Below are 57,671 nucleotides of genomic sequence, written 5' to 3' on the forward strand. Positions count from 1 at the left end.
GTGGAACCCTGCCGCCCTATGACATCGGCAAGGGCGAAACCGCCAAACCCGAAGCACCTGCGCCGGGAAATGCAGAACCTGTGCAGCCTGCCGAACAGACCGAAACCCAGCAGCCAGCCGAGCCGGACAACACCCAGCCCGACACGCAAGAGTAAAGAGTAGGTGTGAACTATGGATCAGAATTTTTCCCTGATGGCGCAGTCCCGCGCTAACTATTACACGGCCGGCAGCCCGGTCCAGTTTGTGCGTGTTGAGCTGCTGAAAGGCGACGTGACCGGTGAGGTCGCCGTCTGCCTGACCTTTAAAAATGTCGGCACCGAGCCGCTGACCGGCTTGGTCGTCCACTTCAAATGTAAGGATGCCGCCGGTCAGGTCCTGTGCGAGGATGACTTCTACTATGAGCAGCTCAACGCCCAGCCCGGTGCTGTGTTCGGCAGTGACGATGCCGTCTATGTCAGCGACACGCCGGTCTCCAGTGTCGAAGTCGAGCAGGATCGCGCATTCCTGAATGGCCGCGGCGTTGACCTGCGCAACTACAAGCGCGTGCGCCTGAATATGCCCCGTGTGCTGCCTGGCTCCATTTCCCGCACTTTGCAGCAGCGCACCGGCAATGTGCAGCTGACCTGCGTGCCCCAGGATACCGAGTACGGCTGGTTCTGCGCCTGCGGCGCGTTCCACCCCAACGAGGAAAACACCACCGTCTGCTCCGAGTGCGGCGGTGACCGCGCAGCCATCAAGGCCACGCTGACCGGCATTTTGGAGGAAGCCCGCCAGGCTGCCGAGCGCCAGCAGCAGGAAGTCAACGCCGTTGCAAACAGCGTTGCGCCTGCCCCGGCCCCTCAGCCACAGGCACAGCCTGCCCCTGCCGCTACTGACCCCCGCGCTATGGCCAACGCCGTGCAGGCCGCTATCACGGGCCAGCAAGATATCCCGCCGCAGAGTGCCTACGAGCCGGAACAGGCTACCGCCGCCTTTGAGCCGCAGAGCAACGGTTATGCGGATGATGAGGACGAGGAAGCCGAGCGCGTCCGCCGTTACGCCCCCAAGGGCCGTCTGTTCGACGACGAGGATGACGAGGACGACGGCACCCAGATGTACGACACCGACGATCTGGACGACGACGATTACGATGATCGCAAGAAGTCCAAGAAGCGAGGCCGTTACGCCGATGACGACGAGTCCAGCGAAGATGACGTCATGGCCGAGCGTATCATCCGCCTGGCCCCGCCCATCACGGCCATCGCCTGCGCACTGATTGTTGCGGTATCCTTGGTCTATCATTTCATTTTGGCATAAAAAATTGCCGTGGCATTCCGCTTTTGGAATGCCACGGCTTTTTATTTTTCTGCCGTCAAACGCTCGAACGTCTTAATGATTTCCGGATCATTCAGCTTAATGACCTTGCCGGAAAGGTAGTGCAGTGTATTTTCCTCGGGGATGCGGCCAAACGTCAGCCGCTGGGCACACAACGCCTGGGTCTTTAGCCCACTGCGCTCGTTCATCTTGCGGTTGCCGTACTTGATATCGCCCAGTACTGGGTGGCCCAGGTAAGCCAGGTGGGCGCGTATCTGGTGGGTACGCCCGGTAATCAGTCCGATGCGGCACAGCGCAAACGGCCCTGCCTGGCGGATGACCGTCACTTCGGTGATGATCTGCTTGTAGCCCTCGCTCTCCCGCGCATGGATGCGCACCTTGTTGTTTTTTTCGCTGTGCTGCAGCCAGGCCACAAACCGGCCCTGGGGCGGGGCCCCCACCGTAATGGTCAGGTATTCCTTCTTCATTAAGTCGTCGCGGATGATGGTGTTCAGATCGCGCAGGGCTGTGTAACTCTTGGCGGCCAGCACCAATCCTTCCGTGCCGCGGTCCAGACGGTTGCACAGTGCCGGGGCAAACCGTTTTTCGGCGTGGGGGTCATACTCGCCCTTGCCCTCTAAATATGCGGCAAAGGCATCCACCAGGTTGGCATCCCCGGTGCGGTCGCTGTGGCAGAGCAGGTGCGCGGGCTTGTACAGCACCGCAAAGTTGGCATCCTCGTACACAACGGTCACAGGGGGCTGTTTGCGCTGCGGCTTGGCAGTCTTGGTGGCTGGCTTGCCCACCGGGAAAAACTCGTCATTGATGTACATTTCGATCAAATCGCCGGTCTGCAGCCGGGTGTCCGGCTCGGCGCGTTTGCCGTTGACTTTGATGCGTTTATTGCGGAACGCCTTGTACATCATGCTGCGGGGCATATCTTTGGTTACGCCCTCCACAAAGCGGCTCAGGCGCACGCCGTTTTCGTTAGGGCCTGCTGTAAAACTTTTCATCGTATCCTCTTTAAAAATCATGCGTAAAACAGTTGTCTAAATGCTCTATTCAGTATATAATAAAACCAGCAAAACGTAAAGATGGGATGTGAAAAAATGGCAGAGGAAAATCTCCACGCGAACCACCGCGCCCGGATGCAGGAGCGCGTTGACCGCGACGGTCTGGACAGCCTGGCCGAGCATGAGGCGCTGGAATACCTGCTGTTTTTGTCTATCCCGCGGGCAGACACCAACGAATTGGCCCATCGGCTCATCAACCACTTTGGGGATTTCTGCAAGGTGATGGAGGCCGAACCCGACGAGCTGATGCAGGTTGAGGGGGTCGGCCCCAAGAGTGCGCGGCTGATTGCCACAGTTATGGCGTTCGGCCGGTACTACCAGCTGAAAAAGCGCAAGACCCGCCAGGCTCTTGACAAGGCCGAGGCGGCCATTGAGTACGTGAAACCCCTGTTCCGCGGCGTGCAGAATGAGCAGCTGTATTTGATTCTGCTGGACGACGCCTGCCGACCGGTGCAGGATCTGCGCATCGCCGAGGGTGTGCCCAACCGCGTGACGGTGGACACTCGGAAGCTGCTGCGCGCCGTGGCCCGCACCAACTCTACCTGCGGCATCCTGGCCCACAACCATCCCACCGGGTTGGCCATCCCCTCCGAAGCCGACCGCCTGACGACCTACCGCATTATGGAAGTCACCGGCCAGCTGGGCTTTACTATTATGGATCATATCATCATAGCAGGGGAGGACGGCTGCTCAATGCTGAACCGTGGCAGCCTGCCCGAGTACCGCCCGGGCGGCGGCATCTTGCAGGCCGCCAGCCGATGAACCTGCCCCAAACGCTCTGCCGCCAGACCGGCAGGGCGCATTTTTTCTGCTTTTTCGCACAAAATGTTCGCAAAGGACTTTACATTAAAAATTTGTCGTGCTATAATCTTTATACAACTAATCGTTGTACTCTGAAAGGAGAGACAATGGACGAAGTTTTTCACTTGAAAGCCCCATTCCAGCCCACCGGCGACCAGCCACAGGCGATAGAAGCGCTGGTACAGGGCATCAACGAAGGGGACGAAGCCCAAACGCTGCTGGGCGTCACCGGTTCCGGCAAAACATTCACGATGGCGAACATCATTGCCCGGTGCAACCGCCCTACGCTGATTCTGGAGCCGAACAAAACGCTGGCAAGCCAGATTTGTACTGAGATGCGCGGCTTTTTCCCGGAGGATGCCGTGGAGTATTTTGTCTCCTACTACGACTACTACCAGCCGGAGGCCTACATTCCCTCCACGGATACCTATATTGAAAAGGACAGCGCCATCAACGACGAGATCGACCGCCTGCGCCACTCGGCCACGGCTGCCTTGTCCGAGCGGCGCAACGTCATCATTGTGGCATCGGTGTCCTGCATCTACTCATTGGGCGACCCTATCGACTACCGCAGCATGGTCATCAGTCTGCGCCCCGGTATGCAGATGGAACGCGATGAACTGTGCAGCCGCCTGGTCAAACTGCAATATAAGCGCAACGACATGAACTTTATCCGCAACAAGTTCCGCGTGAAAGGGGACACGGTGGACATCCACCTGGCCTACAACGATGAGTACGCCATCCGGGTAGAGTTCTTTGGCGACGAGATTGACCGCATCATCGAGTTTGACCCGCTGACCGGTGAGCATAAGAATATTGTGCGCCATGTTGCGATTTTCCCGGCCAGCCACTATATTGTCGGCCCGGAAAAGATGGCGGAAGGCCTGAAAAAGATCCAGGCCGAAATGGAAGAACAGGTCAAAAAATTCACCGAGGAAGGCAAACTTCTCGAGGCACAGCGTATCCAGCAGCGCACGAACTACGATATGGAAATGCTGCAGGAAGTCGGCATGTGCAAGGGTATTGAAAACTACTCTGCCGTGCTGTCCGGCCGTGCGCCGGGGTCTACCCCCACAACGCTGCTGGACTACTTCCCGGACGATTTCCTCTTGATGGTGGACGAGAGCCACGTCATGCTGCCCCAGGTGCGCGGTATGTTTGGCGGCGATTACAGCCGTAAGAAAACGCTGGTGGAATACGGTTTCCGCCTGCCGTCGGCCTTCGACAACCGTCCACTGAAATTTGAGGAATTTGAGTCGAAAATCCATCAAAAAATCTTTGTCTCAGCCACCCCCGGCGAGTATGAGCGCCAGCATTCCAGCCGTGTGGCAGAGCAAGTCATCCGCCCCACCGGCCTGCTGGACCCGCTTATCATGGTGCGCCCAGTCGAAGGGCAGATTGAAGACCTGCTGGGCGAGATACGCACCCGCATTGACCGCGGTGAGCGTGCCCTTGTCACAACGCTTACCGTCAAGATGGCCGAGGATTTGACCGACTACCTGGAAGAACACGGCGTCAAGACGAAATATATGCACCATGAGGTCGATACGTTTGAGCGCATGGAGATCATCAAAGATCTGCGCGTTGGGGCTATCGACGTCATTGTCGGCATCAACCTTTTGCGCGAGGGTTTGGACCTGCCCGAGGTATCGCTGATTGCGATATTAGACGCCGACAAGGAAGGCTTCCTGCGCAGCGAGACGAGCCTAATCCAAACCATCGGCCGCGCAGCTCGCAACGCCAATGGCGTGGTGCTGATGTACGCCGACGAAGTCACGCCCAGCATGGAGCGGGCCATCATGGAGACCGAGCGCCGCCGCGCAATTCAGGATGCCTACAACAAAGAGCACGGCATCACGCCAAAGACCATCGTCAAGGCCATCGGCGACGGGCTGGAAATCAGCATGAGCGAGGAAAACAAGCGGATGCGTCAGCACCGCATGAGCCGCGTGGAGCGTCAGCAGACCATTGAGCGCCTGACCAAGGAAATGAAAGAGGCTGCACGCTTGCTGCAATTTGAGCTGGCCGCCCAGCTGCGCGACGAAATACAGCGCCTGGAACGTGGAGAGGACCCCACCGCCGCCGACACCAGCGAGCGCAAGGCCGCCGCCAAAACACGCAAAGGCAGGAGGAAATATAAAAATTGAGTACCACACCCGAAAAAACGCCTGCAAAGCGCAATTCTAAAATCAAAATCGACCCGAACAACCGCATTGTCATCAAGGGCGCACGGGAGCATAACCTGAAAAACGTCAGCCTGGAACTGCCCCGAGACAAGCTCATTGTCATGACCGGTCTGTCCGGATCCGGCAAGTCGAGCCTTGCCTTTGACACGATCTTTGCGGATGGTCAGCGCCGCTATATGGAAAGCCTTTCCAGCTACGCCCGCCAGTTCTTAGGGCAGATGGAAAAGCCCGATGTGGATGAAATCACCGGCCTGTCCCCGGCAATCTCCATCGACCAGAAAACCACCAGCCACAACCCGCGTTCCACCGTGGGCACGGTCACCGAGATTTACGACTACCTGCGCCTGATGTACGCTCGTATCGGCGTGCCGCACTGCCCGATCTGCGGCCGGGAAATCACCCAGCAGACCGTGGATGAGATGGTGGACGAGGTGCTTAAGCTGCCCGAGCGCACCCGCTTCCAGGTATTGGCCCCGGTCGTCCGTGCCCGCAAGGGCACCCAGGCCAAGGAACTGGACGCCGCCCGCCGCGCCGGTTTTGCCCGCGTGCGTATCGATGGCAATATGTATGACCTGAGCGAGGAAATCGGCCTCGAAAAGAACATCAAGCACACGGTGGAGATTGTTGTTGATCGTCTGGTCATCAACGATACCGTGCGCGGCCGCCTGGCGGATTCCATCGAGACTGCGCTGGCTCAGGCCAACGGCTTGGTGGTCATTGACGTTATCGGCGGCGAACCGATGATGTTCAGTCAGAGCTACGCCTGCCCCGAGCACGGCGTCTCGGTCGAGGAACTGACCCCTCGGATGTTCAGCTTCAACAACCCATTCGGTGCCTGCGAGAAATGCACTGGCCTGGGCACCTTTATGAAAGTAGACCCGGCCCGCGTCATCCCCGACAAGCGCAAGTCCATCCGTGAGAGTGCCATCAAGGCCAGCGGCTGGTACTATGCCGAGGGTTCAATCTCGGAAATGACCTACAAGGCCCTGGGCAAGCACTACGGCTTCACGCTGGACACACCCATCAAGGAGTTCAGCAAGGAGGCCCTGCACGCCCTGCTGTATGGTACCGGAGATGAACGTATTGAGATGCAGCGCGAGAGTATGTTCGGCTCGGGCACCTACTACAACCAGTTTGAGGGCATCATTCCGAACCTGGAACGCCGCTTCCGCGAGACGAGCAGCGAGTGGGTCAAGGAGGAAATCGCCCTTGTCATGTCCAGCGAGGAGTGTCCCGCCTGCCATGGCCGCCGCTTAAAGCCCACCAGCCTGGCCGTGACCGTGGGCGGCATCAACATTTCCGACTTCTGCGACAAGAGCGTCAATGAAGAACTGGATTTCATTAACACCGCCAAGGTCAGCGCCCGGGACGAAATGATCGGTGCGCCGATTTTTAAAGAGGTCAAAGAGCGCCTGGGCTTCTTGAAGAGTGTGGGCCTGGGTTACTTGACCCTGTCCCGCGGCGCGTCGTCGCTGTCCGGCGGCGAGAGCCAGCGCATCCGCCTGGCGACCCAGATTGGCAGTGCGCTGACTGGTGTGCTCTATGTGCTGGATGAGCCGAGTATCGGCCTGCACCAGCGTGACAACGACAAGCTGATTGCCACGATGAAGCGCCTGCGCGACTTGGGCAACACCCTGATTGTCGTGGAGCACGACGAGGACACGATGCGTCAGGCAGACTATATCGTCGATGTTGGCCCCGGTGCGGGCGTCCACGGCGGTGAGATCGTCGCGGCTGGCAGTGTAGCGGATATCTGCAAGGCAAAGCGCAGCATCACCGGCGCGTACTTGTCGGGCCGCAAATTTGTTGAGGTTCCCGCCACCCGGCGCGAGGGAAACGGAAAGTTCCTGCGCGTCGTCAAGGCACGCGAGAACAACCTGCAGGATATCACAGTAGATTTTCCGCTGGGCAAGATGATCTGCGTCACCGGCGTGTCCGGCTCCGGAAAATCGACGCTGGTCAATGAAATTTTGTACAAGACGCTGGCGGCAGCCCTGAACGGTGCCCGCAGCCGTCCCGGCCAGTGCGAGGAAGTTGAGGGCATGGAGTGGGTCGATAAGGTCATTGGCATTGACCAGTCGCCCATTGGCCGCACGCCGCGCTCCAACCCGGCCACCTACACCGGCGTGTTCGGGGATATCCGCAGCCTGTTCGCCAACACCCAGGACGCCAAAATGCGCGGCTACGGACCCGGGCGTTTCAGCTTTAATGTTAAGGGCGGCCGCTGTGAAGCCTGCGAGGGCGGCGGCATCCTGACCATTGAAATGCACTTCCTGCCCGATATCTACGTGCCATGCGATGTCTGCAAGGGCAAGCGCTACAATCGCGAGACGCTGGAAGTCAAGTACAAGGACAAGAATATTTCCGATGTGTTGGATATGACGGTGGAGGAAGCTTGCGCTTTCTTCGCCAACATCCCGAAAATTGCCCGCAAATTGCAGACTTTGCAGGAAGTCGGCCTCGGTTATATCCAGCTGGGCCAGGCCGCCACGACGCTGTCCGGCGGCGAAGCGCAGCGCGTCAAGCTGGCCAATGAACTGGCCCGCCGCGACACCGGGCAGACTGTCTATATCCTCGATGAGCCGACCACCGGCCTGCACGTCGCGGATGTCCACCGCCTGGTCAAGGTCCTGGACAAGCTTGTCGATGCGGGTAACACGGTCATCGTCATCGAACACAATCTCGACGTCATTAAGCGTGCTGACTATATCATCGACCTTGGCCCCGAGGGCGGCAGCGGCGGCGGTACCATCGTCGCGACCGGCACGCCTGAGGAAGTCGCGCAAAATCCCAACTCCTTCACCGGGCAATACCTGAAACCTGTGCTGGAACGCGCGGCAGAATTGCAGCAATCACAAAAATAACACAGACGGCTTTCCTGCGGGAAAGTCGTTTTCTTTGTTGTGCCGCTGTTTTTTTGCCTGCGCATTGCCAGACATTGGGGTTTGCATCACAGCGCGTTTTGTGGTATAATAATCACATGTAGGCTTTGAGGAGGGCGGCGCTGTGACAGTTTTGCGATATACTGTGCCGCCGGAGAACGAGGGCTGCAAGCTGGGGCTGTTCCTGCGAATGCAGGGCGTCACGGCAGGGCTGATCAAGTCCGTCAAGCACGACGGCAGCGGCTTTTTTGCCGATGATGCCCCCCTGCACACCAACCAGCCGGTGCACGCCGGGCAGTGTATTTCCTTTGCGCTGCCACCGGAACATGACACATCGGTGACGCCGCAGCCGGTACCGTTTTCCATCGCCTATGAAGATGAATTTGCCGCAGTGCTCAACAAGCCTGCGGGCATCGCCGTACACCCCACGCTGAACTACCCGGATGGCACGCTGGCCAACGGCTGGCTGTACCATCTGCAGCAGCAGGGGCGCACCGGCATTTTCCGCCCTGTCAACCGCATTGACAAAAACACCAGCGGTCTTGTGCTCTGCGCCCAGAACGCCTTTGCCGCACCGTTGCTGGCTGCCTCGGCCCACAAGTGCTACCTTGCCATTGTGCAGGGGGCAATGCCATTGGGCCGCGGCAGGGTAGAGGCCCCCATTGCGCGGCGGGGTGATTCCATCATTGGCCGCTGCGTGCGGGAAGATGGCAAGTACAGCCTGACGGAATATCAGGTGCTGGCCGTGGGCCGCAGCCACAGTTTGGTGGCCTGCTGGCTCTGCACCGGGCGCACTCATCAAATCCGCGTCCATATGGCGTATATCGGCCGCCCTCTGGCGGGGGACACCCTCTACGGCGGCTCGGATACAGTCATTGCCCGCCACGCACTGCATTGCGCCATCCTGCATTTTGCCCACCCGCTGACAGGCAAGCCTATCCGGGTCGAGTGCCCGCTGCCCGCCGACATGGCCGCCCTGGCCGAGACTGAAAACCTGCTGGACGGCTGGCAGCTGAGCAGTCTGCCCTGCGGCGAAGATGCACTTACTTAAACTTTGTTACACACGGAAAGGAGCTTCCGTATTTTGAATCCCATCCAAACCGATGCGACGCCGAAGAGTGAAAACCTCGCCGGTCAGTCGGAAAGCGCGGAGAATGCGCGCTTTGCTCATTCCGCCCAGGAGAAAAAACGCAACGAGAACCGCCGCAAGGCATCCCGCTACATGAAAGATTTGCAGCGCCGCAGTGTTGTCGGCGATATGCTGTACATGGTCGGTTTCTGGGTCGAGTATGTCTTTGTCTGCGTCGGCCGCAGGCTGGGCGCTGTACTGCACGGTGTCGCCGATACCGCGCTGAACCTGCTGCTTATTGTGCTGCGCCCGATTTTGATTGGGCTAATCACGCTGGTGGAGGACCTGACCGGTCCCTTCGTGCGCATGGCGTCGGGCATCCGCCACATCCAAGCCCTGCCGGACACGATGGAGGAGAGCGAGGCCGGCACTGTCCGTGCCGCCAAGGCCAAGTATCTTGCCAGCGGCATCCGCAAATATGCCATCGTCGTATGGAACGCGATTACATACATCCTGCCCGCCGTGGCAGCTGCGGGCCTGGTGGTCATTGTGCGCGGCGGCCTGGGCCTGAAGTTCGTGCTGAACGTGCAGGTGAACGGCGAAAACGTCGGCTATGTGGAGAGCGAGCAGGTGTTTGAGAGCGCCCGCGAGGATGTGCAGTCGCGTATCAACACCGCCAAGCGTATGCTGCAAAATTCCGGCTCGGACATCACCGACACAAACTGGGACGTCTACCCGACCTATTCGCTGTCCATCGGCAACCAGACAATGACCGAGAGCGAGATTGCCAACGCCATTCTGCGTACCGCCAGTGACGAGATCATCAACGGCACGGCTGTTTATGTGGACGACCAGCTGCTCTATGTCACCACTGAGGGCGACCACCTGCGCACCTATCTGGAAAACATCAAGGCCCCCTTTGAGGATGCCATGGACAGCAGCATCTACACGGCGTTTGCCCACAGTATCCGCTTGGTGGACGGCGTTTACCTGCAGGAATCCGTCAGCTCCTACGCCGATGTGATCAGCGCGCTGAGCGAGGGCGGCGGTATCCACACCTACACTGCTGTCGAGGGTGACACCGTACAGAGCGTTATCGACACCACCGGTGTCAACTTTGACTCGCTGGCACAGATGAACCCCGACCTGCTCTCCCTTGACCAGGAAATTCCCGAGGGCACCGTCATTACGACCGGCGCATCCTCGGCAGAGCTTATCAAGGTCAAGGTCGTCCGCCGCGACACCGAGACCGTGGCAATTCCCTTTGACACCCAGAACTCCGAGTCCGACCAGTACGATTTCGGCAAGGTCGTGACCGTGCAGGAGGGCGTGGACGGCTCGGAAGAAATCACCTACGAAACCACGATGATCGACGGTGCGGTCACTGACCGCCAGGCTGTGGCCTATAATGTGCTGCAGGCCCCCACGCCGGAAATCACCGTCACCGGTACCAAGCTTAAAAACGGCATGGTCGCCAAGGTCGGCTCTGGTTCCTTCATCTGGCCTGTACCGGGCTACAAGTATGTCAGCCGCTGGATGGGCAACGGCCACCGAGGCGCAGATATCTGCGCGGCCTACCACACGACCATTATTGCGTCCGACTCCGGCACGGTCGTTGCTGCCGGCTGGCATTACTCCTACGGCAACTATGTCGAAATCGACCATGGCAACGGCTACCGTACCCTGTACGGCCATATGTCCGAAATTGCCGTTACCCAGGGCCAGGCCGTCAGCCAGGGCCAGACCATCGGCTATGTCGGTTCCACCGGCAACTCCACCGGCAACCACTGCCACTTTGAGATGTCGTATAACGGCGCACTGTTCAGCGCCTATACGCTGTTTCCCGGTATGTAATTTGGCTTGAAAGTGCTGTCGAAAACAAGCACATCTTGTACTGTTTCACAAAAATTTTGCAAATAGGTAGAACAGGACTTTTCAATCACCGCAAAATGTTGTATAATCATGTAAAGTGTGTACTATTGGAACGCTGTCTGACAGAGGGTTGACGGCGAACCGCTGCACAAAGGAGAGCTACACTTGGAAAAATACGTTATTCGCGGGGGCAAGCCGCTGGTCGGCGATGTCAACATTGGCGGTGCCAAAAACGCCGCAGTTGCCATACTGCCTGCCACGATTTTAGCGGGCGGAAAATGCCTGATTGAAAATCTTCCCTGCATCAGCGACGTTATGGCGTCGCTGCAGATATTGAGCGAGCTAGGTGCCAGCATCCGCATGGTCAGCCGCAGCACCTATGAGATCGATACGACGCATATTGACAGCACCGAAGTCTCCAATGAGCTGTCTCGCCAGATGCGTGCCAGCTACTACTTCCTTGGCGCACTGCTGGGCCGCTTTGGGGCAGGGCAGGTCGCCATGCCGGGCGGATGTAACCTGGGTCCGCGCCCCATCGACCAACACTTGAAGGCATTCAACGCCTTCGGGGCCGAGGATTCGGTGGAGTACGGTCAAATCCATGTCAAGTCGAATCACCTTGTCGGCGGCCATGTGTTTTTTGACACAGTCTCCGTCGGCGCGACGATGAACGCTATGTTGGCGGCCGTTCTGGCTGAAGGCACTACGATCCTTGAAAACGTCGCACGTGAGCCGCACATCGTTGACCTTGCCAACTTCCTGAACATGATGGGCGCAGATGTACATGGCGCCGGTACGGATGTTATCAAAATCCACGGCGTCAAGCAGCTGCACGGCTGTAACTACTCTATCATCCCGGATCAGATCGAGGCCGGCAGCTACATGGTAGCCGCCGCCATCACCAAGGGCAATATCACGCTGCACAACGTCATCCCCAAGCATATGGAGCCTATCACAGCCAAGCTTCGTGCCGCAGGCTGCGAGGTGGAGGAATTTGACGATGCCCTGCGCATCACCCGCACAGGTGAGCTACGTCCACTGAAACTCAAGACAATGCCGCACCCCGGCTTTCCGACGGATATGCAGCCGCTGATGACGGCGCTGCTGACCCTTGCCAAAGGTACTTCCATCGTGACCGAGGGCATCTGGGAAAACCGTTTCCGCTATGTGGATGAGTTGATCCACATGGGTGCAAACATCCAGGTGGATGGTCAGGTCGCCGTCATTGAGGGCGTCAAGGAACTGCACCCCGCGCCGCTGCGGGCTACTGACCTGCGTGCCGGTGCCGCCATGGTCATGGCTGCGCTGGCAGCCGACGGCGCAAGCGAAGTGGATGAGACCATCCACATTGAGCGCGGCTATGAAAACATTGTGGAGAAACTGCAGGCCCTGGGCGCAGATATCCGTCGTGTGGAAATTCCGGCCAATGCCGTGAGCCGGGCAATGTAAAAAACTCCTGGGCCGCTTAGGCGGCCCAATTTTTATGGAAAGCGTTAGGACAGACAAATGGCATATTTTACCACCTTGTATTCTGGCTCCTCCGGCAACTGTGGGCTGGTGCGCTGCGGCGACCAATATCTGCTCATCGATATGGGCAAAAGCTGCCGCACAACTCTGACTGCGCTGAAATCCCTAGGACTGGCCGTCAGCGACTGTGCTGGCATCCTCATCACGCACGAGCACTCCGACCACGTCGCCGGGCTGGACACCTTCCTGAAAAAATATCCCACCCCGCTGTACGGCTGCGCGGATACGCTGGATACCCTGCAATCCAGGGGAACCATCCCGCCTACGGTGGATGCAATTCCGGTGGACGGCCAGACGCTTGAAATTGGTGAGTTTACCGTGACATCTTTTCCCACCAGCCATGACGTGCCCTGCTGCGGTTACCGCGTCCGCGCAACGGACGGCCATGTGATGGCCCTTGCCACTGACCTTGGCTATCTGACGCCGGTCGTACAGGATAACCTGATCGGGTGTGACCTGGTAGCGCTGGAGGCCAACTACGACGCTTTCAGCCTGCACGGCGGGCCGTATCCCTACTATTTGAAAGTCCGCATTGCCAGCGACCGGGGCCACTTGGACAACAAGGCCTGCGCGGCGGAAATTCTTGACCTGATCCAGGACGGCTGCAAAAAGTTTGCCCTCTGCCATTTGAGCCAGACGAACAACTCGCCGGAGCTGGCGCTGACTACGGTCTATAACGTGCTGCTGGCAGCGGGCATCCAGCCCGGGCGGGATGTGCTGATTCAGGCGCAGCACCGCAGCGAAGTCAGCCCCTACATTGAATTTTAAGCGGGGAGAGACCATGCAGAATATTGATTTGATTGCCATTGGCAAGATGAACGCCGCCTACTTCGCGCAGGGTGTAGCCGAATATCAGAAACGGCTGGGTGGTTTCTGCAATTTCCGCATTATCGAGCTGCCGGAGGTGCAGATTGCCGACAAAAACGCCAGCGATAAGCAGATTGCCAAAGCCCTGCAAAAGGAGGGAGAGGCGATTTTAGCCAGCGTGCGCAAGGGGGCGTATCTTGTTGCCCTCTGTGTCGAGGGCAGGCAGATGTCCAGCGAGGACCTGGCTGCCATGATTGCTGAGCGTGCCATGAGCGGCGCAGGGGATATGGCGTTTGTCATCGGCTCCTCCCATGGGTTGGACGACAGCGTCAAGCGTGCCGCGCAGGCCCGCATCAGTCTGGGGCGTATCACATTGCCCCACCAACTGGCTCGCCTGGTCCTGACAGAGCAGCTCTATCGCGCCTGCACCATCAATGCAGGGATGAAATACCATAAGTAGGGGCGTCCTCGACGTCCCGGGCGGATGACAAGCATCGGCCCGCAAACCAACCGCCACCCCAAAACAAAAACTGCCCTGTGGAGTCATTCGCTCCACAGGGCAGTTTCTATTTACAAATTAGTAGTGCAGCAGGTCGAGAGAATCCTGATACGGGGTCTCGGTGGCGACCTTCATGGTGGCTTCGCTCTTGTACTTGTTCAGCATAGCCACGCTCTTGGCGGGGTCAGCCAGCGTACCGGCACCGGCAATGCAGCCGCCCGGACAGGCCATGCCTTCCAGCAGGTAGCCATTGTACTTGCCGGCCTTGGCCATCATCATCATCTTCTTGCAGTCGGCCAGACCCTGGGCGCTCATGACCTTGACCTCGCGGTCGGGGTCCATCTTCTTGATGGCGTTGACAACAGCCTGGGCAACACCGCCGGAAGCAGCAAAGCCGCGGGCATCAGCACTGGCGCTGTTGAAGGCATCCTCCGGGTTGTCGGACAGGTCCGCAAAGTTGACAGCCTTCGCCTCGAACAGGCCCATCAGTTCCTCAAAGGTCAGCACAAAGTCGACCTCACTGCGGACGGAGCGACGGCTGGCTTCCAGCTTCTTGGCGGCGCAGGGGCCGACGAAGCAGATGCGGGCGTTGGGCTTTTCCTTCTTGATGAGGCGGGCGGTCAGGACCATCGGGGTCATGGCCATGCTGATGCACTCGGCCTGCTGGGGGAACAGCTTCTTCGCCATAACACTCCATGCCGGGCAGCAGGAAGTGCCCATGAACGGAATCTTGGCGGGGACTTCCTCCATGAAGTCCTTTGCCTCGTCGATGGTGCACAGGTCAGCACCGATAGCGACCTCGGCCACATCGGCGAAGCCCAGCTGACGCATGGCCTCCTTCAGCTTGGCGGGGGTCATACCAGGGAACTGGTTGATGAAGGCAGGGGCGACGATGGCAACGACCTTGTCACCGCGCTTGATGGACTGGATCAGCTGGAAGATCTGACCCTTGTCGACGATGGCACCGAACGGGCAGTTGACAAGGCACATACCGCAGGAAACGCACTTATCGTAATCGATCTCGGCACGGCCGTGCTCGTCAGAGTGGATCGCGCCCATGCCGCAGGCGGCGGCGCAGGGACGCTCGGTCTTGACGATGGCGCTGTAGGGGCAGCTGTTGACGCAGCGGCCGCACTTGACGCACAGGCTCTGGTCAATGTGGCTCTTGCCGTTGCGGAAGCTGATGGCGTGCTTGGGGCAGACCTCCTGGCAGGGATGCGCCAGACAGCCCTGGCACATGGCCGTGACCTTGATGACCTTCTCCGGGCAGGCGTTGCAGGCAAACTTGATGACGTTGATCAGCGGCGGCTCGTAGTACTTGTCTGCGATGACGCTGTGCTCCAGACCCTCGCTGGCAGGGACGCTCTCGTCCAGCGGGCGCAGGGACATACCCATAGCCAGGCGGACACGCTCAGAGATGATGGCTCTCTCCAGGAAGATACTGCTACGCAGGGATTTCTCCTCGCCGGGGATGATCTTGAAGGGCAGCTCACGCATCAGCTGCTCGTAATCGGAAAGCTCGTTGACCTCATAGGCCATGCGGGCAACCTCAGTGAACACCTTGCGACGGATATCCGTTACGGGGGTGTAAATGCCTCTCATTCTAATTGCTCCTTTTTTTTGCTCCGTTTGCTCTTAAATGGACTTATCGGCGGGCATACCCGCTCCTGTTAAAATTTTACCAAAAATCCATGCTTTTTGCAAGAGGACAGGCAACAAAAAACAGGAAAAATAAGCATATTTTTTGCTTCGCAGTAAATGTAGCTATCAGATACTCTCCGCCCGGCAGCGTTTGCCGTCCCACGCTCCCAGCGTCACATCCACAATATCCCCGGTTTTGTGCCCGGGGGCGTTGACCAGCACCGGCAGGTACTGCTTGGTGTAGCCGGTGAACAGCGTGTTGGACAGCGGCGTTTCCAGCAGTACACTGGCCGTGCGGCCCTGCATGGCGGTCACCTCAGCGGCGCGTACTTCCTCCACAGCGGCGGTCATACGGCGGCTGCGGGATTCCTTCTCGTGCTCTGGCACCTGGCCGGGGAAGTCATACGCGGCTGTTCCCTCACGGCGGGAGTAGGGGAACACGTGTACCTTCAAAAATTGCATCCCGGTCACGAAAGCCATGCTGGCTTCAAAGTCTTCCTCGGTCTCACCGGGAAAACCGACAATGACGTCGGTCGTAAAGCTGACCTTCTCCGCACCGAAGGCTTCCCGTAGTTTGGCGGCAATGTCGGCGTACTGGGCCGTGGTGTAGGGGCGGCGCATGGCGCGCAGCGTCTTATCGCAGCCGCTTTGCAGGCTCAAATGGAACTGCGGGCAGAGTTTTTTCACGCCCGCCATCCGGAGAATATCCTCGTCGTGCAGCATATCCGGGTCCAGGCTGCCAAGGCGGATACGCTCAATGCCAGGTACCTCGGCGGCTTTCTCAATCAGTTCCACCAGGCTTGTGCCGCTGTCGGTGCCGTAGCTGGGCAGGCTGATGGCCGTCAGCACGACCTCTTTATAGCCTGCGTCGGACAGACGGCGCAGTTCTTCCAGCACACTGGCCTCGTCGCGGCTGCGCACCGGGCCGCGGGCGCGGGGAATGACGCAGTAGGCACAGCGGCGGTTGCAACCATCCTCGACCTTGACAAAGGCGCGGGTGTGCTCGGCAAACTTATCCATGGGCAGTTCTTCAAACCGTTCTCCCTTCTCGTGGGGACGGATATCTACCACACGCTCCTCCTCGCCGTTCAGCACCTTCTGCACATCGGCCAGAATCGCGTGCCGGTTGCCGGAGCCGGTCACAACGTCAGCCTCGGCGATCTCGGCGGCCTCCTCGGGGAAAGCCTGGGGATAGCAGCCGGTCAACACCGTCACCGCGCCGGGGTTCTCGCGCTTGGCGCGGCGCAGCCACTTACGGCTTTTCTGGTCACCGAAATTCGTGACGGTGCAGCTGTTGACGATATAGACATCGGCCCCTTCCTCGTTGGAGACGACGGTGTAGCCGTTTTCCTCAAACAGCTGTGCCAGTGCGCCGGTTTCGTTCTGATTTACCTTGCAGCCCAAGGTGTAAAAAGTTACCCGCATGGTTTTGTGTCCTTTACATATAGAATAGCTTTCCTATTATAATAGAAAAACCACGAAAGTGCAATACTAATTCCAGGCGCCGCCGCATAGCTTTAGACAAAGCGATTTCCGCCGGAGGTGTGCTGCCATGAAAAAACGTGTCATAACTCTCTTGCTCTGCCTTGTATTGGCGGTGCTGTCCATCCTGCGCGGGTTTGCTGCGTCCGCTGAAGGCATCACCCCTGCCACAATCGCCGACTTTGACGTGCCCTGCGCGGCGGCTATCCTCATTGATGAGGACTCCGGCACAGTGCTGTACGAGAAAAACGCCGACGACCGCCGCCCCATTGCGTCCATCACCAAAGTTATGACGCTGCTGCTGACCTTTGAGGCACTGGAAGCGGGGAAGATACACCTGGACGATTTTGTCCCGGTCAGTGAGCATGCCTACCACATGGGCGGCAGCCAGATATGGCTGGAACCCGGCGAGCAGATGACACTTGACGATATGCTCAAGGCCATCTGTATTTCCAGCGCCAACGATGCCGCTGTGGCGGTGGCCGAGTATGTCGGCGGCAGTGAAACGGCGTTTGCCCAGCAGATGAACACCCGCGCCGCCGAGCTGGGCATGACGAGCACCCACTTTTCCAATGCCTGCGGCCTGGACGAGGAAGGCCACCTCTCGTCAGCCCGGGATGTGGCCCTCATGAGCCGCGAAATTCTCCTGCATCATGCCGAGGTGCGGAACTACTGCTCCATCTGGATGGATACTCTGCGCGGCGGCGCAACACAGTTGGTCAACACCAACAAACTGCTGAAAAGCTACTCCGGCATCACGGGGCTGAAGACCGGCACCACCAGCAAGGCGGGCGTCTGCATCTCCGCCAGTGCCGAGCGCGACGGCCTGCGGCTGATTGCCGTTGTGCTGGGGTCTGCCTCGGGCAAGGAGCGTTTCCAGGCTGCCAGCGCGCTGTTGGACTACGGCTTTGCCCACTATGAGAGCGCTGCCGCTGAGCTGCCCGCCGATGCGCCGCAGACGCTGTCCGTCACCCACGGCACTGCGGAAACCGTGACACTGACCTATACGGCCCCGAATCGCTGCCTGATGCCTAAGGGCGAGGGCACGGCGTTGGAAGCCGCTATCGACCTGCCCGAAAAGCTGGAAGCCCCGGTGACGGCAGGGCAGACTGTCGGTACTGTGACGATACGCAATAACGGCGCGGAAGTGCAGGCATACCCCATCACGGCGGCACAGGACGTTGATGCGTTAAGTTTCGGCTATTGCTTCCGCAAATTGGCACAAAGCCTGGTGACTTTGGATTGATTTTGTGCAAATTTCATGAAAAAGTCGAAAAAACACCCCGGCTTTTGCTTGACAATACCGACAGAAAACGGTATCATTGGGATATAAAAATAACAAAGGAGGAGTTAAAGATGGCTGTTAGTTTTAACGGTAAGCATCTTGCAAAATTCATCCGTCCTGAAGAATATGAGGCAATCTATCCGCAGGTCGAGTTAGCCCACAAGCAGCTGGAAACCAAGACTGGTGCCGGCAATGACTTTTTGGGTTGGCTGGACCTGCCTGTTACTTATGACAAGGAAGAATTTGCCCGCATCAAAGAAGCTGCGCAGAAGATTCGTTCCGATTCCGATGTGCTGCTGGTAGCCGGTATCGGCGGCTCCTACCTGGGTGCCCGCGCTGTGGTCGAGGCCGTCAAGGGCCTGTATCACAACGAGGTCGATGACGGCCTGAAAATCTACTTCTGCGGCAACACCATCAGCCCCACCGCGCTGAACGATATCATCAAGCTGACGAAGGGCAAGCATTTCTCCATCAACGTTATCTCCAAGTCCGGCACCACCACCGAGACGGCCCTTGCCTTCCGCGTGCTGCGCAAGCTGCTGGAAGATTCTGTCGGTGTCGAGGAAGCCAACAAGCGCATCTACGCCACCACCGACCGCGCTAAGGGCACGCTGAAACAGCTTGCCACCGAGCAGGGCTGGCCCACCTTCGTTGTTCCTGATGACGTCGGCGGCCGCTACTCTGTGCTGACTGCTGTTGGTCTGCTGCCCATCGCTTGCGCCGGCATCGACATCGACGAGCTGATGCAGGGCGCTGCCGAAGGCCGCGAGAAGTTTGGCAAGCTGAGTATGGACAACGATGCTTACCGCTATGCCATGACCCGCAACATCCTGTACCGCAAGGGCAAGAGCGTCGAGACGCTGGCCTGCTTTGAGCCTGACTTTACAATGATGAACGAGTGGTACAAGCAGCTGTTCGGCGAGAGCGAGGGCAAGGATCAGAAGGGCCTGATGCCCACTTCCTGCATCTTCTCCACTGACCTTCACTCCATGGGCCAGTTCCTGCAGGACGGCGCTCGCGTCATGTTTGAGACTTACGTCGATATCAAGAACACCCGCAACGACTTCTATATTGAAGAGCTGGAGGGCAACTTCGACGGCCTGAACTTCCTGGCAAACCAGAACATGAGCGTCGTCAACCGCAAGGCTATGGAGGGCACCATCCTCGCCCATACCGACGGCGGCGTTCCTCTGGGCCTGATTGAAGTTGACAGCCTGTCCGCTCATGATGTCGGCGAGTTGATTTATTTCTTCTGGAAAGCCTGCGCGATTTCCGGCTATCTGCTGAGCGTCAACCCGTTTGACCAGCCCGGCGTTGAGAGCTACAAGAAGAATATGTTCGCCCTTCTTGGTAAGCCCGGCTATGAGGATCGCAAGGCCGAACTGGAAGCTGCACTGAAAGATTAAAGGAACTACGCGCACCGCGCGCTGACGAATATAAGGAGGTAACCCCCTATGCTGAAACTGATTGTTGGAACCAAAGGCTCCGGTAAGACCAAGACCATGATCGATATGATCGACAAGGCCGTTAAGACCACCTCCGGCAACATTGTTGTCATTGAAAAGTGCATGAAGCTCACCACCGAGATCAACCACTCCGCCCGCCTTGTTGACGTGGACGAGTACGGCATCGTCGGCGCTGATATGCTGTATGGCTTTGTCGCCGGTATGCTGGCTGGCAACTACGACATCACCGAGCTGTTCCTGGACGGCATCCTGCGCATCACCGACCACGACATGGCCGCTGCTGCCAAGGTTCTGAACGCCATCGACAAGATCACCTCCAACATCGAGGTCGTCGTCACCGTTTCTGCTGACGCCGCCAATCTGCCGGAGGATCTGAAGAAGTTCGTCATCTGAACCTTTTAGGATCACAGAAATTGAGATTTCGGGGCGGGGAAGTGCTTCCCGCCCCGATTTTATGCGAAAAATCCAAAAAAATCTCAACTTTTTGTGTTTTACGTGTTGACAAGACCCTTCCGCTTGTGTATACTATTTAAGCAACCTTTTGAGGTGTACTATGCAATTTAATCTTCGCACTTTTCTGGAAAGCGGCCGCAAGCCCTACATGGCACATTTTGAGGCTAACTTTTCCCAGGCGGACTTTGGGGGATACAGCGTAAACGCCCCGGCAGTATGTGACTTTACGGCGACGCTCACCGAGGATGGCGCAGCGTTGCTGTTGTGTGTAAAGGCCCATGTAGATGCTGAGTGTGCCCGTTGCCTGGAACCCATCACCCGCGATTACGATTTCCAGCGCGAGTATTTCGTGCGGGATCGTGATTTGGAAGACCCGGATTTTGAACTGCCGTGCAACGATAATGGCTGTCTCGACCTCGAAGAACTTGCCTATCAGGAGTTGATTTTTGAGGTACCCGCGGTACTGCTGTGCAGTGCTGATTGTCAAGGTCTATGCCCCATCTGCGGACGAAAGAAGGCGGCAGGGTGTTCCTGCCAACCGGCAGACAATGCTGCCCCTGTGGATGCAAGGCTTAGCATATTAAAACAACTATTAAGTTGAATTTCACCAAGGAGGTGTCCGATTATGGCTATCGTACCCAAGAGAAAGCATTCTCAAGCCCGCCGCGATAAACGTCGCTCTAATGTCTGGAAACTGGAGGCGCCTACGCTGGTGAAGTGCCCGCAGTGTGGCGAACTGAAGGTTCCCCATAAGGTTTGCGGCAAGTGTGGCTACTACAAAGGCCAGGAAGTCATCAAGAAAGAGGCGTAAGTTTCTTGCGTGGGGAGGGCGATGCCTTCCCCATTTTTTGTTGTGATTACAAGGAGTGTGAAGCGATGGCCCTGTACGTGACGGCGGTGGACGAAAATTCCCCGGCTGAAAAATTCGGCATCACCGTAGGCTGCGCGCTGCTGGCCATCGACGGCCACCCTTTGAACGATGCGCTGGATTACCAGTTCTATACAACGCCGAAAAGTTTTTCTCTGGAGCTCTGTAAGGACGAACAGCACCGCACCGTGCAGGTGGAAAAAGGTGAGTATGAGCCGCTGGGCTGCAACTTCAAGACCTACCTGGGCGACGAAAAGCACAGCTGCGCCAACCATTGTATGTTCTGCTTCATCGACCAGCTGCCGCCCGGCATGCGCGAACCGCTCTATTTTAAAGATGACGACGAGCGCCTGAGCTTCCTTTTCGGCAACTATATCACGCTGACGAACCTGACCGAGCACGAGATCGACCGTATCATCCAAATGCACATCAGCCCGATTTTTGTCTCAGTCCACACGACAAACCCAGAACTGCGGGTGCGGATGCTGGCGAACAAGCGCGGGGGCGAGGTGCTGAAATACCTGCCCAAGCTGGCGGCGGGCGGAATCGAGCTGAACTGTCAGCTTGTGCTCTGCCGCGGCGTTAACGACGATGACGAACTGCGCCGCACCCTGACAGATCTGCTGGCCCTGCGCCCGCAGGTGGGCAGTATTGCCGCCGTGCCCGCCGGTGTGACGGACTACCGCGATAAGCTGTTCAAGCTGACGCCCTACGATAAGGAATCCGCCGCCGCTACACTGGATATCCTGGAGGAGTTCGCCCGGAAATGCCGCACTGAGTACGGCCGCAGCGTCGTCTACCCCAGCGATGAGTGGTATCTGACCGCGGAGCGCCCGCTGCCGCCCGCTGAGTTCTACGACGAGTTTGCCCAGCTGGAGGATGGCGTGGGCATGTGGCGGCTCTACCACGATACCTTCCTGGAAGAACTGGAAAATTACTCCGGCCTGGTCTTGCCCCACAGCATGGACGTTGTCACCGGCACGCTGGCCGGGCCGCTGATTCAGGATTGCGCAGACGCACTGATGCAGAGATACCCGCAGGTAAAGATTACCGTGCATGAGATCAAAAATGAGTATTTCGGCGGCAACGTCAGCGTGGCGGGGCTTATCACCGGTACGGATATCATCAAGCAGTGCGGCGGCAATCTGCACAGCGACCTGCTGGGCGTGCCCGAGGTCATGATCCGCGACGAAAAAGGCCAGTTTCTCGACGATATCACGCTGGAAGAACTGGGCAGGACGCTGGGCTGCCGGGTCATCAGTATCCCCACCGACGGCGGCGGGTGCTGTAAGGCCATGCTGACCAGCCACAAGCGCAAAACGATAAAATTCAAACGATAAGAGAGTAGAGAGGGAGGAGAGCAGATATGGCAAAACCGATCGTAGCCATCGTGGGCCGCCCCAATGTGGGCAAGTCCACCATCTTCAATAAACTGACCGGCCAGCGCCTCGCCATCGTCGAGGACACCCCCGGCGTCACCCGCGACCGCATTTTCTGCGATTGCGAGTGGTCCGGCCACAAATTCTTGCTGGTAGATACCGGCGGCATTGAGCCGCGCATCGACGACGGCCTGCTGGCCCATATGCGGGAGCAGGCCCAGCTGGCCATCGACTCCGCTGACTGCATCGTCATGGTCACGGAACTGTCCGCAGGCGTTACGCCCCAGGATCAGGACGTTGCCGGTATGTTGATGCGCAGCGGCAAGCCGGTGGTGCTGGCTGTCAACAAGTGCGACAAAGTCGGCGAACCGCCGATGGAACTGTACGACTTTTACAGCCTGGGCCTGGGTGAGCTGATTCCGGTTTCCGGCGTACACGGCCACGGCACCGGCGATTTGCTGGACGCCGTCTGCGCCCACCTCAACTTTGAGGAGGACGAGGAGGACACCGACGACCGCATCACAGTCGCCGTCATTGGCCGCCCCAACGTGGGCAAATCCAGCCTCATCAACCATATCCTGGGCGAAAACCGCCTGATTGTTGCCAACGAGGCTGGTACGACCCGCGACGCCATTGACACGATGGTCGAGAACAAGTACGGCAAGTTTGTTTTTACCGACACCGCCGGCCTGCGCAAGCGCGGCAAGGTAGAGAGCGGCGTCGAACGATACAGCGTGCTGCGCAGTCTGGCCGCCGTCGAGCGCAGCCGCGTCTGCGTCATTATGATTGACGCGACGGTCGGCTTCACCGAGCAGGACTCAAAGGTCGCGGGCTATGCCCACGAGCAGGGCAAAGCCTGCATCATTGCCGTCAACAAGTGGGACGCTGTCGAGAAGGACAGCTACACCATGGACGCCATGCGCAAAAAGCTGGAAGAGGATTTCAGCTTCATGTCCTATGCGCCCATCATCTTCATCAGCGCCAAGACCGGCCAGCGCATCGACAAGCTGTTTGAGACAATTCACTTTGTGGATGTCCAGAACGGTACCCGCGTGCCTACCGGTGCTTTGAACGAGATGCTGGCCCGCGCCACCGCCAAGGTCCAGCCGCCGTCCGACAAGGGCAAGCGCCTGAAGGTATTCTATATCACACAGATTTCCACCCGCCCGCCGACGTTTGTCTGCTTCGTCAACCAAAAGGCACTGTTCCATTTCTCGTACCAGCGCTACCTGGAAAACCAGATCCGTGAGACGTTCGGCCTGACTGGCACGCCCATCAAGATGATTACCCGTGAGCACGGCGACGGCGCGGTCAAAGCAGGGAAGGTGTAACCCATGATATTCAATATCTTTCTGGCCTGCGTGCTGACTGCAGCGGGCGGCTACCTGCTGGGCAGCATTCTGTTCGGCGTGCTGATTTCCAAGGTCATGTACAACGATGATGTGCGCAATCATGGCAGCGGCAACGCCGGCATGACCAATGTTCTGCGTACCTACGGCAAACTGCCCGCTGTGTTTACAACCATCGGCGATGTGGGCAAGAGCGTTGCGGCTGTCAACCTGGGCCGCTTCATCTTTGACGCACTGCTCTCCGGCACAGGTGCGGCCTGGCAGAACCCGCTGGATCCCGTCTGCGGCGCGTATCTGGCTGCCATCTTCTGCATGATCGGCCATAGCCGCCCGCTTTTCTTCGGCTTCAAAGGCGGCAAGGGCGTGTTGGTCGGCGCGGGTTCCGCCCTCGCCACCGAGCCGCTGGTCTGCGCGGTGCTGCTGGGCATCTTCCTGATTGAAGTTGCCGTCACCCGCATCGTCTCACTGGGCAGCATCATCATTGCTGCGCTGTATCCTGTGGGCACTCTTATCAACCTGATTGCCCGTGGGGCCAACCTGCCCACCATCGTGTTCAGCACGATTTGCTGCGTCATCATGGCCGCTATGGTCATCTGGCTGCACCGCTCGAACATCGAGCGCCTGAAAAACGGCACCGAGTACCGTTTTGGACAAAAGAAGTAACCTGTCCCAACGACACCGCATGATTTTGGTCATGCGGTGTTTTTTGTACATTGCGATTGATTGTGTTCATCCGCTATACTAAACAGGTGATGTGACATGACAAAAGATATAGACTTTGTGTGGCCGCTGCTCCAGCAGCACCAGGGCGAAACTTTCTACACCGCCAAGGGCCTGCCGTTTACCTACACTATCCGCGGCGGGGAACTGTTCGTGGACCGGCGCAGCAAATCCATTACAATTTCCACCGTGGCGAATGCACTGGAAAAAATTGTCGCGTTGGAAATGGACGGTATCCCCATCACTGGGCCGAAGAAAATCGGCTGCTATGGGGCAAGCTATCTCTATCCGGTACTGCTTGCGCTGGGGATTTTTACCATTCCCGACAGCAGTCAAAATGTGAACGTAATATGAAATCTATACAATTTACTTCTTTTCCGTGAAAAATAACTGTTGAAATATTGCACACACTGTTGTATACTGTGAGTATTGAGGCTGATGATGTGGGAGGAGGATCAATGAAAGATGTGGGAGGAGGATCAATGAAAGGCTTGTACGATGTCGCCCGCCATCTGGTCTGGCTGACCCAGTTCGGCCTTTCCATCGTCATTCCGCCTGTGCTCTGCATTATGGGTGCAGTATGGTTGCAGCGGCAGTTCGCCCTGGGCGGCTGGGTCGTGGCCGTGGGCGTTTTCGTCGGCGTGCTGGCGGCGCTAAGCTGCCTGCAAGGTTCACTGAAAGCCATGGATCGGCAGGGGAAAGCCCCGAAGCAAAAGGGTCCGCCGCCTGTAAACTTTAACCAACATTAGAAAGGAGCACCACCTTTGCGAAAGCATGAGGATATTTTCGGGCAGGTCAGCCGCCTGGCGGTGGCGGTAGCCCTCTGCATCGCAGCCATGCTGGCTGTCTATGCGCTGGCGGGCCGGTTTACCAATACCGTGCTGCTCGGTGCGCTGATTGGTTTTGTGCTGGCTATGGGCAACTTTATCTCGCTGTGCATTACCGTTTCCAACGCCCTTGACCGTACGGTCAAAGGGGACAACCCACAGAAAGCCCAGCTGCAGATTCAATCGTCCGGCGTAATCCGCCTGGTGGTGCTGGTCATCATCTACATTCTGTTGTTCCGCGCAAAGTTCTGTGACCCGCTGGCTACCATTCTACCGCTGCTTTTTGCGCAGGTAAGTCTGAAACTGATTGAGTTCTTCCGCAAGGATGAATCCGAACCTACAAAAAAGGACGGTGATACCACCCCATGAATGGTCCGAAAATCTACTTTACCATACCGCTGCTCGGCGGCATCGACATTACCCAGACGACCGTTTCTTCCTTTGTGGTCATGGTGCTGCTCTGCACGGCGGCCGTTGTGCTGGGCGGCAACCTTCAAAAGCGTCCCGGTCGGCGGCAGGTGCTTGTTGAAAAGGGCGTGACGATGCTCTATGACATGGTCGAAAGCACGATGGGCAAGCACAACAGCTATTGGACGCCCTACATCGGCGCGCTGTTCCTCAGCTCGATCTGCGGTTCTTTTATCGGCATGACCGGTATTTTCCGCTCATCTACCGCTGATTTGTCCACGACCTTTACCTGGGCACTGATGACCAGCTTTCTATGCTGGGGCTGTTCCATCAAGCGCAACGGCGTGGGCGGCTGGCTCAAGGGCTTTACCGAGCCCATCGTGGTCATGACGCCGATGAACCTTGTCTCTGAAATCGCACAGCCGATCTCTATGGCATTCCGTCACTTCGGCAACATTGCTGGCGGCAGCGTTCTGACCAGTCTGGTCTATTCGGCGCTGGCAACCGTCTCGGCTGCCGTGCTGGGCCTTGTGGGCCGCAGCCTTGTGGTGGGCATCGTGATCCTTGCCATTGGTGCGGCGCTGCTGTACAGCGGCGTCAAGGGCAAAAAAATGGCCCGTAAAATCTTTGGCACGGTCTTTGCCGTGACCGGCGCACTCTCCCTCTTGGGGCTGACAGGCGTACCTTATCTGGAGGTCGGTGTTCCCGGCATCCTGAGCCTGTATTTTGATATTTTCTCCGGCGGCGTACAAGCCCTTGTTTTCAGCCTGTTGACAATGGTGTATGTGGGCAATGCCTGCCCGCCCCCGGCAGAAGCATGACATTGTATTTATTATTTTAGGAGGATTCTTTTATGGAAGCTGCAATCGTAAAAGCTGCCTGCGCCATCGGCGCCGGTATCGCAATGGGCTTTGGTGCTATCGGCCCGGCTATCGGTGAAGGCAACGCCGTCGGCAAGGCGCTGGAGGGCATGGCCCGCCAGCCTGAAATGGCCAACGACCTGCGTACCAACATGATTCTGGGCTGCGCCATCACCGAGTCGACCGGCATTTACTCGCTGGTCATCGCGCTGCTGCTGCTCTTCGTGTTCTGATAAATCTTGCTGAAATTGGAGGAATAGCTCATGACGGGCTTTGAAAGTTTTGTAGGCGTCAACCCGTGGACTGCGCTGTTTACCTTCTGCAATATGCTCATCACCTTTGCAGTGCTGAGAAAGTTCCTTTTCAAGCCGGTAAAGAAGATGATCGACGACCGCCAGCAGGAGATTGATACGATGTACGCCGACGCCGATGCTGCCAAGCAGAAGGCCGCCGACCTTGAGAAAGAGTACGCGGATCATCTGCAGCGCATTAAGGATGAGCGCGACACGATGCTGCGTGAGGCGACCGCCCGCGCCCAGAAGCGCGAGGAAGAGATCGTCAGCGAAGCCAAGGCCGAGGCTGCGTCCATCCGCGCTGCGGCAGAGGCAGACATTGCCCAGGAACGCAAGAAGGCTGTCAATGACCTGAAAAACGAGATCGGCGGCATGGCTGTCGAGATTGCCGGTAAGGTCGTCGAGCGCGAGATCAAGGAGTCTGACCATCAGGCTTTGATCGATGAATTTATCCGGAATGTGGGGGATGCCTCATGACCGAGCTTGCGAAACGCTACGGCGGAAGCCTGTATGACCTGGCAGCCGAGGAAAAACTGACCGAGGAGCTTTTGCAGGAATTGCAGACTGCGGTGGACAGCATCGAGGCCGAGCCGCAGTACAAGCGCCTGCTGGCAACGCCCAGCGTACCGAAAAAAGAGCGCTGCGCCCTGCTGGACAAGGCGTTCGAGGGGGCGCATCCGTACCTTGTCAACTTTCTCAAACTTTTGTGCGAGGAAAATTTGATTGGGGAACTGCCCGGCGTGTTGCGTGCCTACCGGGACCGTTACAATGAGGATAACGGCATTCTGGAAGTTACGGCGGTATCGGCTGTGGCATTGGCCGCTCCCGCCCGCGAAAAACTGCTGGCAAAATTGCAGAAGATGACAGGCAAAAACATCGTCCTGACCGAGACCGTAGACCCCAGCGTGCTGGGCGGCCTGCGGCTGGATATGGGCGGCAAGCGCCTGGACGGCACGGTGCAGCGCCATTTGGAGCGCCTGCGCGAGGAAATCGACGGTGCCGTGCTTTAACACATTACACCTATTTTATAGAATTGTGTGGTGAACCAAACAGTGCAACTAAAACCCGAACAAATCTCCCGCATCATCCGTTCCCAGATCAAGTACTACGAAAATGCCATTGAGCAGACCGAGACCGGAACGGTAACGATGGTGGGCGACGGTATTGCGCGCGCTGCAGGGCTTGACAACTGTATGGCCGGTGAGCTGGTCCAGTTTGAGAGCGGTACCTACGGCATGGCGCAAAACCTGGAAGAAAACAGTGTCTCCATCGTCCTGCTTGGTGACGATGAAGGCATCAAAGAGGGCAGTACCATCAAGCGCACCGGTAAAGTCGTTTCCGTGCCGGTAGGCGAGGGGATGATTGGCCGTGTCGTCAACGCGCTGGGCCAGCCCATCGACGGTAAAGGCCCCATCGAAGCTGCCGACTATCGTGCCATTGAGTCGCCTGCGCCCGGAATCCTTGACCGCCAGCCGGTCAAGCAGCCGCTGCAGACCGGCATCAAGGCCATCGACTCGATGATCCCCATTGGCCGCGGCCAGCGTGAGCTGATCATCGGCGACCGCCAGACCGGCAAGACCGTCATTGCGACCGATACCATCATCAACCAGAAGGGCAAGGATGTTCTGTGCATCTACGTCGCCATCGGTCAGAAGCGTTCTACCGTGGCAACGCTGGTGGAGAACCTGGAGAAAAACGGTGCTATGGCGTACACAACGGTCGTCTGCGCCACCGCGTCCGAGCTGTCGCCCTTGCAGTATATCGCCCCTTACGCAGGCTGCGCCATGGGCGAGTACTTCATGAACAAGGGCAGACACGTCCTGATTATCTATGACGATTTGTCCAAGCATGCTGTCGCGTACCGTGCGCTGTCGCTGCTGATTCGCCGTCCCCCGGGACGCGAGGCATACCCTGGCGACGTTTTCTATCTGCACAGCCGTCTGCTGGAACGCGCCGCCAAGCTGAGCGACGCCAAGGGCGGCGGCTCGCTGACCGCACTGCCCATCATCGAGACACAGGCTGGCGACGTTTCGGCCTATATCCCGACGAACGTTATTTCCATTACCGACGGTCAGATTTTCCTGGAGACCGAGCTGTTCCATGCAGGTATCCGCCCGGCTGTCAACCCCGGTATCTCGGTTTCCCGTGTCGGAGGCAACGCCCAGATCAAGGCCATGAAAAAGGTTGCCGGTACACTGAAACTGATTTACTCCCAGTACCGCGAGCTGCAGGGCTTCGCCCAGTTCGGCTCTGACCTGGACGCCGACACTAAAGCGCGTCTGGCGCAGGGCGAGCGCATCGTCGAAGTGCTGAAGCAGGATCGCAACAGTCCTGTCGCCGTCGAGAAGCAGGTTGCTATTCTCTATGCGACGATTCACGGCTATCTGAAAGAGGTCGCCGTGTCCGATATTGCCGAGTATGAGCAGCGTCTCTATGACTACCTGGACGAAAATGTCACCGCTGCTGGCGTGATGGAGACCATCCGCACCACCGGCGATTTGAAACCGGAGACCGAGGAACAGCTCAAGCAGGTACTGGCCGACTTTACTGCACAGTTCCTCAAAGAAAAATAAACTGCAAAGGAGGTGCCGCCGATGGCCGGTTCCATGAAAGAAATCAAGCTGCGTATCCGAAGCGTCGAAAGCACCATGCAGATCACCAAGGCTATGGAGCTCGTGGCGTCCAGCAAACTGCGCCGCGCCAAAGAGCGTGTCGAGGGTAGCCGCCCCTATTTTGAGACGCTATACGAGACGCTGTTTGACATCGTGGGGACAGATTCCGCGTTTGACAGTCCTTACCTTGCCAAGCGGGAGACGAACCGCCGCCTGTATATCGTCATTGCAGGCGACCGCGGGCTGGCGGGCGGCTACAACGCCAACATCTTAAAGGCAATCGAAGCCGACGCTGCGAGCAGCGACTACTGCGTGCTTCCCATCGGCAAAAAGGCCGTTGAGCATTTCGAGCGCCGCAAGGCCAATGTGCTGACTACTGCCTTTGCCGAAGCGGGCGATTTGTCCGTGAGTGATTGCTTTGAGATTTCCCGCCTTGTCTGCCAGAAATTTCTGGCAGGGGAGTTTGACGAGATACGCCTTGGTTTTACGCAATTTGTCTCGATGCTGACCCAGACGGCCACCGTGCTGCCGGTGCTGCCTTTCGACGCCAAGCGCCCCGAGCCGGGCCACGAGCGCGAGAGCCTGATGCTGTACGAGCCGGACGGCAAAGCTGTCTTTGACTCCATCATCCCCGAGTATCTTGCAGGTGTCGTCTACGGTGCTTTGTGCGAGAGCGTTGCCAGTGAACAAGGCGCGCGCCGTATGGCCATGGACGCCGCCACTAAGAACGCAGGTGAGATGATCGACCACCTGAACCTGTATTACAACCGCGCCCGCCAGGCCGCCATCACCCAGGAAATTACCGAGATTGTGGCTGGCGCGGACGCCGAGTCTTAAACGAAAAAGCCCACTAAAGGAGTGTGTGCTATGCCAGAAAAACACATCGGAAAGGTCGTACAGGTCATGGGACCCGTACTGGACATCCGATTCAAGGACGGTGAACTGCCTGCCCTGCTCAACGCCATTGAGGTGGAAAACAACGACAAAAAGCTGATCGTCGAGGTCGCCCAGCATGTCGGCGACAACGTGGTCCGCTGCATTGCCATGGCCGCCACCGACGGCCTTGTGCGCGGCGCGGATGCTGTGGACACCGGTGAGCCTATCAAGGTGCCCGTCGGTGACGAATGCCTCGGCCGCGTGTTCAACCTACTGGGTGAGCCGGTCGACGAGCAGCCCGCCCCCGAAAATACCGAGCGCTGGCCCATCCACCGCCAGGCCCCCGCTTTTGACGAGCAGGAATCCGCAACGGAAATTCTGGAGACCGGCATCAAGGTCGTTGACTTGATATGCCCCTATGCCAAGGGCGGCAAAATCGGTCTGTTCGGCGGTGCCGGTGTCGGCAAAACCGTTCTGATCCAGGAATTGATCTACAACATCGCGACGGCCCACAACGGCTACTCTGTCTTTACCGGCGTCGGCGAGCGCACCCGCGAGGGCAACGACCTGTACGGTGAAATGCGCGAGAGCGGCGTTCTGAACAAGACCGCGCTGGTCTATGGCCAGATGAATGAGCCGCCGGGAGCACGTATGCGCGTCGCCCTGTCCGGCCTGACGATGGCGGAGTATTTCCGCGATGTCAAGCATCAGGATGTGCTGCTCTTCATTGACAACATCTTCCGTTTCACGCAGGCCGGTTCCGAGGTCTCGGCGCTGCTGGGCCGTATGCCCTCTGCCGTCGGCTACCAGCCAACACTGGCCACCGAAATGGGTGCCTTGCAGGAGCGTATCACATCCACCCGCAAGGGGTCCATCACGTCTGTGCAGGCCGTCTACGTGCCCGCTGACGACCTGACAGACCCTGCGCCCGCCACTACCTTTACCCACCTGGATGCCACCACGGTTTTGAGCCGTGATATCGCCTCCCAGGGCATTTATCCGGCTGTTGACCCACTGGATTCTACCTCTCGTATCCTTTCGCCCGAGGTAGTCGGCCAGGAGCATTACGAGGTCGCCCGCGCCGTGCAGCAGGTCTTGCAGCGCTACAAGGAATTGCAGGACATCATCGCCATCATGGGCATGGATGAACTGTCCGAGGAGGACAAGGTCACGGTCGCCCGCGCCCGCAAGGTGCAGCGCTTCCTGTCCCAGTCCTTCCATGTAGCGGAGCAGTTCACCGGTATGCCCGGCCAGTATGTGCCGCTGAAGGAAACCATCCGCGGCTTCAAGATGATTCTGAACGGCGAGTGCGACAGCATCCCCGAGAGTTGTTTCCTGTTTGCAGGCACCATCGATGATGTGCTGGCTAAGGCCAAGCAACAGTAAGGTGGTGGGCGTATGGCAACTTTCCCGCTCAAAATCTTAACGCCGGACGGTGTCGCCTATGACGGCCCGGCCGTGTCGGTATCCTGCCGGACCATCAACGGTCAGGTGCAGCTGCTGGCAAAGCATATTGACTTCTGCACGGCCCTGGGTATGGGCGAGGCCCACATCAAGCTCGAGGACGGCACCACCCGCCGCGCCGCCTGCATGGGCGGTATGCTCAGTATGCTGAAAGGCGAGTGCCGTCTGCTGGCGACCACCTTTGAATGGGCGGACGCCATCGACGCCGAGCGCGCCGCCCGCAGTAAGACCCGCGCCGAAGAAATGCTGGCCCAGAAGAACCTGGACAAGCGCGACATGGAGCTGGCCGAAGCCCGCTTGAAGCGTGCCCTGGTGCGCAGCAGTGTGGCCGCACGCAAGGATATTTGAATCATTTCTGCCTCCGCTGACAAAGCGGAGGTATTTTGTCTTTTACGGCGGTGGGTGGCGTCTTCGAGACGCCCCGCCAGCACTTGCCTTTTGCCCCCACACACAGTATAATAGACGCATGAATACTACATTTATTTACATCATAATCATGAACATCATCGGTTTCTGCCTGATGGGGCTGGACAAGCACCGCGCCCGCACGCGGCAGTGGCGCATCCCAGAAAAAGTCCTGTTCGGCGCGGCACTGCTGGGCGGCAGCGCCGGGGCCTGGGCAGGGATGTACGCCTTCCGCCACAAGACGCGCCGCTGGTATTTTGTCGTGGGCATGCCGCTGATTTTGGCTGTGCAGACCGGGCTTCTGTGGTACTTTTTGCGCTGAACACACAGCTAAGCGGGTGAATTTGACAAATAATCTACAATCTCAGCTTGACATTTTATTAACTTTGTGAAATATTTTGCCTCGAACGCCTTTTCCGCACATATGTTGCGCAAATTCGGCGCATTTCGCACATTTTTATTGCAAAGCGCAAAATGGGTGCTATAATAACCATGTAAATGCTGCGCAGCCCTTGGCTGCATAAATACTGGAGGTTATCAGAGTATGTCCATTTTCGAGAATTTTGAGAAGAAACTGCAGGCTGAGCCGAAGTCCATCGTCTTTACCGAGGGCACCGACGCCCGTATCCTGTCTGCTGCAAGCCGCCTGCTGGCCGGCAAGACCCTGAAGGTCATCCTGCTGGGCGAGGTCGAAGCCGTCAAAAAGGCCGCTGCTGATGGCAGCTTTGATATCACCGGTGCCGAGATCATCGACCCCACCAACTACGCGGGCTTTGACGAGATGGTCGCCAAGATGGTCGAGCTGCGCAAGGGCAAGATGACCGACGAGCAGTGCCGCGCTGCTCTGTCCAAGGGCAACTACTTCGGCACCATGCTGGTCAAGATGGGCAAAGCTGACTGCCTGCTGGGCGGTGCCACCTATTCTACCGCCGATACCGTCCGCCCCGCGCTGCAGCTCATCAAGTGCAAGCCTGGCATCAAGTCCGTCAGCTCCTGCTTCATCCTGATGCGCGGTGACGAGAGCATCGCCATGGGCGACTGCGCCATCAACATTGATCCTTCCGAGGATGAGATTGTTGAGTCCACCGTCGAGACTGCCCACACCGCCGAGGTCTTTGGCATCGATCCCCGCGTTGCACTGCTGTCCTACTCCACCAAGGGTTCCGGCAAGGGCGAGACCGTTGACAAGATGCGCAACGCAACCCTGCGTGTGCAGGAGGCTCACCCCGAACTGAAGGTTGACGGCGAGCTGCAGTTTGACGCTGCTGTCGCCCCCGAAGTCGGTCAGCTGAAGGCTCCCGGCTCCAAGGTTGCCGGTTACGCCAACACCTTTATCTTCCCCAACATCAACGCCGGCAACATCGGCTACAAGATTGCCCAGCGTCTGGGCGGCTTTGAGGCCTACGGCCCCATCCTGCAGGGCCTGAACGCCCCCATCAATGATCTGTCTCGCGGCTGCAACGCCGAGGAGGTCTACAAGATGGCCCTGATCACCGCCGCACTGATCTGAGTTAAAAATTCTACATAAAATCACCGCCGCCCATTGTGCAATACAGTGGGTGGCGGTTTTTAGGTTGTAAGGGTCGATGCTTGTATCGTCCCGCGGGCGGATGTAAACAGCCGCCCCTACAAAAAGCTGCCCGCTGCGATTTTCAGCAGCGGGCAGTTTTATTTATTCATCAATAATGCAGCTTATCCGCATCCAGATTTTCTAGCACTGGCAGCATGGCGGAGGCTTCGGCGCGGGCAGCGATGGGGTCCATCATCAGGTAGTTGCCGCATTCCACGGCGGATGCACCCGGGATATCACCCTCAAACGCTGCCATCCAGGCAAAAGCACTGCGGGTCAGGTCCAGCGCCTCGGCAGGCGTCAGGCCGATGGTCAGCAGATAAAAGCCGGTCAGGCAGCCCATGGGACCGACATAGACGATGCCCTTGCTGTACTTGCTGTTGCGGGCATAGGTCGCAAACAGGTGTTCCAGCGTGTGGGCTGCGGCGGGGGAAAGGTAACTGCCCTTGTTGGGCTGCTTCATGCGGATGTCCCAGGTCAGGATCTCGCCGTTCTCGCCATCCTGGCGGGAAAGATACATCCCGGGCAGCAGCTTGGTGTGGTCAACGCAGAAACTCGCGATACGTTCCATCGTTGCGCCTCACTTCGCCATAGCCTGGACAACACCGCGAGCGCAGTCCATCGAGATGACCATGCCGTCCTTCAGGGTGCGGGTGGCGTTGGTAGCACCGACGATGACTGCCTTGCCCAGCGTCAGGCCGACAATCGCGGAGTGGCTGTTGGTGCCAGCCTCCTCGGTGATGATACCGGTAGCCTCGCGCATGAAGGGCAGGGTGTCGTTGGTGGTGAAGGGCACGACCAGAATCTGACCGGGCTTGAACTTCTTGGCAGCCTCGGCGGCGCTGCGGCAGACGCAGACTTCGCCTTTTGCGTTGTACTGACCAATGCCAACACCAGCCAGCAGGGAATCACCGACCATGTGGACCTTGATCATGTTGGTGGTGCCGGACACACCGACCGGAACACCAGCGGTCACGACGACCAGGTCGCCGTCCTGTACCAGGCCAGCCTCCTGCGCCTTGGCAACGGACATGCTGATGAGCTCATCGGTAGAGGTGGCATACTCCATCATCAGCGGGGTCACACCGCGGTAGACATTCAGCTGGCGGCGGGTCGTCTCGTCCAGCACGCAGGCAATGATTTGGGTGTCGGGGCGGAAGCGACTCAGCAGGCGGGCGGTCTCGCCGCTCTTGGAGGCCGTGATGATAGCGGACGCACCGATATCGGCAGCAGTGGTGCAGGCGGCGTGGCCCACAGCAGCGCTGACATTCAGGCGGGTGGAATCCGAGCCGGAGTGATGAACCAGGCTGTCAAAGTTGGAGTCGGCCTCGGTGGTCTCGGCAATCGTAGCCATGGCCTTTAAGGCTTCGACCGGGTACTTGCCCGCAGCGGTCTCGCCGGAGAGCATGACCGCGCCGGTGCCGTCGTAAATGGCATTGGCAACGTCGGTGATCTCGGCACGGGTCGGGCGGGGGTTGACGATCATGGAATCCAGCATCTGGGTAGCGGTGATGCAGATTTTACCGGCGCTCATGGCGCGGTCGATCAAGTGCTTCTGAATGGCAGGAATCTCAGCAAAGTCGATCTCCACGCCCATATCGCCGCGGGCGACCATGATGCCGTCAGCCACAGTCAGAATCTCGTCAATGTTGTCAATGCCTTCCTGGTTCTCGATCTTGGCAATGATGCGGATTTTGGAGTTGTGCTCGTCCAGAATGTGGCGAATCTCCATAATGTCCTGGGCGTTGCGGGCGAAGCTGGCGGAAATCAGGTCAAAGCCCTGCTCGATGCCAAACAGGATATCGCTGGTATCGCGCTGGCTCATATACGGCATAGTCAGGTGTACGCCAGGGACATTGACACCCTTCTTGGTCTTGATGGTACCGTCATTACAGACAGTGCAGTTGATATCGGTGTCGCCGACTTCATCGATGCGCAGTTCGATCAGGCCGTCATCCAGCATGATGCGGCCGCCGGCCTTGACATCGCGGGGCAGATCCTTGTAGGTAACGGAGCAGATTTCATTCGTGCCCTCCACATTGCGGGATGTCAGGGTGAATTTCTGGCCGGTGACGAGCTTCTCGACGCCGTTCTTGAACTCACCCAGGCGAATCTCGGGGCCCTTGGTGTCCAGCATACAGGCGATGGGCAGGTCCAGTTCCTTGGACAGGGCACGCACCTTGTCAAAACGACCCTTGTGTTCCTCGTAGTCACCGTGAGAAAAGTTGAAGCGGGCAACGTTCATGCCGTTTTCCATCAGCTGGCGCAGAATGCCCGGCTTATCGGTGGACGGACCCATAGTACATACGATTTTGGTTTTACGCATAGAAATGCCTCCGTTCGTTTTTCTACCTATTTATATACTCTTAGCAAACCTCAGCGGTATTATACTACAAGTTTGCAGGGGTAAACAAGTGGGAAAAAGCTCTCCTGCACGGTTTTGCCGCGCATTTTTTGCTTTTTTTCGGTGCGTTATTTTTTAGACAAATTCAGCCTCGTCCGTACAAATTCTGCGGCAGCTTTGGCGTTGCCTGGTGGGTAAGAGGTAGGCAGGCTGACCGATGGCCGTCAGGGCGTTGCGCTCCTTGACGACGGCTTTCAGCGCGGCATAGTCAGCGGCGTGTTCGGCTTGCTCGGTCAGCTCACGCAGTTTTTGCTGGGCGGCCGCATAATCCGGCCGTGTGTAGGGGAGTGTGCTGAATTTTTGTACCTGCATGGCAGTTCCTTTTTATAAGGAATATAAAAATCCTACTCTTACCTATTTTACAGTATAGCCCAAGTCACGCCGATTTGCAACCTCGGATTTCATGTTTACTTTTTGTCCGTTTTACGGTATAATAAGCCTAAGAATATCACAGACCCATTTTTATATTAGGAGAATCATCATGGCAAAACGTGTATTTCTGATCGTACTGGACAGCTTCGGTGTTGGCGCAGAGCCGGATGCACCGCTTTTCGGCGACCCCGGCACCAATACGCTGGGGGCCATTGCAGGCCACCCCAACTTCAAGGGTGATAACCTTGCCAAGCTCGGTATGTTCAACCTGGACGGTGTCACCTGCGGCACGCCGGTGTCTGCGCCCATCGGCAGCTATGCCCGCCTGCGCGAGGCCAGTGCCGGCAAGGACACCACCATCGGCCATTGGGAGATTGCGGGCCTGCTCAGCGCAGAGCCACTGCCCACCTTCCCGAACGGCTTCCCGCAGGAGCTGCTGGACGAGTTCACCGCCAAGACCGGCTACAAGGTTCTGTGCAACAAGCCCTACTCCGGCACCGAGGTCATCCGCGACTACGGCGAGGAGCACATGAAAACCGGTGCCCTCATCGTCTACACCTCCGCCGACAGTGTGTTCCAGATTGCCGCCAACGAGGCCCTTGTGCCCATCGAAAAGCTCTACGAGATCTGCACCCAGGCGCGTGAGCTGTTGACCGGCAAGTACGGTGTTGGCCGTGTGATTGCCCGGCCCTTCGTTGGCGACTGTGCCGCCAACTTTACCCGCACGCCCCGCCGCCACGATTACAGCCTGGTGCCGCCGCATGACACGATGCTGGACGCCATCCAGGCCGCAGGCAAGGCAACTATCGGCGTGGGCAAAATTCATGATATCTTTGCGGGCAAGGGCATCGGCGAGACCATCCGCACCAGCGGCAACACCGAAGGCTTGCAGGTCACGCTGGATCTGGCTGACCGCGATTTTGAGGGTCTGGCTTTTGTCAACCTCGTTGACTTTGATATGCTCTACGGCCACCGCCGTGATATCGCCGGTTATGCCGCCGCTGCCGCCGAGTTCAACGACTGGCTGCCCGGCTTTATGGCCAAGATGTGCCCGGGCGATATCCTGATGGTCACGGCTGACCACGGCTGCGACCCCAGCTACACCAAGACCACCGACCACACCCGCGAGTATGTGCCGTTCCTGATTTACGGCGACGAGGTCAAGCCCGGCGTCAACCTGCACACCCGGTACAGCTTTGCCACGATCGCCGACACCGTCTGCAAGGCACTGAACGTTGACTACTGCCCGGCAGGCTGCGGCGTCTACGATGAGATCAAAAAGTAACGTGGGGCTGTTTCTGCTGTATCTGCTGGCGGCGGCGCTCGTTGTTTACTCGGTCTCGCTGGTGATTTTGTCCAACTTCAACATGGGCAATCTCATGGTCTGGCTGCTGACCGCCTGCGTTGTCGGATATGCGGTGTTCCGCCGTCCGCTCCACGCGTGGTTCAGCCACGGCACAGGCCGGGTCGTATTCTGGGTACTGGCGGCACTGGCTGCCATCTACTTGGCCGTCATTGCGTTTGTGTCTGTCAGCGGCTACACGAACCCGCCTACCGGGAATGAGCAGGTCGTCCTTGTGCTGGGCGCGGGCCTGCACAAGGACAAGCCCAGTAAGCTGCTGCAATACCGCCTGAATAAAGCCTATGAGTTCGCTGCCGCCCACCCGGACACACTGGTCATCACCAGCGGCGGGCAGGGGCGCGACGAGTGGTGCCCCGAGGGTGACGCCATGCGGGACTACCTTATTGCCAAGGGACTGGAGCCTGCGCGGGTCATATCAGAGGGGCGTTCGACCTCCACGGAAGAAAACTTTGCCTTCTCGCTCGCCATTCTGCGCCAGCACGGCTATGACGAGACAACGCCCATCGTCTATGTTTCCAATGCGTTCCACTGCTACCGCGCCGGAAAATATGCTGCCATGGCGGGCTTTACCAATGCCACCGAGCTGGCTGCCGGCACGCCGCTGCGCAGCGTATTACCGTGCTACCTGCGGGAGGCGCTGGCACTTTTGTATTACTGGGTATTCAAGACTTCCGTCACCGGGCCGATGCATGCTATGGTCGGTTTGCTGGATATGAATAAGAAATTTTTCTATAAATAGGAGGGAACTGCCATGCAGATCCGCTATTATAAAGAGTACAGCCGCTTCCTGAACCGCTTTATGGAGTTCAAGGTCTACGGCCACGCCGGACGCCCCATCGTGATTTTTCCGTGCCAGAGCGGCCGGTTCTTCGATTGGGAGGATCGCAATATGTGCAACGCCGCCGCGCCGTGGATCGACAACGGTAAGCTGCAGATCTTCGCGGTGGACAGTATCGACCCTGAAAGCTGGGATAACCACGGCCCAGAGCGCCCGCGTATCGAAATGCAGGAGCGCTGGTATAACTATATCTGCGAGGAATTTATCCCCCGACTGCTGGAGATCAACCGTGAGCAGGGAGAGGATCACACCGGTCGCATCCTGACTGGCGGTGCCAGCATGGGCGGCGGCCACGCGGTCAACTTCTACCTGCGTCGCCCCGATATCTTCAACGGTACGATTGCCCTGAGCGGCCTGTATTCCTCCGGAATGTTCTTTGGCAATTACATGGACGATCTGGTCTACCGTAATTCTCCCTGCGATTATATGCGCAACTTTCCCACGACTCATCCGTACATGAAACTGTTTGAAAAGGCCGACAAGTTCATTATGTGCTGCGGCCAGGGCGCGTGGGAGGCTGACCTGCTGGCCTCCACCAGGGAGTTGCAGGCTATCCTCGAGAGCAAGGGCATCCACCCCATCGTTGATATCTGGGGCCAGGATGTCTCCCACGACTGGTACTGGTGGGAGAAGCAGTGGGTCTACTTCCTGCAGATGACGCTGGGCGACGCCTGATACAAAAGGAAAGTGCTTATGGATTTTTGGCACGATGCAGCGGCGCAAAAGCGCTGGCTGCGCCGTTTTGTGCTGCTGACAGCGGTGCTGCTTGTGCCGGTGTTTGCACTGGCGGTATTTGCGCGCCCCTCGGCCGATGACTACATCTACGCGGCCCGCACCCATGCGGTGGTGCAGCAGTACGGCTTTGATCTGCCGCGTCTGCTGCGTGCCGCCTGGGATACAAACGCCTACTATTACGAAAACTGGCAAGGGCTCTACGTTTCCGGCTTTACGCTGGCCTTCCAGCCCGCTATCTTCGGCAACAAATGGTATGGCATCACGCTTTTGTGTGTGCTTCTGCCGCTGTTTTTCTGCCTGTACGGCCTTATGAGGTGCGTTGTGCTGCGGCTGGACCCGGCGCAGAAGCATCTACCCTGGGCGCTGGCGCTGCTGCTGACCTTTGCGTTTATCCAGGGGATGCCCTCCCCGGTGGAAGGGCTGTACTGGTTCAACGGCGCAATGAACTACCTGCCGTATTTCTCGCTGGCCGCGCTGAATGCCGGGCTTGCGTTTGCACTCTGCTTTGCCGGGAAATTGGTGCCCCGCCAAAAAGTGCTCTACGCGCTGACGGGTTGCGTGTGCAGCCTTGTCATCGGCGGCGGCCATCAGGTAGCCGGGCTTTTGAACGTGCTGGTGTTGCTGTTGGCCGCGGTGCTCTGCGCACGGCGCCGCAATTTCTGGCAACTGCCCGCATTTTTCGCTGCTGTCCTTGGCCTTTTGCTGAACGTGCTGGCTCCGGGTACGCGGGTGCGCACCGCCGGCTTTGCGGGAGCGGGCTTCGCGGAGGCAATAGTAAAAAGTTTTATTTTGGCCGCTATGCAATGGCTGCGCTGGCTGGATGTGCCGCTGCTCTGCCTATTGGCATTGTTGGCGCTGCCGCTTTTGCAGCTGGCCCGCAGCGCGGTTCTGCCCGATCGGGTATTCCGCCGTCCCTGGCTGGGCGCAGCAGTCACTTTTGTGCTGATGTGGGCTATGATTTTCCTGCCCTCCTACACGATGGGCGGCATCGGCGCGGGTCGGCTTCTGAACGTCGTCTGGATGACTTTTGTGCTGGGCCTTGCCGCCACCGAATTTCTGCTGCTGGGCTGGCTGGAGCGCGTGCGCGGCGTATCGCTGCACCGCGCCGAGCGGTTCTGCCAGCACCATGCCCGCCGCTTGCCGCTGGCCGTTGCCTGTATGCTGGTGGTGATGGCCTGTATCGGCAGCCACACGGTCAAAGAGGGCCAAGACAACTACTTTGCCACCAGCCTGGAAGCCGCCTATGAGCTGGCCGACGGCCAGGCCCAGCGCTATGCCGCCGCGCTGGATGAACGAGAGGCAATCCTGACCGACGAAGCCCAGCCGGAAGTATCCATCCGCCCACTGAACGAGAACGAGCGCCCCTGGCTGCTGTTTTATACTGACGTTGCCCCCGGGCCGGACCTGTGGGGCCTGACACCCTATTTTACCAAGCAATCAGTGACAATTTTGGATTTTGAATAACCATGCCCCTGCCTAGCCGCAGGGGTTTTGCATGGGCGTATTTCCTATTGGCAAAGTAGGAAACTATACCATACGATTCTGGCACACATTATCATTATATAGAAGGGGCATCCCCATGATCTATCTTGACTATTCTGCCAACACCCCGGCAGACCCCGCCGTGCTGGACGCCTATGTGGCGGCCGAGCGACGGTATATTGCCAATCCCAATTCCACCCACATTGCCGGTCAGGAGGCCCGTGCCGAGATGGAGCGGGTGACGACGTCGATTGCAAACCACCTCGGCGTGCAGCCTGCGGAAATCATCTACACCTCCGGCGCCAGCGAAGCCAACAACCTGGCCATCAAGGGCATTGCCCAGGCGTCGCGTCACATCGGCAAGCACATCATTTCTACCCAGCTTGAGCATTCTTCCATCGGTGCGTCACTCTCGGTCCTGCAGCAGCAAGGGTATGAGATTGACCTGCTCAACATCAACCGCGATGGCAGGGTAGATTTGGATCAGCTGCGGGAACTGATGCGCAATGATACGATTCTGGTTGCCGTCTGCGCCGTGGACAGCGAGCTTGGCACGGTGCAGCCCATCCAGGAGATTGCCGAGATCGTCAAGCCGTACCCCGGCTGCCGCCTGCACGTTGACGCAACGCAGGCTGTGGGCAAGACGGATTTGTGGCTGGACGGCGTGGATACCATGAGCTTTACCGCCCACAAGTTCTACGGCCCCAACGGCATCGGTGCGTTGTACAAGCGGCGCGGTCTGGTCATTGAGCCGCAGATTTCCGGTGGTGCCAGCACGACGATCTACCGCAGCGGCACGCCCACCCTGGGCCTTGCCGTCAGCCTGGACGCTGCTCTGACCAAAGCGCTGGGCGAACAGGATGCCCGCACGGCTCATGTGCAAAAGTTGCACGACCGCTTGTTAGCTGAACTGCAAAAGTACAGCCTTGTGCGCATCAACAGTCCCGCGCAGGCCGTTCCGCATATTCTGAATGTCAGCGTCACCGGCGTCAAGGGCACGCGGTTCCAGCAGGCGTTGAGCGAGCAGGGGGTCTGCGTCTCGGTCAAGTCGGCCTGCTCGTCGGACGGAATGCCGTCCAAGGCCGTGTTTGCTGTCAGCCGCGACCGCCGCAACGCCCTGTCCAGCTGGCGCATCAGCCTGAGCCACTTGACCACCGAGGAAGAGATCGACGGCTTTTTGCAAGCCTTCGATACCTGTTACAAATCCCTGACAAATAAGGAGAATTGACCGTTGGAACGCCAATTAGAGACTTATCAAAAAATTGAACGCAGCATTATCAAAAAATTCCGCAAGCAGCTGTGGACGCCCTTCATTGTGGCAGTCAAGCGGTACGAGTTAATTCAAGCGGGGGATAAGATCGCCGTCTGCATTTCCGGCGGTAAGGACTCCATGCTGATGGCAAAGCTTTTGCAGGAGTTGCAGCGCCACAGCGAGGTGCCGTTTGAGCTGGTCTACCTCGTCATGGATCCCGGCTATAACGAAATCAACCGCCAGAAAATCGAGAGCAACGCCGCGCTGCTGCACATTCCCATCACGGTGTTTGAGACGAACATCTTTGATGTCGCCAACAACAGTGACAAGTCGCCCTGCTACCTCTGCGCCCGGATGCGCCGCGGCCACCTATACAAGAAGGCGCAGGAACTTGGCTGCAATAAAATCGCGCTGGGGCATCACTTCAATGACGTCATCGAGACGACGGTCATGAGTATGTTCTACGGCTCCCAGCTGCAGGCTATGCCGCCGAAGCTGCACAGCACAAACTTTCCGGGCATGACCCTCATCCGCCCGATGTACTGCATCCGCGAGGAGGATATCATTGCCTGGCGGCGGTATAACGAGCTGGAATTTATCCAATGCGCCTGCCGCTTTACCGAGGCCTGCACCATTTGTGACAATGGCGGTGGCGGATCCAAGCGGCAAGAGGTCAAGATCCTGCTGCGCCGTTTGATGCGCGACAATCCGAACATCGAGAACAGCATTTTCCGCAGCATCCATGCCGTCTCGCTGGACACCATGCCTGGTTACAAGACCGAGGGCGAGGAGCATTCGTTCTTGGAGCGGTTTGACCGGATTGAGGAAGCGTTAAAAGCAAAAAAGGCTTCTCCTTCGGGAGAAGCTGTCCGCGAAGCGGACTGACGAGGGGCGGCTTTATCGCTATAACTCATTTGAGGGGGGCGGCTATGGCCGCCTCTTCCCTCATCCGGCCCTTCGGGCCACCTTTCCCCAAGGGGGAAGGCTTTTTTATTATCCTACCACTGCCGCCGATATTCCCCCGGTGTTGTCCCCTCCACCTTCTTGAATAACCGGGAAAAATAATTGGCATCATTCAGCCCGCACTCTTGGGCGATGGCCTCTACATTTTTATCACTGAACCGCAGCAGCCGCTTCGCCTGGGTGATGCGCAGCTGCACTAAATAGTTCGTGACGGTCTGGCCGAACTGCTCCTTGAACACGCGGGTCAAATAAAATTTGTTGATGTAAAACCGCTCGGCCAGGGCGTCCAGCGTGATTTTCTCGGCAAAATGGGTATCAAGATAATCCTTGATTTCCTGCAAATTCTGCCGTTTGCCAGCGGTCGTGCGGGCTGTGTCAGGGTGCCAGCTCTCCTGCATCAGCAGCGTCAGCAAGGCCATGAGTTTTTCGCAGATCTGCATATCGCGGACATAGTTGTCAGACCCCGCCAGCGTATACAGTGTTTCCAAAGACGTTGTGTAGGCCGCCGCATCTTCGGCGTGGAAACTCGGCTGACCACCGCGCTCCTGGTATTTTTTATAGATGGCCCCCATGTTCGGACCGTAAAAGTGTACCCAGCGCAGCGTCCATAAGTCGTCGCCGGTGTAGTGGCGGTAGAGGCGGCGGCAGTCGAGGAATGCGCAGTCCCCGGCGCGCAGGGCGCGAGTCTGGCCCTCATATTCCAACGTACCGCTGCCGCTTTCTACCATAAAAAACAGGTAGGATGCCAGCCCCTGCCGGGTGCTGGCGTGGGGGCTGCGGGCCTGCAATGTGCCGACCTCCTGTAAATGCACCAGGCTGGCCCGGGCAAAAGGGGACGGCGTATAAATAATGCGCTGCGAATGAACCAGTTTGCCGTCAAACAGCGGTGTGTCCATGAAAATTCTCCTCAGAAACTATCGCAGGGGCGCACCTGTGTGCGCGCCCACGTTCGTTTACCCTATGTAATGATTTCAGTATACCAAAAAAGTCAATATAATGCTAGTCTTTTGCAAGATTTCCCCTGCAAAAAGCCAAAATAGTGCGGTAGAATAGCAAACACCAGGATAAAATATCTGCGGGATACCGCGCAAGATACAGACGAAAGGGTTAGAACCGACTATGAAAAAAGCTCTCATCACCGGCGTGACCGGCCAGGACGGCAGCTATCTGGCAGAGTTCTTGCTGGAAAAAGGCTACGATGTCCACGGTGTCATCCGCCGTTCTTCCGTTGACTACCGTGAGCGCATTGCCCACCTGGAAGGCCATCCCAACTTCCACCTGCACTATGGCGACCTCAGCGACTCCATGAGCATCCTGTCCGTTGTCAGCACCGTGCGCCCCGACGAAATCTACAACCTTGCCGCCCAGAGCCACGTGCAGGTCAGCTTTGACGTGCCCGAGTTTACCGCCGATGTTGACGCCACCGGCGTGCTGCGCGTGCTGGAGGCTGTGCGTCTCTGCGGTCTGAAAGACTCCTGCCGCATCTACCAGGCTTCTACCTCCGAACTGTACGGCAAGGTCGAGGAAGTTCCCCAGAACGAAAACACGCCGTTCCACCCATACAGCCCCTATGCCGTCGCCAAGCAGTACGGCTTCTGGATCGTCAAGGAGTACCGCGAAGCCTACAATATGTTCTGCTGCTCCGGTATTCTCTTTAACCACGAGTCCGAGCGCCGCGGCGAGACCTTTGTCACCCGCAAGATCACGCTGGCCGCCGCCCGCATTGCCCAGGGCAAGCAGGACAAGCTCTGCCTAGGTAACCTGTCCAGTCTGCGTGACTGGGGCTATGCCAAGGATTATGTCGAGTGTATGTGGCTGATTTTGCAGAACAAGACCCCTGAGGATTTCGTCATTGCCACCGGCGAGCAGCATTCCGTCCGCGAGTTCTGCCAGCTGGCCTTCCACGATGTAGGCATCGAGCTGGAATTTACCGGCGAGGGCATGAACGAGAAGGGCATCGACAAGGCCACCGGCAGGGTCATTATTGAGGTCAGTCCCGACTTCTACCGCCCCACCGACGTCGTCAACCTGTGGGGCGACCCCAGCAAGGCCAAGCGCGAGCTGGGCTGGAACCCCACCAAGACGACGTTCGAGGAGCTCGTCAAGATCATGGTCGACCACGACATGAAGAAGGTCGCCGTCGAGCGCGCCGAGGAGCATATCCAGACGAACCTTGCCGAGTACCTGGAAAAGGGCGTTATCAAATAATTTATCGGGAGAAGGTATTTTATTATGATGGAAAAGAATGCAAAAATCTACGTTGCCGGCCACCGCGGCATGGTGGGGTCGGCCATCGTGCGCGAATTGCAGCGCCAGGGATACACCAATATCATCACCCGCACCCACAAGGAACTTGACCTCTGCCGCCAGGAGGATGTCGAGAAGTTCTTTGCCGAGGAAAAGCCCGAGTATGTCTTTCTGGCAGCCGCCAAGGTCGGCGGTATCGTCGCCAACCAGGAGGCCCTGGCCGATTTCATGTGGTTCAACATGACGCTCGAAATGAACGTCATCCACTCTGCCTGGCAGAACGGCTGCAAAAAGCTGGAATTTTTGGGTTCTTCCTGTATCTACCCCCGCATGGCACCCCAGCCGATGAAGGAAAGCTGCCTGTTGACCTCCGAGCTGGAAAAGACGAACGAGGCCTACGCTCTCGCCAAAATCAGCGGCCTGAAATACTGCGAGTTTCTGAACCGCCAGTACGGCACCGACTACATCTCCGTCATGCCGACGAACCTCTATGGCCCCAACGACAACTACCATCCGACCCACAGCCATGTGGTGCCGGCACTCATCCGCCGCTTCCATGAAGCCAAAATCAACGGCGTGGACTCTGTGACCTGTTGGGGTGACGGCAGCCCGCTGCGCGAGTTTTTATACGTCGACGACCTTGCCAATCTCTGCGTGTTCCTGATGAACAACTATTCCGGCAATGAGACCGTCAACGCGGGAACCGGCAAGGAGTTGACCATCAAGGAGTTGACCGAGCTTGTCGCCAAGGTCGTGGGCTACACCGGCAAAATCAAGTGGGATACCTCCAAGCCCAACGGCACGCCCCGCAAGCTGCTGGACGTCAGCAAGGCAACGAACCTGGGCTGGACCTATAAGACCGAGTTGGAAGACGGCCTGCGCCTTTCCTATGAGGATTTCCTGCATAACCCCATGCGCGCCGAGCGCTGAAAGGAAACGCCATGAACATTATCCTGCTGTCCGGCGGCTCCGGCAAGCGTCTGTGGCCGCTGTCCAACGATATCCGTTCCAAGCAGTTCATCAAAATTTTCAAGACCGTCGATGGCTATGAATCGATGGTTCAGCGTGTCTACCGCCAAATCAAAGAGGTGGACGCCGAGGCCAATGTGACGATTGCCACCAGCAAGACCCAGGTGTCGTCCATCCACAACCAGCTGGGCAGTGCGGTGGGTGTCTGCGTTGAGCCGTGCCGCCGCGATACCTTCCCGGCCATCGCACTGGCGACGGCCTACCTGCACGATGTCAAGGGCGTCGGACTGGATGACGCTGTTGTCGTCTGCCCGGTGGATCCCTATGTCAACAATGACTATTTTGCCGCTCTCAAAGGCTTGTCTGACCTGGCCGAGCAGGGGAACGCAAACCTCTCTCTGATGGGCATTGAGCCGACTTACCCCAGCGAAAAGTACGGCTACATCATTCCCGAGAGTGCCGACGCCGTCAGCTCGGTCAAGACTTTCAAAGAGAAGCCTGACGCCGCCACGGCGGAAAAATATATCGCCCGGGGGGCGCTCTGGAACGGCGGCGTTTTTGCTTACAAGCTGCGCTATGTGCTGGACAAAGCCCACGAGCTGATCGACTTTACCGACTATCACGACTTGTTCAATAAGTACGAGACGCTGAAAAAAATCAGCTTCGACTACGCCGTTGTCGAGAATGAGTCCAAAATCCAGGTCATGCGCTTTGCGGGCCAGTGGAAGGACATGGGCACCTGGAACACACTGACTGAGGCCATGGAAGAACCCAGCATCGGCAAGGCGATCCTGAACGACACCTGCGAGGGCGTCAATGTGCTGAACGAGCTGGACGTGCCGGTTCTCTGCATGGGGCTGAAAAACGTCGTTGTCTCCGCCAGCCCGGAGGGCATCCTCGTCTCCGACAAGGAACAATCCAGCTACATCAAGCCCTATGTGGACAGCATCCACCAGCAAATTATGTTTGCCGAAAAGTCCTGGGGTTCTTTCCGCGTGTTGGACATTGAGGATGAAAGCATGACCATCAAAATCACCCTCAACCCTGGCCACGGCATGAACTACCACAGCCACGAAAACCGCGACGAGGTCTGGACCATCATTTCCGGCACCGGCCGCGCGATTCTGGACGGTGCAGAGAAGCAGGTCAAGGCAGGGGATATCCTGACCATGCAGGCAGGCTGCAAGCACACGATCTTTGCCGATACCGAGCTGAAAATCATTGAGGTGCAGCTCGGCAAAGCTATCAGCGTGGAAGATAAGCAGAAGTATCCGCTGCCGCAGGCTTGACAGTGCGCAAAATTCGCGCTATACTAATCTAGTATTCGCAAAAACACAATGACGGAGAAAGTACGCGCAAGGTTCTTTGGGCCAGAGAGGGCGGTCGTCGGCTGCAAGCCGCCTGCAAAGAAATTGTCCGGAAGTTCCCTCCCGAGTGGTGCGCGGGAAAGGCCGTTCCGGCCCGGTAGTGCGCAACGGCCCTGCACCGTTACCCGCAGCAAAGAGTGCCGCTTTTTATAGGCGGAACACGGGTGGTACCGCGGAGAATTGTATGTACAAGGCTTCGTCCCTGATTTCACACAGGGACGGGGCTTTTTTATTTGCTCCGGCCCAAAGTCAAACAGAGGTGTACTATGGAAGAAAAAATCAAAGAGCTGCGCGCCGCCATTGAGCAGGCCAGCGCAGCCGTCACCGACAAAGCCCAGCTTTCTGACTTCTGGCAGAAATACCTGAGCAAGAACGGCGAGGTCGCAGGCCTGACCAAGAGCCTGCGTGACGTTCCCAAGGAGGATCGCCCCGCCGTCGGCAAGACCATTAACGAGTTCAAGCAGTGGGCCGAGAAAGAGTATCAGGCACTGTCTGAGCAGGTCGAGAAGGCTGCCCTGGCTGCCCGCAACGCCGCCGAGACCGTCGATATCACGATGCCCGCCAAGATTCGCCCCCACGGCGTGTTGCATCCCATCACCCTCGTCAAGAACGAGATCATTGACGTGTTCGCCGGTATGGGCTTTGAAATTTACGAAGGCCCCGAGATTGAGGACGACGACCACAACTTCACCCGCCTGAACGTGCCGAAGAACCACCCTGCCCGCGATATGCAGGATACCTTCTACGTTGCGGACGATATCGTATTGCGTACCCAAACCAGTGGCGGCCAGATTCGTGTCATGGACATGGAAAAGCCCCCCATCAAGGTATTGGTCCCCGGCCGCGTGTTCCGCTCTGACTCCGACGCGACCCACTCCCCGATGTTCCATCAGATGGAAGGCCTCGTCGTCGATAAGGGCATCACCCTCTGCGACCTGCAGGGTATGCTGGACAAGTTCGTCCAGTCGCTGTTTGGACCCGAGGTCAAGACCCGCCTGCGTCCTTCTTACTTCCCGTTCACCGAGCCCAGCGTCGAGGTCGACGTCTCCTGCTTTGAGTGCGGCGGCAAGGGCTGCCCGCTCTGCAAGCACACCGGCTGGATCGAGGTCCTGGGTGCGGGCGTTGTCCATCACAGCGTTCTGGAAAACTGCGGCATTGACCCCAACGTCTATTCCGGCTTCGCCTTCGGCATCGGCATTGAGCGTATCGCCATGCTGAAATATGGCATCAACAACATTGGCCTGATGTTTGAAAACGATCTGCGCTTCTTGAAGCAGTTCGAGGATTGACAGGGAAGGAGACGAGACAATGAAAGTACCATTCAGCTGGTTAAAGCAATATGTTGATATCGACGTCACCGCACAGGAGCTGGAAGACAAGCTATTCGGCTGCGGCTTTGAGGTCGAGGAACTCATCGACCTGGGCGGCGAGATTTCTAAGGTCGTCGTCGGTGTCGTGACCGAGTGTGTCCCCCAGGAGGGTACCCACCTGCACATCTGCAAGGTCGATTGCGGCGAGTATGGCCACGATATTCAAATTTCCACCGGTGCGCCCAACGTTTACGCGGGTATGCACACCGCCGCCGCGCTGGACGGCTCCACGCTGCCCGGCGGCATCAAGATCAAAGCCAAACCCCTGATGGGCGTTGAGTCCAATGGTATGCTGTGCAGCGGTGAGGAACTGGGGCTGAACGACGACCTGTACCCGGGTTCCGAGGTCTACGGCCTGCTCGATTTGCCGAAGGACACCGTCCCTGGCACGCCGATTCAGGAAGTTGTCGGCCTTGACGACTACATCTTTGATATCTCCATCACGGCCAACCGTGCCGACTGCCAGAGCGTGCTCGGCATTGCCCGCGAGGTCGCCGCTGTGCTGAACAAGCCCCTGAAGATGCCTGCCACCGACTACACGACCAGCGACTTTACCGATCCGCGCCTGTCCATCAGCGTGGAGGCAACCGACCTGTGCCCCCGCTACATCGGCCACTACGTGCGCAACATCACGCCGGGCGAGTCCCCGCGCTGGATGAAACGCCAGCTGGCCCTCTGCGGCCTACGCAGCATCTCCAACGTCGTGGATATCACAAACTACGTCATGCTGGAAATCGGCCAGCCGATGCACGCTTTTGACATGGACACGCTGGAAAGCTGCCAGATTCTTGTCCGCCGCGCCAAGGACGGAGAAAAAATCACAACGCTGGACGAAAAAGAGTTCACCCTGACTCCCAATAACCTCGTCATCTGCGACGGCTCCAAGCCGGTCGCACTGGCCGGTGTCATGGGCGGCCTGAACAGCGAAATTAAAGATACGACCACCCAGCTGTTGTTCGAGAGCGCCAAGTTTGCCCGCGACAACATCCGTAAGACCGCTCGTGGCCTGGGCCAGAACACCGACGCTTCCAGCCACTACGAGAAGGGCATTTCCGAGTATACCACCGAGCTTGGCATGGCCCGTGCCCTGCATTTGATCCAGGAGCTGGGATGCGGCGAAGTCACTTCCACCCACTTTGACTGCTCGGCCGGTGCGCCGCGTGAAGGTAAGCATTTCACCGCCAGGATCAGCGGCATCAACGCGATTTTGGGTATCACCGTTCCCACAGACGCCATTCTCGACATTCTGAACCGCCTGCAGTTTGAGGTCAAGCTCGAAGCCGACGGCGACACGATGCAGGTCGTTGCGCCCCGCTGGCGCGAGGATATCGAGGTCGGTGAGCCTGACCTGGCCGAGGAAGTCATCCGCGAGTACGGCTATGACCATATCGTGCCCACCTTCCTGAAAGCCGCCACCGTCACCAGCGGCGGCCTGACCGCCGAGCAAAGAGCTCAGGCCAAAGCCAAGCGTACCATGTGCGCCCAGGGCTTCTACGAGGCTGAGACGCTGGCTTTCTACGCTGACGCTGACCTGGATATGCTGCACATTGCCGCCGATGCCCCGGAGCGCAATGTCATCCGCATTCTGAACCCGATTTCCTCCCACCTGACCATCATGCGCCCACTGCTGGCACCGTCCCTGCTGAATGTCGTTGTCGACAACCTGCGCAAAGGTAACGCCGAGGGCCGCCTGTTCGAGCTGTCCAACATCTATATCCCGAAACAGCAGCCTTTGACCGAGCTGCCCGAGGAGCGCCTGCACCTGGGCTTTGCCGCCTGGGGCAAGGACGAGGACTTCTTCGCCGTCAAAGGTGCCGTCGAGAGCTTTGGCACTGCGTTCGGCGTTGAACTGAGCGTCGAGCGCGCCACCGATGTTGCCTGGCTGCACCCCGGCATTGCCGCTTATATCCTGTGCAAGGGGGAGCGCGTCGGCGTGTTCGGCAAACTGGCTAACGATGTGACCAGCGAATTGAAACTGCCTAAGGACAGCCGCGCCAATCTGAACATCTACCTCGGCGAGATCGACTGGGTCGCCTTCCACGCACTGGTGCCTGCCGCTGTCCATTACCAGCCCATCCCCGAGTTCGCTCCGATTCAGCGTGACCTGGCCCTCGTCGCACCGGAAAGCATGGAGTGCGGCACCCTCGTCACCGAGATGCAGCGTGCCTGCAAGCAGCTGACCAGGGTCGAGCTGTTCGACATCTACCGTGGTGAAAAACTCGGCGCTGACAAAAAGAGCATGGCGTTCAGCCTGTTCTTCCAACCCGGCGATAAGGCCCTGACCCCCGATGAGGTTGACCGCTTCGTCAAGAAGATTCTCGGCAACCTCAAGTTCAAGCTGGGCATCGAGATCCGCGAGTAATCCTGTATCATACAAACCGCTCTGTGCCGCTTGGCGCAGGGCGTTTTTTCGCGGAATTTTGCTTGCATTTTTTCTGGTTCCGTCGTATAGTAAATAGAGACTATCCAGACCGTCACAGGAGAATGATTATGGCAAAAATACACCGCAATGACGCGCCGCTGTACCAGGGCCAGCCCGCGAATCCATACAGCACCGCCACTCTGCCGGAAATTTCCGCCCAGAAGAACGCGGCTGAATTTTACGACCAGGACCACGATGAGGAATTTACCGAGCGCGAGGAGAAAAAGCACCCCAAAAAGCACGCCCAGAAGAACGCGGAGGCCCGCAAGAAAAAGCGAGGCGATCTGGTCTATACGATTGCCATGGTCGTGTTCGCGGTGATTTTCCTGGTCAGCGGCGGGCTGCTGGTCAAGCGCTTTATCGATGATAAAAAGACCGAGAGCGAGTTTGCCGACCTGCAATCGATGATCGATACCTCCGCCACGCCGGAACCGGCCGCAGCAGGGGAGAACGTCAACGCCAACGGTGCCAAGTTTGCCGCGCTGAAAGATAAGAACGCTGACTTCATCGGCTGGATTTCCATTGACGGCACAACGCTGGACTTCCCGGTCATGTACGCGCCCGACAACAAGGATTTCTACCTGCGCCATGACTTCAACAAGCAGTACAGCGTCTACGGCGTGCCGTACCTGGACGAAAAGACCACGCTGGGTGCCAACGCCGAAAGCGAGAACCTTATCATCTACGGCCACAACATGAAGACCGGCACGATCTTCGGCTGCCTGACCGAGTACAAAAAGGCCGCCTACTACCAGGAGCACCCCTACATTGAGTTCGACACACTTTACGGTGACGCAAAATATGAGGTGTTTGCCGCCTTCGCCATCGACGTGGTGAACGATACGTCCTTCGTCTACAACCAGTATGTGGACATGGACGAGAATACCTACAACGCCTATGTGGATGAGGTCCTTTCCCGCAGCGATGTGGACAGCGGCATCCGCCCCAGCTACGGCGAGCAGCTGCTGACCCTCTCCACCTGCGAATACTCGACTGACAACGGCCGCTATGTCGTCGTGGCGCGGCGCGTCAACTCCTGATTTTCATAAGTTTTACAGAATAATACTTAAAAATCTTTTGTGGCAAGCACCAAACGCAGGTAAAATTGCGTTTGGTACTTGCTATTCTTTGTCGGATGTGCTATCCTAATAAATGCGCGATAACTTTTGATTCGTTCTTATATGGTGTAAGAAACCGGAAAGGGAGAATGCGCGCAGCGGGCGGCCGTAGCCCTTGACGGCCGTCCGCTTTTGTTTTTGCAGCGCGTACAAAGGCGCAAAAAATGCACAAAAGTATAGACAAATTGCGCAAGAAAGCATATACTATATAAGTATTTTGATTTTACGCGCTAAAGTATATCAAAACACAGTTACAGTAAGGGAGGATACCTGCTATGTGTGGAATCGTAGGCTTCACCGGTGCGGCGCAGGCCGCGCCCATTCTGCTGGATGGCCTGGCGAAACTGGAATACCGCGGCTATGACTCTGCCGGTCTGGCCGTGCAGAACGCTGCCGGTAAAATCGAGGTCGTCAAGGCCAAGGGCCGCCTGAAGGTTCTGAGCGAAATGACCGACGGCGGCAGCGCGGTCTCCGGCAGCTGCGGCATCGGCCATACCCGCTGGGCTACTCACGGCGAACCGTCCGTCATCAACGCCCACCCGCACTATTCCCGTGACCAGAAAATCGCTGTCGTACACAACGGCATCATTGAAAACTACCTGGAAATTAAAGAGCGCCTGCTGAACAAAGGCTTCACCTTCGTCTCCCAGACCGACACCGAGGTTGTGGCCCAGCTGCTGGACTACTATTACACCGGCGAGTCCGCCGGCAACGCGCTGGATGCCATCACCCGCATGATGGTCCATGTGCGCGGCTCCTACGCGCTGGGCGTGCTGTTTGCCGATGAACCCGGCGTCATCTACGCCGTGCGCAAGGACAGCCCCCTCATCGTCGGCAAGTGCGGGGACGGTGCCATCATCGCCTCCGATGTGCCCGCGCTGCTCAAGTACACCCGCACGGTCTACTACATTGACAATCTGGAAATCGCCCGCATGACACCGGATTCCATCGACTTCTTCAATATCGACAAGGAGCCCATCACCCGCGAGTCCACTACCATCGAATGGGATGCCGAAGCAGCCGAAAAGGGTGGCTACGAGCATTTCATGATGAAGGAAATCTACGAGCAGCCCGCCGCTGTACGCGACACGATCTCGCCTCGCCTGAAGGACGGCCAGATCGATTTGTCTGAACTGGCACTGGACGAGGCTGCCATCCAGAATGTACGCCGCCTCTACATCATCGGCTGCGGCTCGGCTTACCATGTCGGCATGGCCGCGCGCTATGTGTTTGAGAGCCTGGCCCGCATCCCGGTCGAGGTTGACGTCGCCAGCGAGTTCCGCTACCGTAACCCGGTGCTGGAGTCGGATTCCCTCGCCATGGTCATCAGCCAGAGCGGCGAGACCGCCGACACGCTGGCCGCCCTGCGCCTGTGCAAGGAGCGCGGCGTGCGCACCATCGGCATCGTCAACGTTGTCGGTTCCAGCATCGCCCGCGAGGCTGACGCCACCATGTACACCTGGGCTGGGCCTGAAATTTCCGTTGCCACCACCAAGGCGTATAGCACCCAGCTGGCGGCCTGCTATCTGCTGGCTACCGAGTTTGCCCGCGTGCGCGGCACCCTGGCTGACGGCCAGTATGAGCACCTTGTCACCGAACTGGAAGCCCTGCCCGAGAAAATCGAGAAAACGCTTGCCGATAAGGAGCGTATCCAGTGGTTTGCCAGCAAGTACGCCAACGCCAAGGACGCCTTCTTCATCGGCCGCGGGCTGGACTATGCTGTTGCGCTGGAAGGCAGCCTGAAATTTAAGGAAATCAGTTATATCCACTCCGAGGCATTTGCTGCGGGTGAGATGAAGCACGGCCCGATTTCCCTGGTCGAGAACGGCACGCTGGTCGTCGGCATCCTGACCCAGCCGGATCTGTTCGAGAAGTGCGTCTCCAACATGGTCGAGGTCAAGAGCCGCGGAGCATTCCTGATGGGCCTGACCACCTACGGCAATTACAGCATTGAGGACACGGCGGGCTTTACAGTCTACGTGCCCAAGACTGACCCCCACTTTGCCACCAGCCTGTCGGTCATTCCGTTGCAGCTGCTGGCCTACTATGTCAGCTGCGCCAAGGGCCTGGACGTTGATAAACCCCGCAACCTGGCCAAGAGCGTGACGGTCGAATAAGTAAATTCGTCTGTTTTACCAAAATTTTCTGCCTAATTTTATACAACATTAGCCCCATTTGCCCGCCGAAAAGTAGGACAGATGGGGTTCTTTTGTGCTATAATAAATAAGTATAGCGATTTTATCGGGCCCCTCAAACAGGGGACACCCAGAATATAGAGTTTATGGTAGAGGAAAAACAGATGCAACAAGATGTAAACAAACAAATCATAAAGGGTCTGCCGCGCCGCATTGCCTTGATGCTGCTGGACTGCTGCCTGATCGTTGTCTGCTACTGGCTGGCGGTCATGCTGCGCTTCGACAGCGGCGACGCCTACCGCCGCGTGGAAATTCTGCGCGCCATGGCCCCCATGCTTTTGTACGTGCTGCCCATCTACATGATCGTGTTCTGGTTTGGCGGCCTGTATGAGATCATGTGGGAGTACGCCGGTATGCGCGACCTGGCCCGCCTGACCTGCCTATCCGGGTTGGCAACAGGGCTGATCATGCTGTTTGATTTGATTTACCATAACCGCCCTATTTCCGGCGCGGTGCTGATTTTCGGTGCAGTGTTCAACACGGCGGCCATCTCGGGCGTTCGCTTTCTCTGGCGGTTGATACGCACCGTGCAGACGGCCAAAGCTACCAAGCCGGAGGACAACACGCCACTGCTCATCGTCGGTGCGGGCAACGCCGGTGCTTGGGCTGTCAACCTGTGCAAGAACAAGAACCAGAGCTTCGGCAACCCGGTCTGCATAGTGGACGACGACCTGACCAAAAAAGACCTGCGCGTGCAGGGCGTACCGGTGCGGGGTACGATTTCCGATATTCCCGAGTTGGTGCGCAAGTACCACATTATGGAAATCGTCATCGCCATCACCACCGTGAAAGGCGACCGTTTGAGCGAAATCATCAACCTGTGCAATTCCACCCACTGCCGCGTGCGGATGATCAGTGACCCCCAGGCCGTGGACGAGAACGGCAACCCGGTGGCCGCAGGTTTCCGCGAACTGAACACGGCAGACTTCCTCTCCCGCGACGAAATTCAGCTGAACAACGCCCAGATTTCCGAGTACCTGCATGACAAAGTCGTGCTGGTCACGGGCGGCGGCGGTTCCATCGGCAGTGAGCTTTGCCGCCAGATCATGCGCTACCAGCCCCAGCGGCTGCTGATTTTTGATATCTACGAGAACTGTGCCTATGAGCTGGAAACCGAGCTGAAAAACAAGTACGGTGCCGATGCCCCCATCATCACCTTGATTGGTTCCATTCGTGACAAAGCGCGCCTGGACGAAGTATTTGAAACCTACCATCCGTCGGTCGTGTTCCATGCAGCCGCCCACAAGCATGTGCCGCTTATGGAAATCAGCCCCGCTGAGGCCGTCAAGAACAACGTGTTCGGCACGAAAAACCTGCTGACTTCTGCCGCTGAACACGGCGTTGAGCGCTTCGTCCAGCTTTCTACCGATAAGGCCGTCAACCCCACCAACGTCATGGGCTGCACCAAACGCCTGTGCGAAATGCTCATCCAGACCTTCTCACGCGGTACAACGATGACCTGTGTGGCCGTCCGCTTCGGTAACGTGCTGGGCAGCCACGGCAGCGTTATCCCACTGTTTGAGGAGCAAATCAAGCGCGGCGGTCCGGTCACCATCACCCACCCGGACATTGTGCGCTACTTTATGACCATCACCGAGGCTGCACAGCTCGTTTTGCAGGCGGGCGGCCTTGCCAAGGGCGGCAGTATCTACGTGCTGGACATGGGCGAACCGGTCAAAATTATGGATCTCGCCAACCGACTGATTCGCTTCTACGGGTATGAGCCGGGCGTGAATATGCAGGTCAAAATCACCGGCCTGCGCCCCGGCGAGAAACTGTACGAGGAACTGCTCATGGACGCCGAGCGGGACAAGATGGGGAAAACGGCCCACAACAAAATTTTTATCGCACCGCCCATGCAGATCGATTTGGAAAAATTCTACACCAATCTGCAGAAGCTCAAGGACTCCGCCAAGCACAACGATGATGAAGTCGTCGACGTGCTGCAGGAGATGGTCCCGACCTACCATCCCAACCGCCGCGTGCGCGCAGACCACACCGTTGTAGCCGCCACCGGCAACACGGCGCTTTTCTCCAAGGAGGAAGTCGCCCGCAAATTGCAGGAAAGCGAACATAAGGAGGGCTGACCCCATGTACGAGCGTTATATCAAGCGTCTGCTGGACATTATCCTCTCACTGGCCGCCACGATTATTTTGGCTATCCCCATGGGTATTGTGGCGCTCTGGATCAAAATTGACTCGCCGGGCCCAGTGTTTTTCAAGCAGCGCCGCGTCGGCAAGGACAAGACCCACTTCAATATTTTAAAGTTCCGCACGATGCGCGGTGACACGCCCCATGACGTGCCCACCCATCTTTTGAAGAATGCCGACAGCTACATCACCAAGAGCGGCGCTTTCCTGCGCAAGACGAGCCTGGACGAACTTCCCCAAATCTACAACATCCTGGCCGGGCAGATGAGCGTCATCGGCCCGCGGCCGGCGCTGTACAACCAGTATGATTTGATTGAAGCCCGCGACAAGGTCCACGCCAACGATGTGCGCCCCGGCCTGACCGGTCTTGCACAGGTCAACGGCCGCGACGAGCTGCCCATCGATATAAAGGCACGCTACGACGGTGAATACGCCGCCCATGTAACCTTCTGGCAG

Annotated in this window: 52 protein-coding genes (1 of these 52 running past the window's edge); 45 read left to right on the forward strand and 7 right to left on the reverse strand. The window is 57.9% G+C overall.

Going from position 1 to position 57,671, the window contains the following annotated elements; all coding sequences use genetic code 11:
• The first annotated feature begins 171 nt into the window (after nt 1–171).
• A complete protein-coding gene (locus ACZO0A_RS06905; RefSeq protein WP_291231461.1) occupies nt 172–1,296 on the forward strand; it encodes a hypothetical protein in 1,125 nt (374 codons plus the stop codon).
• Between the two features lie 41 nt (nt 1,297–1,337).
• Here ACZO0A_RS06905 and ACZO0A_RS06910 read toward each other — a convergent pair whose 3' ends face one another.
• Complete coding sequence (locus ACZO0A_RS06910) at nt 1,338–2,306, reverse strand: RluA family pseudouridine synthase (RefSeq protein ID WP_291231462.1); 969 nt, start codon at nt 2,304–2,306, stop codon at nt 1,338–1,340.
• 96 nt (nt 2,307–2,402) lie between these two features.
• Between ACZO0A_RS06910 and ACZO0A_RS06915 the strand changes: the two genes are divergently transcribed.
• The 8 genes from ACZO0A_RS06915 to rlmH all read left to right on the forward strand — a co-directional run bounded on the left by ACZO0A_RS06915 (nt 2,403) and on the right by rlmH (nt 13,970).
• The gene (locus tag ACZO0A_RS06915; RefSeq protein WP_215692122.1) at nt 2,403–3,128 is read left to right on the forward strand and encodes a JAB domain-containing protein; all 726 of its coding nucleotides are present in this window, start codon (nt 2,403–2,405) and stop codon (nt 3,126–3,128) included.
• Between the two features lie 146 nt (nt 3,129–3,274).
• The gene (uvrB, locus tag ACZO0A_RS06920; protein WP_486846185.1) at nt 3,275–5,314 is read left to right on the forward strand and encodes an excinuclease ABC subunit UvrB; all 2,040 of its coding nucleotides are present in this window, start codon (nt 3,275–3,277) and stop codon (nt 5,312–5,314) included.
• 47 nt (nt 5,315–5,361) lie between these two features.
• Nucleotides 5,362–8,217 carry an excinuclease ABC subunit UvrA gene (gene uvrA, locus ACZO0A_RS06925; RefSeq protein WP_302377032.1) on the forward strand — a complete coding sequence of 952 codons (2,856 nt, stop codon included), beginning with the start codon at nt 5,362–5,364 and terminating at the stop codon, nt 8,215–8,217.
• 142 nt (nt 8,218–8,359) lie between these two features.
• Nucleotides 8,360–9,286 (forward strand): RluA family pseudouridine synthase, encoded by a 927-nt coding sequence (locus ACZO0A_RS06930; protein ID WP_302377014.1) that lies wholly within the window; start codon nt 8,360–8,362, stop codon nt 9,284–9,286.
• A 33-nt stretch (nt 9,287–9,319) separates the two neighbouring features.
• A complete protein-coding gene (locus ACZO0A_RS06935) occupies nt 9,320–11,158 on the forward strand; it encodes a peptidoglycan DD-metalloendopeptidase family protein (protein ID WP_302377015.1) in 1,839 nt (612 codons plus the stop codon).
• Between the two features lie 183 nt (nt 11,159–11,341).
• Nucleotides 11,342–12,625, forward strand: a complete 1,284-nt coding sequence (murA, locus tag ACZO0A_RS06940) for a UDP-N-acetylglucosamine 1-carboxyvinyltransferase (protein WP_302370583.1) — start codon at nt 11,342–11,344, stop codon at nt 12,623–12,625.
• Between the two features lie 57 nt (nt 12,626–12,682).
• Entirely contained in the window at nt 12,683–13,471 is a 789-nt protein-coding gene (locus tag ACZO0A_RS06945; protein ID WP_291211935.1) for an MBL fold metallo-hydrolase, read from the forward strand.
• A 13-nt stretch (nt 13,472–13,484) separates the two neighbouring features.
• Nucleotides 13,485–13,970 carry a 23S rRNA (pseudouridine(1915)-N(3))-methyltransferase RlmH gene (gene rlmH / locus ACZO0A_RS06950; protein ID WP_417345228.1) on the forward strand — a complete coding sequence of 162 codons (486 nt, stop codon included), beginning with the start codon at nt 13,485–13,487 and terminating at the stop codon, nt 13,968–13,970.
• A gap of 117 nt (nt 13,971–14,087) precedes the next feature.
• Here rlmH and ACZO0A_RS06955 read toward each other — a convergent pair whose 3' ends face one another.
• A complete protein-coding gene (locus ACZO0A_RS06955; protein ID WP_294717782.1) occupies nt 14,088–15,611 on the reverse strand; it encodes a 4Fe-4S dicluster domain-containing protein in 1,524 nt (507 codons plus the stop codon).
• A 165-nt stretch (nt 15,612–15,776) separates the two neighbouring features.
• Nucleotides 15,777–17,075, reverse strand: a complete 1,299-nt coding sequence (gene mtaB / locus ACZO0A_RS06960; protein ID WP_294717783.1) for a tRNA (N(6)-L-threonylcarbamoyladenosine(37)-C(2))-methylthiotransferase MtaB — start codon at nt 17,073–17,075, stop codon at nt 15,777–15,779.
• Between the two features lie 127 nt (nt 17,076–17,202).
• On the opposite strand from mtaB, the gene ACZO0A_RS06965 reads away from it, so the two are divergent.
• The 21 genes from ACZO0A_RS06965 (at nt 17,203) to pta (ending at nt 33,907) form a co-directional block, all read left to right on the forward strand.
• Nucleotides 17,203–18,378 carry a D-alanyl-D-alanine carboxypeptidase family protein gene (locus ACZO0A_RS06965; RefSeq protein WP_486846186.1) on the forward strand — a complete coding sequence of 392 codons (1,176 nt, stop codon included), beginning with the start codon at nt 17,203–17,205 and terminating at the stop codon, nt 18,376–18,378.
• A 110-nt stretch (nt 18,379–18,488) separates the two neighbouring features.
• Nucleotides 18,489–19,823: a glucose-6-phosphate isomerase gene (locus ACZO0A_RS06970; protein WP_486846187.1), complete on the forward strand. Its 1,335-nt coding sequence runs from the start codon at nt 18,489–18,491 to the stop codon at nt 19,821–19,823.
• A gap of 48 nt (nt 19,824–19,871) precedes the next feature.
• On the forward strand, nt 19,872–20,276 hold the full coding sequence (locus tag ACZO0A_RS06975) for a hypothetical protein (RefSeq protein WP_291209169.1): 405 nt from the start codon (nt 19,872–19,874) through the stop codon (nt 20,274–20,276).
• A 160-nt stretch (nt 20,277–20,436) separates the two neighbouring features.
• On the forward strand, nt 20,437–20,937 hold the full coding sequence (locus ACZO0A_RS06980) for a YceD family protein (protein ID WP_486846188.1): 501 nt from the start codon (nt 20,437–20,439) through the stop codon (nt 20,935–20,937).
• A 24-nt stretch (nt 20,938–20,961) separates the two neighbouring features.
• Nucleotides 20,962–21,147: a 50S ribosomal protein L32 gene (gene rpmF / locus ACZO0A_RS06985; RefSeq protein ID WP_007046791.1), complete on the forward strand. Its 186-nt coding sequence runs from the start codon at nt 20,962–20,964 to the stop codon at nt 21,145–21,147.
• Between the two features lie 65 nt (nt 21,148–21,212).
• Nucleotides 21,213–22,544, forward strand: a complete 1,332-nt coding sequence (locus ACZO0A_RS06990) for a DUF512 domain-containing protein (protein ID WP_302377018.1) — start codon at nt 21,213–21,215, stop codon at nt 22,542–22,544.
• Between the two features lie 26 nt (nt 22,545–22,570).
• Entirely contained in the window at nt 22,571–23,914 is a 1,344-nt protein-coding gene (gene der / locus ACZO0A_RS06995; RefSeq protein ID WP_215692109.1) for a ribosome biogenesis GTPase Der, read from the forward strand.
• A 3-nt stretch (nt 23,915–23,917) separates the two neighbouring features.
• Nucleotides 23,918–24,595, forward strand: a complete 678-nt coding sequence (gene plsY / locus ACZO0A_RS07000; RefSeq protein WP_302377020.1) for a glycerol-3-phosphate 1-O-acyltransferase PlsY — start codon at nt 23,918–23,920, stop codon at nt 24,593–24,595.
• A gap of 96 nt (nt 24,596–24,691) precedes the next feature.
• The gene (locus ACZO0A_RS07005) at nt 24,692–25,006 is read left to right on the forward strand and encodes a hypothetical protein (protein WP_302377022.1); all 315 of its coding nucleotides are present in this window, start codon (nt 24,692–24,694) and stop codon (nt 25,004–25,006) included.
• 128 nt (nt 25,007–25,134) lie between these two features.
• Nucleotides 25,135–25,401, forward strand: a complete 267-nt coding sequence (locus ACZO0A_RS07010; protein ID WP_486846189.1) for a hypothetical protein — start codon at nt 25,135–25,137, stop codon at nt 25,399–25,401.
• Between the two features lie 15 nt (nt 25,402–25,416).
• Complete coding sequence (locus tag ACZO0A_RS07015) at nt 25,417–25,848, forward strand: ATP synthase subunit I (protein ID WP_291209186.1); 432 nt, start codon at nt 25,417–25,419, stop codon at nt 25,846–25,848.
• On the forward strand, nt 25,845–26,708 hold the full coding sequence (locus ACZO0A_RS07020) for a FoF1 ATP synthase subunit A (protein WP_215692104.1): 864 nt from the start codon (nt 25,845–25,847) through the stop codon (nt 26,706–26,708). The genes ACZO0A_RS07015 and ACZO0A_RS07020 overlap by 4 nt, the downstream gene beginning before the upstream one ends.
• 32 nt (nt 26,709–26,740) lie before the next feature.
• Nucleotides 26,741–26,980 (forward strand): ATP synthase F0 subunit C, encoded by a 240-nt coding sequence (gene atpE / locus ACZO0A_RS07025; protein WP_215692103.1) that lies wholly within the window; start codon nt 26,741–26,743, stop codon nt 26,978–26,980.
• 30 nt (nt 26,981–27,010) lie between these two features.
• Nucleotides 27,011–27,517: a F0F1 ATP synthase subunit B gene (atpF, locus tag ACZO0A_RS07030; RefSeq protein WP_294717788.1), complete on the forward strand. Its 507-nt coding sequence runs from the start codon at nt 27,011–27,013 to the stop codon at nt 27,515–27,517.
• Nucleotides 27,514–28,050 carry an ATP synthase F1 subunit delta gene (atpH, locus tag ACZO0A_RS07035; RefSeq protein WP_302377027.1) on the forward strand — a complete coding sequence of 179 codons (537 nt, stop codon included), beginning with the start codon at nt 27,514–27,516 and terminating at the stop codon, nt 28,048–28,050. Before atpF ends, atpH begins: the two co-directional genes overlap by 4 nt.
• 42 nt (nt 28,051–28,092) lie before the next feature.
• Nucleotides 28,093–29,613, forward strand: coding sequence for a F0F1 ATP synthase subunit alpha (atpA, locus tag ACZO0A_RS07040; RefSeq protein ID WP_291209194.1), 1,521 nt, complete (start codon nt 28,093–28,095; stop codon nt 29,611–29,613).
• 21 nt (nt 29,614–29,634) lie between these two features.
• Nucleotides 29,635–30,489: an ATP synthase F1 subunit gamma gene (gene atpG / locus ACZO0A_RS07045; protein WP_302376773.1), complete on the forward strand. Its 855-nt coding sequence runs from the start codon at nt 29,635–29,637 to the stop codon at nt 30,487–30,489.
• Between the two features lie 30 nt (nt 30,490–30,519).
• Nucleotides 30,520–31,914: a F0F1 ATP synthase subunit beta gene (gene atpD, locus ACZO0A_RS07050; protein WP_215692098.1), complete on the forward strand. Its 1,395-nt coding sequence runs from the start codon at nt 30,520–30,522 to the stop codon at nt 31,912–31,914.
• Nucleotides 31,915–31,926: 12 nt separating this feature from the next.
• Nucleotides 31,927–32,340 (forward strand): ATP synthase F1 subunit epsilon, encoded by a 414-nt coding sequence (gene atpC / locus ACZO0A_RS07055; protein WP_215692097.1) that lies wholly within the window; start codon nt 31,927–31,929, stop codon nt 32,338–32,340.
• A 118-nt stretch (nt 32,341–32,458) separates the two neighbouring features.
• Nucleotides 32,459–32,719, forward strand: coding sequence for a DUF1294 domain-containing protein (locus ACZO0A_RS07060; RefSeq protein WP_291230929.1), 261 nt, complete (start codon nt 32,459–32,461; stop codon nt 32,717–32,719).
• A 222-nt stretch (nt 32,720–32,941) separates the two neighbouring features.
• Nucleotides 32,942–33,907, forward strand: a complete 966-nt coding sequence (pta, locus tag ACZO0A_RS07065) for a phosphate acetyltransferase (RefSeq protein WP_291230931.1) — start codon at nt 32,942–32,944, stop codon at nt 33,905–33,907.
• Between the two features lie 169 nt (nt 33,908–34,076).
• On the opposite strand, the gene ACZO0A_RS07070 is transcribed toward pta, so the two are convergent.
• The 3 genes from ACZO0A_RS07070 to ACZO0A_RS07080 all read right to left on the reverse strand — a co-directional run bounded on the left by ACZO0A_RS07070 (nt 34,077) and on the right by ACZO0A_RS07080 (nt 36,683).
• A complete protein-coding gene (locus ACZO0A_RS07070; RefSeq protein WP_291230933.1) occupies nt 34,077–34,538 on the reverse strand; it encodes an S-ribosylhomocysteine lyase in 462 nt (153 codons plus the stop codon).
• Nucleotides 34,539–34,547: 9 nt separating this feature from the next.
• Complete coding sequence (gene pyk / locus ACZO0A_RS07075) at nt 34,548–36,293, reverse strand: pyruvate kinase (RefSeq protein ID WP_215692093.1); 1,746 nt, start codon at nt 36,291–36,293, stop codon at nt 34,548–34,550.
• Nucleotides 36,294–36,446: 153 nt separating this feature from the next.
• Nucleotides 36,447–36,683, reverse strand: coding sequence for a hypothetical protein (locus ACZO0A_RS07080; RefSeq protein ID WP_291209205.1), 237 nt, complete (start codon nt 36,681–36,683; stop codon nt 36,447–36,449).
• Nucleotides 36,684–36,852: 169 nt separating this feature from the next.
• Between ACZO0A_RS07080 and ACZO0A_RS07085 the strand changes: the two genes are divergently transcribed.
• The 6 genes from ACZO0A_RS07085 (at nt 36,853) to ACZO0A_RS07110 (ending at nt 43,298) form a co-directional block, all read left to right on the forward strand.
• The gene (locus ACZO0A_RS07085) at nt 36,853–38,028 is read left to right on the forward strand and encodes a phosphopentomutase (protein ID WP_302376771.1); all 1,176 of its coding nucleotides are present in this window, start codon (nt 36,853–36,855) and stop codon (nt 38,026–38,028) included.
• Nucleotides 38,012–38,845: a YdcF family protein gene (locus tag ACZO0A_RS07090; RefSeq protein WP_302376769.1), complete on the forward strand. Its 834-nt coding sequence runs from the start codon at nt 38,012–38,014 to the stop codon at nt 38,843–38,845. The genes ACZO0A_RS07085 and ACZO0A_RS07090 overlap by 17 nt, the downstream gene beginning before the upstream one ends.
• 12 nt (nt 38,846–38,857) lie before the next feature.
• Nucleotides 38,858–39,619: an esterase family protein gene (locus ACZO0A_RS07095; protein WP_215692090.1), complete on the forward strand. Its 762-nt coding sequence runs from the start codon at nt 38,858–38,860 to the stop codon at nt 39,617–39,619.
• An 18-nt stretch (nt 39,620–39,637) separates the two neighbouring features.
• Complete coding sequence (locus ACZO0A_RS07100; RefSeq protein WP_294717798.1) at nt 39,638–41,143, forward strand: DUF6056 family protein; 1,506 nt, start codon at nt 39,638–39,640, stop codon at nt 41,141–41,143.
• 115 nt (nt 41,144–41,258) lie between these two features.
• Entirely contained in the window at nt 41,259–42,389 is a 1,131-nt protein-coding gene (locus ACZO0A_RS07105) for a cysteine desulfurase family protein (protein ID WP_302376766.1), read from the forward strand.
• A gap of 3 nt (nt 42,390–42,392) precedes the next feature.
• Nucleotides 42,393–43,298: a tRNA 2-thiocytidine biosynthesis TtcA family protein gene (locus ACZO0A_RS07110; protein ID WP_215692087.1), complete on the forward strand. Its 906-nt coding sequence runs from the start codon at nt 42,393–42,395 to the stop codon at nt 43,296–43,298.
• Nucleotides 43,299–43,411: 113 nt separating this feature from the next.
• On the opposite strand, the gene ACZO0A_RS07115 is transcribed toward ACZO0A_RS07110, so the two are convergent.
• A complete protein-coding gene (locus ACZO0A_RS07115) occupies nt 43,412–44,272 on the reverse strand; it encodes an AraC family transcriptional regulator (protein ID WP_302376764.1) in 861 nt (286 codons plus the stop codon).
• A gap of 223 nt (nt 44,273–44,495) precedes the next feature.
• Here ACZO0A_RS07115 and gmd point away from each other — a divergent pair, with 223 nt between their 5' ends.
• From gmd to ACZO0A_RS07160, 9 genes are all read left to right on the forward strand, one after another.
• Nucleotides 44,496–45,584 carry a GDP-mannose 4,6-dehydratase gene (gene gmd, locus ACZO0A_RS07120; RefSeq protein ID WP_294717802.1) on the forward strand — a complete coding sequence of 363 codons (1,089 nt, stop codon included), beginning with the start codon at nt 44,496–44,498 and terminating at the stop codon, nt 45,582–45,584.
• Between the two features lie 24 nt (nt 45,585–45,608).
• Nucleotides 45,609–46,553 carry a GDP-L-fucose synthase family protein gene (locus ACZO0A_RS07125; protein ID WP_215692085.1) on the forward strand — a complete coding sequence of 315 codons (945 nt, stop codon included), beginning with the start codon at nt 45,609–45,611 and terminating at the stop codon, nt 46,551–46,553.
• Between the two features lie 11 nt (nt 46,554–46,564).
• Entirely contained in the window at nt 46,565–47,881 is a 1,317-nt protein-coding gene (locus tag ACZO0A_RS07130; RefSeq protein ID WP_302376761.1) for a sugar phosphate nucleotidyltransferase, read from the forward strand.
• A gap of 344 nt (nt 47,882–48,225) precedes the next feature.
• The gene (gene pheS / locus ACZO0A_RS07135) at nt 48,226–49,248 is read left to right on the forward strand and encodes a phenylalanine--tRNA ligase subunit alpha (RefSeq protein WP_302376759.1); all 1,023 of its coding nucleotides are present in this window, start codon (nt 48,226–48,228) and stop codon (nt 49,246–49,248) included.
• Nucleotides 49,249–49,267: 19 nt separating this feature from the next.
• Nucleotides 49,268–51,691, forward strand: coding sequence for a phenylalanine--tRNA ligase subunit beta (gene pheT / locus ACZO0A_RS07140; protein WP_302376758.1), 2,424 nt, complete (start codon nt 49,268–49,270; stop codon nt 51,689–51,691).
• 128 nt (nt 51,692–51,819) lie between these two features.
• A complete protein-coding gene (srtB, locus tag ACZO0A_RS07145; protein WP_302376756.1) occupies nt 51,820–52,791 on the forward strand; it encodes a class B sortase in 972 nt (323 codons plus the stop codon).
• A 353-nt stretch (nt 52,792–53,144) separates the two neighbouring features.
• Nucleotides 53,145–54,986 (forward strand): glutamine--fructose-6-phosphate transaminase (isomerizing), encoded by a 1,842-nt coding sequence (glmS, locus tag ACZO0A_RS07150; RefSeq protein ID WP_302376754.1) that lies wholly within the window; start codon nt 53,145–53,147, stop codon nt 54,984–54,986.
• Between the two features lie 182 nt (nt 54,987–55,168).
• Nucleotides 55,169–57,151 carry a polysaccharide biosynthesis protein gene (locus tag ACZO0A_RS07155; protein ID WP_291209230.1) on the forward strand — a complete coding sequence of 661 codons (1,983 nt, stop codon included), beginning with the start codon at nt 55,169–55,171 and terminating at the stop codon, nt 57,149–57,151.
• A gap of 4 nt (nt 57,152–57,155) precedes the next feature.
• Nucleotides 57,156–57,671, forward strand: partial view of a sugar transferase gene (locus ACZO0A_RS07160; RefSeq protein WP_215692078.1) — the 5' portion only. 111 nt of this gene lie beyond the right edge of the window; 516 of the gene's 627 nt are visible here — the first part of the coding sequence; the start codon lies at nt 57,156–57,158; its stop codon lies beyond the right edge, outside the window.

Source organism: Gemmiger sp., from assembly GCF_057431175.1.

What these genes read in the sequence shown, in the direction of transcription:
- pheT (WP_302376758.1), top strand. Translation starts at nt 49,268, where the DNA reads ATGAAAGTACCATTCAGCTGGTTAAAGCAATATGTTGATATCGACGTC.
- ACZO0A_RS07115 (WP_302376764.1), bottom strand. Translation starts at nt 44,272, where the DNA reads ATGGACACACCGCTGTTTGACGGCAAACTGGTTCATTCGCAGCGCATT.
- mtaB (WP_294717783.1), bottom strand. Translation starts at nt 17,075, where the DNA reads ATGCGGGTAACTTTTTACACCTTGGGCTGCAAGGTAAATCAGAACGAA.
- ACZO0A_RS07060 (WP_291230929.1), top strand. Translation starts at nt 32,459, where the DNA reads ATGAATACTACATTTATTTACATCATAATCATGAACATCATCGGTTTC.
- ACZO0A_RS07020 (WP_215692104.1), top strand. Translation starts at nt 25,845, where the DNA reads ATGAATGGTCCGAAAATCTACTTTACCATACCGCTGCTCGGCGGCATC.
- ACZO0A_RS07080 (WP_291209205.1), bottom strand. Translation starts at nt 36,683, where the DNA reads ATGCAGGTACAAAAATTCAGCACACTCCCCTACACACGGCCGGATTAT.
- ACZO0A_RS07010 (WP_486846189.1), top strand. Translation starts at nt 25,135, where the DNA reads ATGAAAGGCTTGTACGATGTCGCCCGCCATCTGGTCTGGCTGACCCAG.
- atpD (WP_215692098.1), top strand. Translation starts at nt 30,520, where the DNA reads ATGCCAGAAAAACACATCGGAAAGGTCGTACAGGTCATGGGACCCGTA.
- ACZO0A_RS06980 (WP_486846188.1), top strand. Translation starts at nt 20,437, where the DNA reads ATGCAATTTAATCTTCGCACTTTTCTGGAAAGCGGCCGCAAGCCCTAC.
- srtB (WP_302376756.1), top strand. Translation starts at nt 51,820, where the DNA reads ATGGCAAAAATACACCGCAATGACGCGCCGCTGTACCAGGGCCAGCCC.
- rlmH (WP_417345228.1), top strand. Translation starts at nt 13,485, where the DNA reads ATGCAGAATATTGATTTGATTGCCATTGGCAAGATGAACGCCGCCTAC.
- ACZO0A_RS07130 (WP_302376761.1), top strand. Translation starts at nt 46,565, where the DNA reads ATGAACATTATCCTGCTGTCCGGCGGCTCCGGCAAGCGTCTGTGGCCG.
- atpH (WP_302377027.1), top strand. Translation starts at nt 27,514, where the DNA reads ATGACCGAGCTTGCGAAACGCTACGGCGGAAGCCTGTATGACCTGGCA.
- plsY (WP_302377020.1), top strand. Translation starts at nt 23,918, where the DNA reads ATGATATTCAATATCTTTCTGGCCTGCGTGCTGACTGCAGCGGGCGGC.
- ACZO0A_RS06910 (WP_291231462.1), bottom strand. Translation starts at nt 2,306, where the DNA reads ATGAAAAGTTTTACAGCAGGCCCTAACGAAAACGGCGTGCGCCTGAGC.
- ACZO0A_RS07095 (WP_215692090.1), top strand. Translation starts at nt 38,858, where the DNA reads ATGCAGATCCGCTATTATAAAGAGTACAGCCGCTTCCTGAACCGCTTT.
- glmS (WP_302376754.1), top strand. Translation starts at nt 53,145, where the DNA reads ATGTGTGGAATCGTAGGCTTCACCGGTGCGGCGCAGGCCGCGCCCATT.
- ACZO0A_RS06970 (WP_486846187.1), top strand. Translation starts at nt 18,489, where the DNA reads ATGGCTGTTAGTTTTAACGGTAAGCATCTTGCAAAATTCATCCGTCCT.
- ACZO0A_RS06975 (WP_291209169.1), top strand. Translation starts at nt 19,872, where the DNA reads ATGCTGAAACTGATTGTTGGAACCAAAGGCTCCGGTAAGACCAAGACC.
- gmd (WP_294717802.1), top strand. Translation starts at nt 44,496, where the DNA reads ATGAAAAAAGCTCTCATCACCGGCGTGACCGGCCAGGACGGCAGCTAT.
- ACZO0A_RS07125 (WP_215692085.1), top strand. Translation starts at nt 45,609, where the DNA reads ATGATGGAAAAGAATGCAAAAATCTACGTTGCCGGCCACCGCGGCATG.
- ACZO0A_RS07005 (WP_302377022.1), top strand. Translation starts at nt 24,692, where the DNA reads ATGACAAAAGATATAGACTTTGTGTGGCCGCTGCTCCAGCAGCACCAG.
- ACZO0A_RS06905 (WP_291231461.1), top strand. Translation starts at nt 172, where the DNA reads ATGGATCAGAATTTTTCCCTGATGGCGCAGTCCCGCGCTAACTATTAC.
- ACZO0A_RS07085 (WP_302376771.1), top strand. Translation starts at nt 36,853, where the DNA reads ATGGCAAAACGTGTATTTCTGATCGTACTGGACAGCTTCGGTGTTGGC.
- pheS (WP_302376759.1), top strand. Translation starts at nt 48,226, where the DNA reads ATGGAAGAAAAAATCAAAGAGCTGCGCGCCGCCATTGAGCAGGCCAGC.
- ACZO0A_RS07100 (WP_294717798.1), top strand. Translation starts at nt 39,638, where the DNA reads ATGGATTTTTGGCACGATGCAGCGGCGCAAAAGCGCTGGCTGCGCCGT.
- atpE (WP_215692103.1), top strand. Translation starts at nt 26,741, where the DNA reads ATGGAAGCTGCAATCGTAAAAGCTGCCTGCGCCATCGGCGCCGGTATC.
- rpmF (WP_007046791.1), top strand. Translation starts at nt 20,962, where the DNA reads ATGGCTATCGTACCCAAGAGAAAGCATTCTCAAGCCCGCCGCGATAAA.
- der (WP_215692109.1), top strand. Translation starts at nt 22,571, where the DNA reads ATGGCAAAACCGATCGTAGCCATCGTGGGCCGCCCCAATGTGGGCAAG.
- ACZO0A_RS06990 (WP_302377018.1), top strand. Translation starts at nt 21,213, where the DNA reads ATGGCCCTGTACGTGACGGCGGTGGACGAAAATTCCCCGGCTGAAAAA.
- atpG (WP_302376773.1), top strand. Translation starts at nt 29,635, where the DNA reads ATGGCCGGTTCCATGAAAGAAATCAAGCTGCGTATCCGAAGCGTCGAA.
- ACZO0A_RS07105 (WP_302376766.1), top strand. Translation starts at nt 41,259, where the DNA reads ATGATCTATCTTGACTATTCTGCCAACACCCCGGCAGACCCCGCCGTG.
- atpF (WP_294717788.1), top strand. Translation starts at nt 27,011, where the DNA reads ATGACGGGCTTTGAAAGTTTTGTAGGCGTCAACCCGTGGACTGCGCTG.
- ACZO0A_RS06915 (WP_215692122.1), top strand. Translation starts at nt 2,403, where the DNA reads ATGGCAGAGGAAAATCTCCACGCGAACCACCGCGCCCGGATGCAGGAG.
- ACZO0A_RS06955 (WP_294717782.1), bottom strand. Translation starts at nt 15,611, where the DNA reads ATGAGAGGCATTTACACCCCCGTAACGGATATCCGTCGCAAGGTGTTC.
- atpC (WP_215692097.1), top strand. Translation starts at nt 31,927, where the DNA reads ATGGCAACTTTCCCGCTCAAAATCTTAACGCCGGACGGTGTCGCCTAT.
- ACZO0A_RS07090 (WP_302376769.1), top strand. Translation starts at nt 38,012, where the DNA reads ATGAGATCAAAAAGTAACGTGGGGCTGTTTCTGCTGTATCTGCTGGCG.
- uvrB (WP_486846185.1), top strand. Translation starts at nt 3,275, where the DNA reads ATGGACGAAGTTTTTCACTTGAAAGCCCCATTCCAGCCCACCGGCGAC.
- ACZO0A_RS07070 (WP_291230933.1), bottom strand. Translation starts at nt 34,538, where the DNA reads ATGGAACGTATCGCGAGTTTCTGCGTTGACCACACCAAGCTGCTGCCC.
- pyk (WP_215692093.1), bottom strand. Translation starts at nt 36,293, where the DNA reads ATGCGTAAAACCAAAATCGTATGTACTATGGGTCCGTCCACCGATAAG.
- pta (WP_291230931.1), top strand. Translation starts at nt 32,942, where the DNA reads ATGTCCATTTTCGAGAATTTTGAGAAGAAACTGCAGGCTGAGCCGAAG.
- ACZO0A_RS07155 (WP_291209230.1), top strand. Translation starts at nt 55,169, where the DNA reads ATGCAACAAGATGTAAACAAACAAATCATAAAGGGTCTGCCGCGCCGC.
- ACZO0A_RS06965 (WP_486846186.1), top strand. Translation starts at nt 17,203, where the DNA reads ATGAAAAAACGTGTCATAACTCTCTTGCTCTGCCTTGTATTGGCGGTG.
- ACZO0A_RS06945 (WP_291211935.1), top strand. Translation starts at nt 12,683, where the DNA reads ATGGCATATTTTACCACCTTGTATTCTGGCTCCTCCGGCAACTGTGGG.